The 54,479-nt window shown below is 71.5% G+C and carries 60 protein-coding genes (2 of these 60 cut by a window edge); 38 read left to right on the top strand and 22 right to left on the bottom strand.

Features of this window, described 5'->3' with window-relative positions; genetic code table 11:
* The 3 genes in view from M8C13_RS29990 to M8C13_RS29980 are tightly spaced (at most 10 nt apart) and all read left to right on the top strand, a layout consistent with a single transcriptional unit that may run on beyond the window.
* Window positions 1–5: the end of an acyltransferase gene (locus M8C13_RS29990; protein ID WP_252484089.1), read on the top strand. It extends 1,102 nt beyond the left edge of the window; 5 of the gene's 1,107 nt are visible here — the last part of the coding sequence; its start codon lies off the left edge, out of view; its stop codon occupies window positions 3–5.
* 10 nt (window positions 6–15) lie between these two features.
* Window positions 16–666 carry an L-threonylcarbamoyladenylate synthase gene (locus M8C13_RS29985; protein ID WP_252484088.1) on the top strand — a complete coding sequence of 217 codons (651 nt, stop codon included), beginning with the start codon at window positions 16–18 and terminating at the stop codon, window positions 664–666.
* Window positions 663–1,310, top strand: coding sequence for a cyclase family protein (locus M8C13_RS29980; protein WP_252484087.1), 648 nt, complete (start codon window positions 663–665; stop codon window positions 1,308–1,310). Before M8C13_RS29985 ends, M8C13_RS29980 begins: the two co-directional genes overlap by 4 nt.
* On the opposite strand, the gene M8C13_RS29975 is transcribed toward M8C13_RS29980, so the two are convergent.
* Window positions 1,307–2,113, bottom strand: coding sequence for a polysaccharide deacetylase family protein (locus M8C13_RS29975; RefSeq protein ID WP_252484086.1), 807 nt, complete (start codon window positions 2,111–2,113; stop codon window positions 1,307–1,309). The genes M8C13_RS29980 and M8C13_RS29975 overlap by 4 nt on opposite strands.
* A 362-nt stretch (window positions 2,114–2,475) precedes the next feature.
* Here M8C13_RS29975 and M8C13_RS29970 point away from each other — a divergent pair, with 362 nt between their 5' ends.
* From M8C13_RS29970 to atpD, 10 genes are all read left to right on the top strand, one after another.
* Entirely contained in the window at window positions 2,476–3,621 is a 1,146-nt protein-coding gene (locus M8C13_RS29970; protein ID WP_252484085.1) for a glycosyltransferase family 4 protein, read from the top strand.
* A 488-nt stretch (window positions 3,622–4,109) separates the two neighbouring features.
* Window positions 4,110–4,532 (top strand): hypothetical protein, encoded by a 423-nt coding sequence (locus M8C13_RS29965; protein WP_252484084.1) that lies wholly within the window; start codon window positions 4,110–4,112, stop codon window positions 4,530–4,532.
* A gap of 113 nt (window positions 4,533–4,645) precedes the next feature.
* Window positions 4,646–4,870: a hypothetical protein gene (locus M8C13_RS29960; RefSeq protein WP_247765558.1), complete on the top strand. Its 225-nt coding sequence runs from the start codon at window positions 4,646–4,648 to the stop codon at window positions 4,868–4,870.
* A 5-nt stretch (window positions 4,871–4,875) separates the two neighbouring features.
* A complete protein-coding gene (gene atpB, locus M8C13_RS29955) occupies window positions 4,876–5,667 on the top strand; it encodes a F0F1 ATP synthase subunit A (RefSeq protein ID WP_252484147.1) in 792 nt (263 codons plus the stop codon).
* Window positions 5,668–5,731: 64 nt separating this feature from the next.
* Window positions 5,732–5,977 (top strand): ATP synthase F0 subunit C, encoded by a 246-nt coding sequence (gene atpE / locus M8C13_RS29950; RefSeq protein WP_252484083.1) that lies wholly within the window; start codon window positions 5,732–5,734, stop codon window positions 5,975–5,977.
* Between the two features lie 30 nt (window positions 5,978–6,007).
* Entirely contained in the window at window positions 6,008–6,565 is a 558-nt protein-coding gene (locus M8C13_RS29945) for a F0F1 ATP synthase subunit B (RefSeq protein ID WP_252484082.1), read from the top strand.
* A gap of 8 nt (window positions 6,566–6,573) precedes the next feature.
* On the top strand, window positions 6,574–7,404 hold the full coding sequence (locus M8C13_RS29940; RefSeq protein WP_252484081.1) for a F0F1 ATP synthase subunit delta: 831 nt from the start codon (window positions 6,574–6,576) through the stop codon (window positions 7,402–7,404).
* A gap of 85 nt (window positions 7,405–7,489) precedes the next feature.
* Window positions 7,490–9,136: a F0F1 ATP synthase subunit alpha gene (gene atpA, locus M8C13_RS29935; protein WP_252484080.1), complete on the top strand. Its 1,647-nt coding sequence runs from the start codon at window positions 7,490–7,492 to the stop codon at window positions 9,134–9,136.
* Between the two features lie 8 nt (window positions 9,137–9,144).
* Window positions 9,145–10,074: a F0F1 ATP synthase subunit gamma gene (locus M8C13_RS29930; protein ID WP_252484079.1), complete on the top strand. Its 930-nt coding sequence runs from the start codon at window positions 9,145–9,147 to the stop codon at window positions 10,072–10,074.
* A 1-nt stretch (window position 10,075) separates the two neighbouring features.
* Window positions 10,076–11,497 carry a F0F1 ATP synthase subunit beta gene (atpD, locus tag M8C13_RS29925; RefSeq protein WP_252484078.1) on the top strand — a complete coding sequence of 474 codons (1,422 nt, stop codon included), beginning with the start codon at window positions 10,076–10,078 and terminating at the stop codon, window positions 11,495–11,497.
* A gap of 71 nt (window positions 11,498–11,568) precedes the next feature.
* Here atpD and M8C13_RS29920 read toward each other — a convergent pair whose 3' ends face one another.
* Together M8C13_RS29920 and M8C13_RS29915 are read right to left on the bottom strand one after the other, a co-directional pair.
* Entirely contained in the window at window positions 11,569–12,927 is a 1,359-nt protein-coding gene (locus M8C13_RS29920) for a hypothetical protein (RefSeq protein ID WP_252484077.1), read from the bottom strand.
* Window positions 12,909–13,451 (bottom strand): SigE family RNA polymerase sigma factor, encoded by a 543-nt coding sequence (locus M8C13_RS29915; RefSeq protein ID WP_252484076.1) that lies wholly within the window; start codon window positions 13,449–13,451, stop codon window positions 12,909–12,911. The genes M8C13_RS29920 and M8C13_RS29915 overlap by 19 nt, the downstream gene beginning before the upstream one ends.
* Window positions 13,452–13,566: 115 nt before the next feature.
* On the opposite strand from M8C13_RS29915, the gene M8C13_RS29910 reads away from it, so the two are divergent.
* Together M8C13_RS29910 and M8C13_RS29905 are read left to right on the top strand one after the other, a co-directional pair.
* Window positions 13,567–13,932 carry a F0F1 ATP synthase subunit epsilon gene (locus tag M8C13_RS29910; protein ID WP_252484075.1) on the top strand — a complete coding sequence of 122 codons (366 nt, stop codon included), beginning with the start codon at window positions 13,567–13,569 and terminating at the stop codon, window positions 13,930–13,932.
* A 24-nt stretch (window positions 13,933–13,956) separates the two neighbouring features.
* A complete protein-coding gene (locus tag M8C13_RS29905) occupies window positions 13,957–14,388 on the top strand; it encodes a DUF2550 domain-containing protein (RefSeq protein WP_252484074.1) in 432 nt (143 codons plus the stop codon).
* Window positions 14,389–14,441: 53 nt separating this feature from the next.
* On the opposite strand, the gene M8C13_RS29900 is transcribed toward M8C13_RS29905, so the two are convergent.
* Complete coding sequence (locus M8C13_RS29900; protein ID WP_252484073.1) at window positions 14,442–15,014, bottom strand: cob(I)yrinic acid a,c-diamide adenosyltransferase; 573 nt, start codon at window positions 15,012–15,014, stop codon at window positions 14,442–14,444.
* A 56-nt stretch (window positions 15,015–15,070) separates the two neighbouring features.
* On the opposite strand from M8C13_RS29900, the gene murA reads away from it, so the two are divergent.
* On the top strand, window positions 15,071–16,339 hold the full coding sequence (murA, locus tag M8C13_RS29895; RefSeq protein ID WP_252484072.1) for a UDP-N-acetylglucosamine 1-carboxyvinyltransferase: 1,269 nt from the start codon (window positions 15,071–15,073) through the stop codon (window positions 16,337–16,339).
* Window positions 16,340–16,428: 89 nt separating this feature from the next.
* Window positions 16,429–18,453: a protein meaA gene (locus tag M8C13_RS29890; RefSeq protein WP_252484071.1), complete on the top strand. Its 2,025-nt coding sequence runs from the start codon at window positions 16,429–16,431 to the stop codon at window positions 18,451–18,453.
* Here M8C13_RS29890 and M8C13_RS29885 read toward each other — a convergent pair.
* Window positions 18,413–18,994, bottom strand: coding sequence for a cysteine hydrolase family protein (locus M8C13_RS29885; RefSeq protein ID WP_252484070.1), 582 nt, complete (start codon window positions 18,992–18,994; stop codon window positions 18,413–18,415). The two genes, M8C13_RS29890 and M8C13_RS29885, sit on opposite strands and share 41 nt — an antisense overlap.
* Window positions 18,995–19,065: 71 nt before the next feature.
* Between M8C13_RS29885 and M8C13_RS29880 the strand changes: the two genes are divergently transcribed.
* Window positions 19,066–20,016: a GlxA family transcriptional regulator gene (locus M8C13_RS29880; RefSeq protein ID WP_252484069.1), complete on the top strand. Its 951-nt coding sequence runs from the start codon at window positions 19,066–19,068 to the stop codon at window positions 20,014–20,016.
* On the opposite strand, the gene M8C13_RS29875 is transcribed toward M8C13_RS29880, so the two are convergent.
* Entirely contained in the window at window positions 20,004–20,609 is a 606-nt protein-coding gene (locus tag M8C13_RS29875) for a TetR/AcrR family transcriptional regulator (protein ID WP_252484068.1), read from the bottom strand. The genes M8C13_RS29880 and M8C13_RS29875 overlap by 13 nt on opposite strands.
* A gap of 60 nt (window positions 20,610–20,669) precedes the next feature.
* On the opposite strand from M8C13_RS29875, the gene M8C13_RS29870 reads away from it, so the two are divergent.
* Window positions 20,670–22,178, top strand: coding sequence for an FAD-dependent monooxygenase (locus tag M8C13_RS29870; RefSeq protein WP_252484067.1), 1,509 nt, complete (start codon window positions 20,670–20,672; stop codon window positions 22,176–22,178).
* A gap of 17 nt (window positions 22,179–22,195) precedes the next feature.
* Complete coding sequence (locus M8C13_RS29865) at window positions 22,196–22,969, top strand: enoyl-CoA hydratase-related protein (RefSeq protein ID WP_252484066.1); 774 nt, start codon at window positions 22,196–22,198, stop codon at window positions 22,967–22,969.
* A 338-nt stretch (window positions 22,970–23,307) separates the two neighbouring features.
* On the opposite strand, the gene M8C13_RS29860 is transcribed toward M8C13_RS29865, so the two are convergent.
* Both M8C13_RS29860 and M8C13_RS29855 read right to left on the bottom strand, forming a co-directional pair.
* Window positions 23,308–23,799, bottom strand: coding sequence for an NUDIX hydrolase (locus tag M8C13_RS29860; protein WP_256509955.1), 492 nt, complete (start codon window positions 23,797–23,799; stop codon window positions 23,308–23,310).
* 52 nt (window positions 23,800–23,851) lie between these two features.
* Window positions 23,852–25,255, bottom strand: coding sequence for an amino acid permease (locus tag M8C13_RS29855; protein ID WP_252484064.1), 1,404 nt, complete (start codon window positions 25,253–25,255; stop codon window positions 23,852–23,854).
* A 119-nt stretch (window positions 25,256–25,374) separates the two neighbouring features.
* On the opposite strand from M8C13_RS29855, the gene nucS reads away from it, so the two are divergent.
* Together nucS and M8C13_RS29845 are read left to right on the top strand one after the other, a co-directional pair.
* The gene (nucS, locus tag M8C13_RS29850; RefSeq protein WP_252484063.1) at window positions 25,375–26,034 is read left to right on the top strand and encodes an endonuclease NucS; all 660 of its coding nucleotides are present in this window, start codon (window positions 25,375–25,377) and stop codon (window positions 26,032–26,034) included.
* A gap of 32 nt (window positions 26,035–26,066) precedes the next feature.
* On the top strand, window positions 26,067–27,467 hold the full coding sequence (locus M8C13_RS29845; protein WP_252484062.1) for an alpha/beta hydrolase: 1,401 nt from the start codon (window positions 26,067–26,069) through the stop codon (window positions 27,465–27,467).
* On the opposite strand, the gene M8C13_RS29840 is transcribed toward M8C13_RS29845, so the two are convergent.
* On the bottom strand, window positions 27,437–28,093 hold the full coding sequence (locus tag M8C13_RS29840; RefSeq protein ID WP_252484061.1) for an AAA family ATPase: 657 nt from the start codon (window positions 28,091–28,093) through the stop codon (window positions 27,437–27,439). The genes M8C13_RS29845 and M8C13_RS29840 overlap by 31 nt on opposite strands.
* 17 nt (window positions 28,094–28,110) lie before the next feature.
* Window positions 28,111–28,473 carry a zf-TFIIB domain-containing protein gene (locus M8C13_RS29835; RefSeq protein WP_252484060.1) on the bottom strand — a complete coding sequence of 121 codons (363 nt, stop codon included), beginning with the start codon at window positions 28,471–28,473 and terminating at the stop codon, window positions 28,111–28,113.
* A gap of 187 nt (window positions 28,474–28,660) precedes the next feature.
* Between M8C13_RS29835 and M8C13_RS29830 the strand changes: the two genes are divergently transcribed.
* Together M8C13_RS29830 and M8C13_RS29825 are read left to right on the top strand one after the other, a co-directional pair.
* Window positions 28,661–30,364 carry a sodium:solute symporter family protein gene (locus M8C13_RS29830; protein ID WP_252484059.1) on the top strand — a complete coding sequence of 568 codons (1,704 nt, stop codon included), beginning with the start codon at window positions 28,661–28,663 and terminating at the stop codon, window positions 30,362–30,364.
* 10 nt (window positions 30,365–30,374) lie between these two features.
* The gene (locus tag M8C13_RS29825) at window positions 30,375–30,671 is read left to right on the top strand and encodes a hypothetical protein (protein WP_252484058.1); all 297 of its coding nucleotides are present in this window, start codon (window positions 30,375–30,377) and stop codon (window positions 30,669–30,671) included.
* An 8-nt stretch (window positions 30,672–30,679) separates the two neighbouring features.
* Here the strand turns inward: M8C13_RS29825 and M8C13_RS29820 are convergent, their stop codons facing one another.
* Window positions 30,680–30,820, bottom strand: a complete 141-nt coding sequence (locus M8C13_RS29820; RefSeq protein WP_252484057.1) for a hypothetical protein — start codon at window positions 30,818–30,820, stop codon at window positions 30,680–30,682.
* Between the two features lie 979 nt (window positions 30,821–31,799).
* Here M8C13_RS29820 and M8C13_RS29815 point away from each other — a divergent pair.
* Together M8C13_RS29815 and M8C13_RS29810 are read left to right on the top strand one after the other, a co-directional pair.
* Window positions 31,800–32,795, top strand: coding sequence for a hypothetical protein (locus M8C13_RS29815; RefSeq protein WP_252484056.1), 996 nt, complete (start codon window positions 31,800–31,802; stop codon window positions 32,793–32,795).
* A 124-nt stretch (window positions 32,796–32,919) separates the two neighbouring features.
* On the top strand, window positions 32,920–34,404 hold the full coding sequence (locus tag M8C13_RS29810; protein ID WP_252484055.1) for an aldehyde dehydrogenase family protein: 1,485 nt from the start codon (window positions 32,920–32,922) through the stop codon (window positions 34,402–34,404).
* 51 nt (window positions 34,405–34,455) lie between these two features.
* On the opposite strand, the gene M8C13_RS29805 is transcribed toward M8C13_RS29810, so the two are convergent.
* Window positions 34,456–35,466 carry an iron-siderophore ABC transporter substrate-binding protein gene (locus tag M8C13_RS29805; RefSeq protein WP_252484054.1) on the bottom strand — a complete coding sequence of 337 codons (1,011 nt, stop codon included), beginning with the start codon at window positions 35,464–35,466 and terminating at the stop codon, window positions 34,456–34,458.
* Between the two features lie 142 nt (window positions 35,467–35,608).
* Here M8C13_RS29805 and dhaK point away from each other — a divergent pair, with 142 nt between their 5' ends.
* From dhaK to M8C13_RS29775, 6 genes are all read left to right on the top strand, one after another.
* A complete protein-coding gene (gene dhaK / locus M8C13_RS29800) occupies window positions 35,609–36,610 on the top strand; it encodes a dihydroxyacetone kinase subunit DhaK (protein ID WP_252484053.1) in 1,002 nt (333 codons plus the stop codon).
* Complete coding sequence (gene dhaL, locus M8C13_RS29795) at window positions 36,610–37,248, top strand: dihydroxyacetone kinase subunit DhaL (protein WP_252484052.1); 639 nt, start codon at window positions 36,610–36,612, stop codon at window positions 37,246–37,248. The genes dhaK and dhaL overlap by 1 nt, the downstream gene beginning before the upstream one ends.
* Window positions 37,245–37,985, top strand: a complete 741-nt coding sequence (dhaM, locus tag M8C13_RS29790) for a dihydroxyacetone kinase phosphoryl donor subunit DhaM (protein ID WP_252484051.1) — start codon at window positions 37,245–37,247, stop codon at window positions 37,983–37,985. The genes dhaL and dhaM overlap by 4 nt, the downstream gene beginning before the upstream one ends.
* A gap of 30 nt (window positions 37,986–38,015) precedes the next feature.
* Window positions 38,016–38,933, top strand: a complete 918-nt coding sequence (locus M8C13_RS29785) for a DUF3558 domain-containing protein (RefSeq protein WP_252484050.1) — start codon at window positions 38,016–38,018, stop codon at window positions 38,931–38,933.
* A gap of 118 nt (window positions 38,934–39,051) precedes the next feature.
* Complete coding sequence (locus tag M8C13_RS29780) at window positions 39,052–40,824, top strand: 3-hydroxyacyl-CoA dehydrogenase family protein (protein WP_252484049.1); 1,773 nt, start codon at window positions 39,052–39,054, stop codon at window positions 40,822–40,824.
* Between the two features lie 24 nt (window positions 40,825–40,848).
* A complete protein-coding gene (locus M8C13_RS29775) occupies window positions 40,849–41,850 on the top strand; it encodes a DUF6183 family protein (RefSeq protein WP_252484048.1) in 1,002 nt (333 codons plus the stop codon).
* Here the strand turns inward: M8C13_RS29775 and M8C13_RS44755 are convergent.
* The 5 genes from M8C13_RS44755 to M8C13_RS29755 form a co-directional block, all read right to left on the bottom strand.
* Entirely contained in the window at window positions 41,847–41,981 is a 135-nt protein-coding gene (locus tag M8C13_RS44755; protein WP_256509930.1) for a hypothetical protein, read from the bottom strand. The genes M8C13_RS29775 and M8C13_RS44755 overlap by 4 nt on opposite strands.
* Before the next feature lie 81 nt (window positions 41,982–42,062).
* Window positions 42,063–43,343 carry a glycoside hydrolase family 28 protein gene (locus tag M8C13_RS29770; RefSeq protein ID WP_252484047.1) on the bottom strand — a complete coding sequence of 427 codons (1,281 nt, stop codon included), beginning with the start codon at window positions 43,341–43,343 and terminating at the stop codon, window positions 42,063–42,065.
* A gap of 222 nt (window positions 43,344–43,565) precedes the next feature.
* Window positions 43,566–43,808 (bottom strand): hypothetical protein, encoded by a 243-nt coding sequence (locus M8C13_RS29765; RefSeq protein WP_252484046.1) that lies wholly within the window; start codon window positions 43,806–43,808, stop codon window positions 43,566–43,568.
* A gap of 101 nt (window positions 43,809–43,909) precedes the next feature.
* On the bottom strand, window positions 43,910–44,815 hold the full coding sequence (locus M8C13_RS29760; protein ID WP_252484045.1) for an LLM class flavin-dependent oxidoreductase: 906 nt from the start codon (window positions 44,813–44,815) through the stop codon (window positions 43,910–43,912).
* A gap of 44 nt (window positions 44,816–44,859) precedes the next feature.
* Window positions 44,860–45,072: a zinc ribbon domain-containing protein gene (locus tag M8C13_RS29755; protein WP_252484044.1), complete on the bottom strand. Its 213-nt coding sequence runs from the start codon at window positions 45,070–45,072 to the stop codon at window positions 44,860–44,862.
* A 37-nt stretch (window positions 45,073–45,109) separates the two neighbouring features.
* Between M8C13_RS29755 and M8C13_RS29750 the strand changes: the two genes are divergently transcribed.
* Genes M8C13_RS29750 through M8C13_RS29740 form a run of 3 tightly spaced genes read left to right on the top strand, consistent with a single transcriptional unit; the run spans window position 45,110 to window position 46,716 of the window.
* Entirely contained in the window at window positions 45,110–45,658 is a 549-nt protein-coding gene (locus M8C13_RS29750) for a DUF4262 domain-containing protein (protein WP_252484043.1), read from the top strand.
* 39 nt (window positions 45,659–45,697) lie between these two features.
* The gene (locus tag M8C13_RS29745) at window positions 45,698–46,000 is read left to right on the top strand and encodes a hypothetical protein (protein WP_374213197.1); all 303 of its coding nucleotides are present in this window, start codon (window positions 45,698–45,700) and stop codon (window positions 45,998–46,000) included.
* Entirely contained in the window at window positions 45,997–46,716 is a 720-nt protein-coding gene (locus M8C13_RS29740) for an alpha/beta hydrolase (protein ID WP_252484042.1), read from the top strand. Before M8C13_RS29745 ends, M8C13_RS29740 begins: the two co-directional genes overlap by 4 nt.
* Here M8C13_RS29740 and M8C13_RS29735 read toward each other — a convergent pair.
* Complete coding sequence (locus tag M8C13_RS29735; protein WP_252484041.1) at window positions 46,647–47,213, bottom strand: GNAT family N-acetyltransferase; 567 nt, start codon at window positions 47,211–47,213, stop codon at window positions 46,647–46,649. The two genes, M8C13_RS29740 and M8C13_RS29735, sit on opposite strands and share 70 nt — an antisense overlap.
* Window positions 47,214–47,223: 10 nt before the next feature.
* Window positions 47,224–48,654: a GNAT family N-acetyltransferase gene (locus M8C13_RS29730; protein WP_252484040.1), complete on the bottom strand. Its 1,431-nt coding sequence runs from the start codon at window positions 48,652–48,654 to the stop codon at window positions 47,224–47,226.
* Window positions 48,655–48,674: 20 nt separating this feature from the next.
* On the opposite strand from M8C13_RS29730, the gene M8C13_RS29725 reads away from it, so the two are divergent.
* The gene (locus M8C13_RS29725; RefSeq protein WP_252484039.1) at window positions 48,675–49,439 is read left to right on the top strand and encodes an alpha/beta fold hydrolase; all 765 of its coding nucleotides are present in this window, start codon (window positions 48,675–48,677) and stop codon (window positions 49,437–49,439) included.
* Here M8C13_RS29725 and M8C13_RS29720 read toward each other — a convergent pair.
* On the bottom strand, window positions 49,399–49,803 hold the full coding sequence (locus M8C13_RS29720) for a helix-turn-helix domain-containing protein (RefSeq protein WP_252484038.1): 405 nt from the start codon (window positions 49,801–49,803) through the stop codon (window positions 49,399–49,401). The genes M8C13_RS29725 and M8C13_RS29720 overlap by 41 nt on opposite strands.
* A gap of 24 nt (window positions 49,804–49,827) precedes the next feature.
* Here M8C13_RS29720 and M8C13_RS29715 point away from each other — a divergent pair, with 24 nt between their 5' ends.
* The gene (locus tag M8C13_RS29715; protein ID WP_252484037.1) at window positions 49,828–50,199 is read left to right on the top strand and encodes a DUF4440 domain-containing protein; all 372 of its coding nucleotides are present in this window, start codon (window positions 49,828–49,830) and stop codon (window positions 50,197–50,199) included.
* Window positions 50,200–50,224: 25 nt separating this feature from the next.
* Here M8C13_RS29715 and M8C13_RS45580 read toward each other — a convergent pair whose 3' ends face one another.
* Both M8C13_RS45580 and ccrA read right to left on the bottom strand, forming a co-directional pair.
* Window positions 50,225–52,552, bottom strand: a complete 2,328-nt coding sequence (locus tag M8C13_RS45580; RefSeq protein ID WP_308202875.1) for a M protein — start codon at window positions 52,550–52,552, stop codon at window positions 50,225–50,227.
* Between the two features lie 88 nt (window positions 52,553–52,640).
* Window positions 52,641–53,972 carry a crotonyl-CoA carboxylase/reductase gene (gene ccrA / locus M8C13_RS29705; protein WP_252484036.1) on the bottom strand — a complete coding sequence of 444 codons (1,332 nt, stop codon included), beginning with the start codon at window positions 53,970–53,972 and terminating at the stop codon, window positions 52,641–52,643.
* Between the two features lie 215 nt (window positions 53,973–54,187).
* On the opposite strand from ccrA, the gene M8C13_RS29700 reads away from it, so the two are divergent.
* Window positions 54,188–54,479 carry the 5' portion of an SPW repeat protein gene (locus tag M8C13_RS29700; RefSeq protein WP_252484035.1) on the top strand. Its footprint extends 68 nt past the window's final position, so only the first 292 of its 360 coding nucleotides appear in the window; its start codon is at window positions 54,188–54,190; its stop codon lies beyond the right edge, outside the window.

The following is a 54,479-nucleotide window of genomic DNA, read 5'->3' as shown; positions in this document are numbered from 1 at the left end:
CGTAGGCTGCACGGTGTGAGCACCGTCTACGACTGTGGCCAAGCGGAGTCCCGCGAGGCCGGGCTGGCCGCCGCGGCCGGCGCGTTGCGCGCCGGCCAGCTCGTGGTCCTGCCGACCGACACCCTCTACGGCATCGGCTGCGACGCCTTCGACGCCAATGCCGTGCAGTCGCTGCTGGACGCCAAGGGCCGGGGCCGGGACATGCCGGTCCCGGTGCTGGTCGGCAGCTGGACCACCATCGACGGCCTGGTGCTCTCCGTGCCGCACCAGGCGCGGTCGCTGATCGAGGCGTTCTGGCCGGGCGGGCTGTCCATCGTGCTGCCGCACGCCTCCTCGCTGGCCTGGGACCTCGGCGACACCAGGGGCACGGTGATGCTGCGGATGCCGCTGCACCCGGTGGCCATCGAGCTGCTGCGCGAGGTCGGCCCGATGGCGGTCTCCAGCGCCAACCGGTCGGGGCAACTGCCCGCCACCACCGTCACCGAGGCCAGGGACCAGCTGGGCGAGCTGGTGCCGATCTACCTCGACGGCGGCCCGTGCGAGCACGCGGTGGCCTCCACCATCGTCGACCTCACCGGCTCGGACCCGGTGGTGCTGCGCGAGGGCGCGGTCAAGCTCGCCGAGATCAGCCAGGTGCTGGGCTTCGACGTCCAGCTGGCCCAGTGATCATCGACCTGAGCCACCGGATCACCGACGGCCTGCGCACCTACCCCGGCATGGCCGCGCCGCGGATCAGCACCGAGGTCAGCTACGCCGAGACCGCCGCCCGGATGGCCCCCGGCGTCAGCTTCCGCATCGACCGGCTCGAGCTGGTCGGCAACACCGGCACCTACCTGGACACCCCGGCGCACTTCCACCCGGACGGCTACGACCTGGCCGGCCTGCCGCTGACCAGGGTGGTCGACGTGCCGGCGGTGGTGCTGGACGCCACCGGCGGCATCGGCCCGGACCTGCTCCGCGACGCGGGCGACCTCTCCGACTGCGCGGTGCTGATCCACACCGGCTGGTCCCGGCACTGGGGCAGCGAGGACTACTTCGTCGGCCACCCGTTCCTGACCGCCGACCTGGTGGCCGGCCTGATCGCCGCCGACCCGGCCCTGGTCGGCATCGACTCGCTCAACATCGACGACAACACCGACCCGGCCCGCCCGGCCCACCACGGCCTGCTGGGCGCGGGCATCCCGATCATCGAGCACCTCACCGGCCTGGCCGCCCTCCCGCCCCGCGGCGCCCGGTTCACCGCCCTGCCCGCCCCGGTGGCCGGGATGGCCACCCTGCCGGTGCGCGCGGTAGCGGTGATCCCGGACTAGCCGGTAGCCCGCGAAGTTCCGAACAGCTCGTCCAGCGTCACCGGCTGGAGCCCGCGCTGCTCGATCAGCGCCTGGATCCGGCCGAACTCGTGCACCGCGGTCGGGTAGTTGGCGTGCGCCAGGATGACCGAGCCGGGCTTGAGCCACTTCTCGACCTCGCCGTAGAGCACCTCGGGCGCGAGCTTGCCGGAGTCGCCGAAGGACCCGTTCCACAGCACCATCCGGGTGTACCCGTGCTTGGCCGCGACCCGGTCCACCCTGGCGTCCCGGTTGCCGAAGGGCGGCCGCAGCCAGGGCCGCGCGGTCACCCCGAAGGTCTTCTCGATCCAGGCCTCGTTGCGCTCGATCTCCCGGCCGATCTCCTCGTCGGAGAGCTTGAGCAGGTTGGGATGGCTGTAGGTGTGGTTGCACAGCTGCACGGTGCCTGCCTGCTCCAGCTTGCGGATGCGGTCGGCGAACGGCTCCCAGTTGGCGTGGTACTGCCCGTTGGGACAGAAGGTCAGGTGCAGCCCCCGCTCCGCCAGCGCCACGTACCCGGCGACGCACTCCTTGCAGGTCCCATCGTCGATGGTGAGCGCGAACCGGTTCCCGGCGTCGGCGGGACCCTTGCGGACCAGCTGGGGCTCGCCGGGGCGGGGCGGCGGGATGGGCGGCAGCGGGCGAGCGGCCGGGTCGGGTGCGCCGGAGGTCGGGGAGCTCGCGGACGGGGGCGGCTGCTCCACCTGGTCGGGGGTGCCGCAGGCGACCAGGGCGGCCGCGGCGATACCCAGGGCGAGCAGAGTTCTCCATCGTGCGTCCCTCACATGGGTTGAGACGCGCGTGCGGGTGATCGGTTGTGAGGCGGCAGGGCGTGTTCCCCGCCACGCGGACTGCCGCTTGCCCCGCGCGCCGCTGTCACCCCCGCCACCCGCCGCCGGGCACCGCTGGCCGCTCCGCCCCGGCCGCCCGTGCAACCGGACGCGCCCCTCCCGCGTCCCCTGTTCAGGTGCCGACCGGCCCTGCCCCTACGCTTGCCCTAGCTCCGGCCGTCGCATCTCGGGCGGGTAACGTTGGAGCGCAGCCAGCCACCCCGCACGCCACCGTCGCTCGGCTGGGAAGATCATCTCCCCGAAGGTCGTCCCCACCGCGCTCCCGATCCGCGAGGTTTGTCTCCGAAGTGGGCCCGATGCCTGCCATCGCAGCCGGACTCCCCGTCCGGGAGTACCTGCTCGTCTGCCTGGTCACCGCCGCGGTGACCTTCCTGCTCACCGGGCTCGTCCGGCTGCTGGCCCGCAAGGTCGGCGCGGTGGCCTACCCGAGGCAACGCGACGTGCACGCCAAACCCATGCCCAGGATGGGCGGGGTGGCCATGTACGGCGGGGTGCTGGCCGGGATGCTGCTCGCGCTGCACCTGCCCGCGCTGCGCCGGGCCTTCGACTACTCCTCCGACATCGTCGCGGTGGTGGTGGCCGGTGGGGTGATCGTGCTGGTCGGCGCGCTGGATGACCGGTTCGAGCTGGACTCGCTGACCAAGCTGGCCGGACAGATCACCGCTTCCGGGCTGCTGGTGCTCTTCGGCGTCTCCTGGTTCTACTTCTGGGTGCCGTGGGAGGCCAACGGCGGCGGGGTGCTCTCGCTGGGGCCGGACCAGGGCGCGCTGCTGACCGTGTTCCTGTCCGTGACGATGATCAACGCGATGAACTTCGTGGACGGGCTGGACGGCCTGGCCGCCGGCATCGGCATGATCGCGGCCGCGGCCACCTGCGCCTTCTCCATCGGGTTGCTGGTCGAGCGCAACGGGGACGTGCAGGTCTACTCACCGGCGCTGATCGGCGCGGTGCTGGCCGGGGCCTGCCTCGGCTTCCTGCCGCACAACTTCAACCCGTCCCGGATCTTCATGGGCGACTCCGGGTCGATGCTGATCGGCCTGATGCTGGCCGCGGCCAGCACCACCGCCTCCGGCAAGATGGACTACAGCGCCTACAAGGCCTCCGACCTGATCGCGATGCTGTCCCCGCTGGTCGTGGTGGCCGCGGTGCTGTTCGTGCCGCTGCTGGACCTGGTGATGGCGGTGATCCGCCGGACGCGGGCCGGGCGCAGCCCGTTCTCGGCGGACAAGATGCACCTGCACCACCGGCTGCTGGAGATCGGCCACTCGCACCGGCGGGCGGTGCTGTTGATCTACTTGTGGGCCGCCGTGCTGGCCTTCGGCGCGGTCTCGCTGAGCCTGTTCGACATCTCCACGGTGGTCTGGGGCGTGAGCATCGGACTGCTGCTCGCCCTGCTCGCCTCCGCGGTGCCGAGGCTGCGGGACGCCCGTCGCGCGCGGTGATCATCGGCTGGTCACATTCATTCGGAAGAGTGGTGAGTCTGGCCGTGGAAATCACTGTCCGACATCGTGATTTCCGCTTTTCCCGCGCTGGGGACGGGGCTTGAGGCCGCCATTGCGCGGTGCGGTATGGCGGCCGGGACGCCGCGGCGGCGGGCTCGCGGGCGCGGCCGGGCGTGCCCCTGCGCGAGCGCGCACACGAGCCGGACCTGTGCCGGGGGCGGCGGTCCCGGTTCGCGGCGGCCGGCGGTCCGGCCGGGAATTCACTGATGAATTCCTTTGGGTGATTTTTTTCGGCAGCCTGGGAAATGCGCGGCGGTATTGCGCGCCGCGGTCTGGCGCGGGCAAATGTCCGGTACGTCGGGAATGCCGGCGAATTCGACCGGGATGGCTCCGGGCGGGATCGGGCAAGATCGTCTAGATACGCCTGTTCCGGCGTCAGGTCAACCCCCCTGTTAGGGCGGCTTAACGTGGCTGACACACTGGTGCCCGTGAGCGAAGAGGTCCAGGTCAACTGGGTGGAACCGAAGACGAGGCCGACGATCCTGGTCGTCGGGGCGCTCGCCGTCGCGGTCGCCGTGGTGGGCTGGTTCGCCGCCGGACCGCTGGCGGCGCTGTCCCCGGTGGTCGGCGCGCTGATCACGGTCCTGTTCTTCTTCTCCGGGGCCTGGGTGGTCTCCCGGGTCGCCCGGCACATGCCCGAGATGGTCCTCGCGGTCGGTCTCGGCTCCTACATCTTCCGGCTGCTCGCGGTGCTCGGCACGCTGTTCCTGCTGCGTGCGGCCGGTCTGCCGCCCATGTGGATCGGCGCGGGCGTGGTCGCCGCCGTGCTCGGCTGGTGCGTCTCGATGACGATCACCGTGGTGCGGATGCGACCGGGGCTCGGCGGCGTGCGACCTGGCTCCGGTAAGTAATGAACAACACCGAAAACCCCCGTCCGGGCGGCCCGCAATCGCCTGATATGGTGCCTTCGACCGATGAGGATAGATCCCCAGCCGGTCACGCGGGAGTCGGCCAAGCATGGTCCGTGATCTCCGTCCTGTTCGCCGGTCTCATCTTCTGGGGCGGCGTCGGATGGGCATTCGACCAGCTGTTCGGCACCAGGTTCCTGACTCCGGTCGGTGTCCTCCTGGGCTTCGCCGGGTCGATCTACCTGATCATGATGAAGTACGGCCGCCAGGGCGACCTTCCCGGTTCCCCCAAGGCTGACGTGCCGCCTAGTAGGACTGACGACACGGAGGACAAAGGGTGAGCCAGATGTTGCTGGCCGCGACCGGCGAGGGCGACAAGTACAAGCCGCCGACCGTCGAACACGCCTTCTTCTTCGACAAGATCGGCGATGGCTCGTGGATCGCGTCGGTCAAGGCGATGACGCTGCTCGGCCTGGGCGTGGTGCTGATCATTGCGTTCATGATCTGGACCTCGCGCAACGCCAAGGTCGTGCCGAGCAAGCTGCAGTTCCTGGGTGAGAGCCTCTACGGCTTCGTGCGCAACTCCATCGCCGTGGAGATGATGGGCAAGCGGGACGGGCTGCGCTGGGCGCCGTTCCTGGCCTCCCTGTTCATCTTCATCCTGGTGCTCAACCTCTTCGGCATCGTGCCGCTGGCCCAGTTCCCGGTGACCAGCCACTTCGCCATCCCGGTCGTGCTGGCCGGCATCGTCTACGTCATCTACAACGTGGTCGGTATCCGCAAGCACGGCTTCGTCGGCTACTTCAAGCTGATGACCATCCCGCCGGGCGTCCCGGTCGCGGTGCTGCCGCTGGTGATGACGATCGAGTTCGCGTCCAACTTCCTGATCCGCCCGTTCACCCTGGCGGTCCGGCTCTTCGCGAACACCTTCGCCGGTCACCTGATCCTGACGATCTTCGGTACCGCGACGCTCTACATGATCGACCAGGCCAGCCTGGTCACTCTGGTGGCGCCGCTGTCCGCGGGCATGTTGATCATCATGACCTTCTTCGAGCTGATGGTGGCGGGTCTCCAGGCCTACGTCTTCACGGTCCTGGCCGCCTTCTACATCCAGAGTGCTCTCGCCGACGAGCACTGAGTCGCCCAGCAAGATCTTCCGCACTCGGTGCGGCAAGTAAAGAACCGAAAGGACACCGATCCAGATGATGGACGTCGTTGCCAACCTCGCCGCGATCGAGGGCAACCTCAACACCATCGGTTACGGCCTTGGCGCCATCGGCCCCGGCATCGGCGTGGGCCTCGTGTTCGCGGCCTACCTGCAGGCCAACGCCCGCCAGCCCGAGGTCGCCGGCCTGAACCGGACCTGGCTGATCCTGGGTATGGCCCTCGTCGAGGCGCTGGCCCTGCTCGGCTTCGTGCTCGCGTTCGTGCAGGACACCTCCGTCTGACCAACGCCCAGCTGATCCGTAGGAGTCGTGATGACTGAGGTTTCGGCAGCCACCGTGCTGGCCGCCGGGGGTGAGCTGAGCCCGCTCGGCTTGCCCATCGGCGAGATCATCCTCGGCCTGATCGCCTTCGGCGTCGTCCTCTTCGTGCTGAACAAGTACGTCTTCCCGCAGTTCGAGAAGGCGTACGCGGCTCGCACCGAGGCGATCGAGGGCGGTATCGCCAGGGCCGAGCAGGCCCAGGCGAAGGCAGAGGAAGCGCTGCAGCAGTACCGGGCGCAGCTGGCCGACGCCCGCGCGGAAGCGGCCCGGATCCGGGACGACGCGCGTGCCGAAGGGCAGCAGATCGTCGCCGAGATGCGGGAGCAGGCTCAGGCCGAGTCCGCGCGCATCGTGGCTCAGGGCCAGGCCGCGCTCGCCGCGCAGCGGGCGCAGATCGTCGCGGAGCTCCGCGGTGACCTGGGCCGGATCGCGGTCGACCTGGCCGGTCGCGTGGTGGGCGAGTCCCTTGAGGACGAGTCCCGCCGCCGCGGCACCGTCGACCGCTTCCTCGACGAGCTGGACGCCACCTCGGCGCCGGCCGGGAAGTGAGCGGGACGATGACTGCGACGCAGCACGCCGCGAGCCGAGAGGCCTTCGCCGCCGCCGCCGCGCGGCTGTCCCAGGTCACCTCCGACGCCAGCGGCGACACGCTGGGCACGCTCGCCGACGAGCTGTTCGCCGTCGTCAGCCTGCTCGGCAGGGAGCCCGGGCTGCGCCGGACGGTGGCCGACCCGGCGACCGACCCGGCCGCACGGGACCAGCTCGTCCGAGGGCTGCTCGGCGGCAAGGTGACCAAGGAGACGCTGAGCGTGCTCTCCGCGGTGGTCACCGCGCGCTGGTCCAGCCCGCGCGAGCTGGTGGACGGGGTCGAGACGCTCGGCCGGACCGCCCTGCTCACGCAGGCGGAGCGGGCCGGGCGGCTGGACGCGGTGGAGGACGAGCTGTTCCGCCTCGGCCGCATCGTGGCCGCGGACGGTCAGCTCGACTGGCTGCTCTCCGAGGCCACCGGCGACCCCGAGGGCAAGCGCGCGCTGCTGCGCGGGCTGCTCGGCGGCAAGGTCGAGAAGGCCACCCTCGCACTGGCGGAGCAGCTGGTCACCAGCCTCCGCGGGCGCAACGCGGTGGACGGTCTCGAGGAACTGGCCGATGCGGCCGCCAAGCGCCGGGAGCGTTCGGTGGCGCACGTCCGCACCGCGTTCGAGCTGACCGAGGCGCAGCAGGAGCGGCTCACCGCCACCCTGACGCGGATCTACTCGCGGCCGATCGCGTTGCACGTCGAGCTGGACCCATCGCTGGCCGGTGGCCTGGTGATCAAGGTCGGTGACGAGGTCATCGACGGAAGCGCGGCAGGCCGCCTGGAGGCGCTGCGCCGAACCCTGGCCGGCTGACGCCAGGGCAGGGGGATCCGGGACCCGGGTCCCCCACGACGAAGCACCCCCCTTCTTGAAGAACGAAGCGAGAGCAGGAACGACAATGGCGGAGCTGACGATCTCGTCGGACGAGATCCGCAGTGCGATCGAGAACTACGTCTCCAGCTACTCCCCGGAGGTCAGCCGGGAAGAGGTCGGGGTCGTCGCCACCACCGGTGACGGCATCGCCACTGTCGAGGGCCTGCCCTCGGCGATGACCAACGAGCTGCTGGAGTTCTCCGGTGGCGTGCTTGGTGTCGCGCTGAACATGGAGGTCCGCGAGATCGGCGTGGCGATCCTCGGCAACTACGAGGGTCTGGAAGAGGGCCAGGAGGTCAAGCGGACCGGCCAGGTGCTCTCCGTGCCGGTCGGCGACGGCTTCCTCGGCCGCGTGGTGAACCCGCTGGGCGACCCCATCGACGGTCTCGGCGAGATCGTCGCGGAGGAGCGCCGCGCGCTGGAGCTGCAGGCGGCCACCGTGGTGCAGCGGCAGTCGGTGAAGGAGCCGCTGCAGACCGGCATCAAGGCCATCGACGCGCAGACCCCGATCGGCCGCGGCCAGCGCCAGCTGATCATCGGTGACCGCAAGACCGGCAAGACCGCGGTCTGCGTCGACACCATCCTGAACCAGAAGGCCAACTGGGAGACCGGCGACCCGAAGCAGCAGGTGCGCTGCATCTACGTCGCGATCGGCCAGAAGGGCTCCACCATCGCCGCGGTGAAGAAGGCGCTGGAGGACCGCGGTGCGATGGAGTACACCACCATCGTCGCGGCCCCCGCCTCCGACGCGGCAGGCTTCAAGTGGCTGGCCCCGTACACCGGCTCGGCCATCGGTCAGCACTGGATGTACCAGGGCAAGCACGTCCTGATCGTCTTCGACGACCTGACCAAGCAGGCCGAGGCCTACCGCTCGATCTCGCTGCTGCTGCGCCGTCCGCCGGGCCGCGAGGCCTACCCGGGTGACGTCTTCTACCTGCACTCCCGGCTGCTGGAGCGCTGCGCGAAGCTCTCCGACGAGCTGGGCGCGGGCTCGATGACCGGTCTGCCGATCATCGAGACCAAGGCCAACGACGTCTCGGCCTACATCCCGACCAACGTCATCTCGATCACCGACGGCCAGTGCTTCCTCGAGTCGGACCTGTTCAACCAGGGTGTCCGGCCCGCGGTGAACACCGGTATCTCGGTCTCCCGAGTCGGTGGTTCGGCGCAGATCAAGGCCATGCGCAAGGTCGCCGGTTCGCTCCGCCTCGAGCTGTCCCAGTACCGCGAGCTGGAGGCCTTCGCGGCCTTCTCCTCCGACCTGGACCCGGTCTCCAAGGCCCAGCTGGAGCGCGGCGCCCGCCTGACCGAGCTGCTCAAGCAGTCCCAGTACAGCCCGTTCCCGGTCGAGGAGCAGGTCGTCTCGATCTTCACCGGCTCCAAGGGCTTCCTGGACTCGGTGCCGGTCGCCGACGTCCGTCGCTTCGAGACCGAGCTGCTCGACTCGCTGCGCCGCAACCACAAGGGCATCCTGGACGAGATCCGGGAGAGCCGGGACTTCTCCTCGGACAACGAGGAGCGCCTGTCGGCCGCGATCGAGAAGTTCAAGCAGGGCTTCACCACCTCCGACGGCAGCCGCGTGGTGAACGAGGCCGCCGCGGAAGCGCTGGCCGCTGACAAGGTCGGCGCGGAGTCCGTCAAGGTCAACCGCCCCGACCCGGCGAAGAAGTGAGCTGACCCATGGCAGCTGAACTTCGCGTCCTCAAGCAGAGGATCAGGGCGACCCAGTCGACCAAGAAGATCACGCGCGCGATGGAGCTGATCGCCACCTCCCGCATCGGCAAGGCGAAGGCGAAGGTGGCGGAGTCCCGCCCCTACGCCGAGGAGATCACCAACGTGCTCTCCGCGCTGGCCGACGCGACCACCCTTGACCACCCGTTGCTGGTGGAGCGCAAGCAGCCCAAGCGGGCCGCGGTGCTCGTGGTGACGAGCGACAAGGGTATGTGCGGCGGCTTCAACTCCGCGGTCATCAAGGCCGCGGAGGAGCTCCAGGCCCTGCTGCGCAAGCAGGGCAAGGAGCCGGTGCTCTACGTGATCGGCCGCAAGGGCCAGGGCTTCTACAAGTTCCGCCAGCGCGAGGTGGCGGGCTCGTGGGTCGGCTTCACCGAGTCGCCGAACTACCGCAACGCGGTCGAGGTCGGCGACGAGCTGGTGCCGCTGTTCATGGCAGGCGCGGACGACACCGCCGACGGCCCTGGGCCGGACGGCGTGCGCGGTTTCGACGAGCTGCACGTGGTCTACACCGAGTTCAAGTCGATGCTCTCCCAGGTGCCGACGGTCAAGCGGGTGGCCCCCCTTGAGGTCGAGTTCTCGGAGAAGAGCGAGACCCCGAGCGCGGTGTACGACTTCGAGCCGGACGCCGAGACCCTGCTCGACGCACTCCTGCCGAAGTACATCAAGACCCGGCTGTTCTCGGCCCTGCTGGAGTCCGCGGCATCCGAGTCGGCGGCCCGCCAGCGGGCCATGAAGGCGGCAACGGACAACGCCACGGAGCTGATCCGTGTGCTCACCCGTGAGGCCAACCAGGCCCGCCAGGCCCAGATCACCCAGGAGATCAGCGAGATCGTCGGTGGCGCCAACGCGCTGGCTGCCGCGGGAAGTGATGAGTGAGATGACTACTGCAACTACCTCCGGCCGCGTGGTCCGGGTGACCGGCCCGGTCGTGGACGTGGAGTTCCCCCGCGACTCGGTGCCCGAGCTCTACAGCGCGCTGAACGTGGACATCACCCACGAGGCGATGGCCAAGATGCTGACCCTCGAGGTCGCCCAGCACCTCGGCGACAACCTGGTCCGCACCATCTCGATGCAGCCGCCGGACGGCCTGGTCCGCGGTGCCGAGGTGCGCGACACCGGCAAGCCGATCTCGGTGCCCGTCGGTGACGCGGTCAAGGGCCACGTGTTCAACGCCCTCGGCGAGTGCCTGGACAAGCCGGGCTACGCCAAGGACGCCGAGCACTGGGGCATCCACCGCCAGCCGCCGGCCTTCGACCAGCTCGAGCCCCGCACCGAGGTGCTGGAGACCGGTCTGAAGGTCGTCGACCTGCTCACCCCGTACGTCAAGGGCGGCAAGATCGGCCTGTTCGGCGGCGCGGGCGTGGGCAAGACGGTGCTCATCCAGGAGATGATCACCCGTATCGCCCGGAACTTCGGTGGCACCTCGGTGTTCGCCGGCGTCGGCGAGCGCACCCGTGAGGGCAACGACCTCATCGCCGAGCTCACCGAGTCCAAGGTGCTCAAGGACACCGCGCTCGTCTTCGGTCAGATGGACGAGCCGCCGGGCACCCGTCTCCGGGTCGCGCTGTCCGCGCTGACCATGGCGGAGTACTTCCGCGACGTCCAGAACCAGGACGTGCTGCTGTTCATCGACAACATCTTCCGGTTCACCCAGGCCGGTTCCGAGGTCTCCACGCTGCTGGGCCGCATGCCCTCCGCGGTGGGTTACCAGCCGAACCTGGCCGATGAGATGGGCCAGCTGCAGGAGCGGATCACCTCGACCCGCGGTCGCTCGATCACCTCGATGCAGGCGATCTACGTGCCCGCGGACGACTACACCGACCCCGCGCCGGCCACCACCTTCGCCCACCTGGACGCCACCACCGAGCTCTCTCGTGCGGTGTTCTCCAAGGGCATCTTCCCGGCGGTGGACCCGCTGGCCTCCAGCTCGACGATCCTGCACCCCTCGGTCGTCGGCGAGGAGCACTACCGGGTCGCGCAGGAGATCATCCGGATCCTGCAGAAGTACAAGGACCTGCAGGACATCATCGCCATCCTCGGCATGGACGAGCTGTCCGAAGAGGACAAGGTGACGGTGAACCGGGCCCGCCGGATCGAGCGGTTCCTGTCGCAGAACATGTACGCGGCCGAGCAGTTCACCGGCCAGGCCGGTTCCACCGTGCCGGTCAAGGAGACCGTCGAGGCCTTCGACCGCCTCGCCAAGGGCGACTTCGACCACATGCCGGAGCAGGCCTTCTACATGTGCGGTGGCCTTGAGGACCTGGAGGCGAACTACCAGAAGCTCACCAAGAAGAGCTGACCGGTAGCACCCCCGAACACCACGAAGGCCGGGCTTCCCACTGGGAGGCCCGGCCTTCGTGCTTGTCCGGACTAGCCGAGCGCGACCACCTGGGTCCGGCCGTCCACGGTCACCTCGACCTCCCGCGCGTTGCCCGGCAGCACCGCGGCGTCCCGGCCGCCTGCCTGCCAGGCCGCGTCCGGGCCGGTGCGCCAGCGCAGTCCGGCGTGCCGCTTGGCCACCACCCAGCCCTCGTCGCCGGGCAGGCGCAGCCGCACCGGCAGCGCGGACGGCTCGCCGTGCCCGCCGAAGCGCACCGTCTCCACCGAGCGGTCGGGGCGGAAGACCACTCCGTACAGCCGGGTGGGGCCGCCGTCGGCGATCTCGGTGAGGTACAGCGAGCGGTCCCCGGCCAGGCCGGCCATCAGCTCCCACTGGATCGGCTGGGGCTCGCCGTAGGGGTCCAGGTACGGCTCGCGGAGCAGTTCCGCCGTGCCCATCCGGTGCAGGGCCTGCGGTGAGAAGAAGGGCTGGCTGGGCTGGAACACCAGCGGTCCGCCGTTGCCCTGCCAGTTGATGCCGCGAACCTGCCTCGGCGGCGGCATCATCCCGGTCGGGTCGTCCGGCGGCAGGTCCAGGTGCCAGACGTGCTCCGAGGCCAGCTGGGGGCGCAGCCGGGCGCCGTCGGCGAGAGTGAGCACGCTCTGCACCGGCTCCGCCGTCTCCGGCAGCGTGCTGAGGCTCACCCCGTCGCCGAAGGCCAGCCGGGCGCGGTCCCTGGTCACCACGCCGTCGCCGGCCACCGCCAGGCCGGCGGAGAGCTCCGCCGGCCTGCCCTGGTCCACCGCGAGCAGCGTGCGGTCCCCTGGGCCGAACAGGAACGCGCCTGCCGGGGCGCCGGGCTCACGCGGCACGTCCACGCCGAGCAGCCGCACCTGGCCGGTGCGGGCGTCCCGGCCGACCAGCGAGAGCATGGTGCCCTCCCGGCCGCCCGCGCTGTGGATCACGACCCGGTGCAGCAGCACCACCGCGGGACCGGCCGGGGTCTCGCCCGCCCAGTACACGTGCGGCCCGCCGAGCAGGTCGGCCGAGGGGTTGTTCGCCATCCGGGTGCTGTACCAGGACTTCAGCCGGGACCTCGGCCAGTCCCGGTCGAAGACGGCCACCGCCTCCCGGCTCAGCGCGGTGTCCCCGGCCCGGCCGCCGAGGGCGTGCTGGCCGAACCTGGCGTCCGCGGCGAACTGCTCCGGCCGGAACCGGCCGAGGAAGTCCCAGACCACCGTGCCCAGCGCCAGTGCGAGCACTGTGCTCAGCGCGGTGGCCAGCACCAGCAGCCGCCTGCGTCGTCTGCGCCGCCTGCCACCGTGCACCACCCGGTCGGTGAACCCGGGCAGGGTGTCCACAGTGGACACGGCGGCGGTGAGTGCTTCCTTCAGCTCGTCGGTGCGCATCGGCGGTCCCGGTCTTGGTCGGCGGTGAGTTCGGCCCCCACGGGGTCGAGCAGGTCTCGGAGGCGGGCCAGGCCACGGGAGGTCTGGCTCTTGATGGTGCCGACGCCGCAGCCGAGGGCCTGCGCGGCCTGCGCCTCGGTCAGGTCGTCGAAGTAGCGCAGCACCACCACGGTCCGCATCTTGTGCGGCAGCTCGGCCAGCGCCCGCAGCAGCGCGTCGCGGTCGGCGACCTGCTGCTCGTGGCCGGGCAGGCTGGGCGGGACCCCGTCCTCCAGCGGGGCCTCCCTGACCCGGCGGGAGCGGTGCCGCCAGCGGTTGGCCGCGGCGTTGGCCAGCGCGGCGCGCACGTAGGCCTCCGGCGCGGTGTTGATCCGGCGCCACTTGCCGTAGGTGCGTTCCAGCACGTCCTGCAGCAGGTCCTCGGCCGCGCCCCGGTCCCCGGCGCACAGCAGGTACGCCGTTCTCAGCAAGGCGGTCGAACGGGTCTCGACGAACGCGTCGAAGCCCTCATCGGCTCGCCCCATGAGCCCCCCTCCCCGGTTCTTTCGTCCCTTCAGCACTTCTGACACCGGCCCGCCCCACCAAGTTGCCAGGGCACCGACTAAACTGGCCTTCAACGAGCACGCGAAGGAGATGCCCGTGGCTGAGATGTCCGTCCAGTTGGTCGCTGTCGAGCGCCGCCTGTGGTCTGGTACCGCGAAGATGGTGGTCGCCCAGACGACCGAGGGCGAGATCGGCATCCTGCCCAACCACGAGCCGGTGCTGGGCCAGCTGGTCGAAGGTGGTGTGGTGCGGATCACCACCACCGACGGCGAGGTGGTCACCGCGGCCGTGCACGGCGGTTTCCTGTCGGTCACCGCCGACACGGTGAGCGTGCTGGCCGAGAGCGCCGAGCTGGGCCACGAGATCGACGTGGAGGCGGCCCGCCAGGACCTCAGCCACGCCGACGAGGCGGCCAGGGCCAGGGCCGCAAGCCGCCTCAAGGCCGCCGGTCAGCCGGTCTGACGCGCGGGACGGGTGGACGCAGCCGTGGACATCGCCGAAATCATCGGACTGGTCCTGGCTGCGGTGGCGGTCGCCATCGCCCTGCTCGCCTGGCGCCGGCTGCGCCTGCTGCGCCAGGGCGGCATCGACGTCGCCCTGCGCGACCAGCTCGGTGAGAAGGAACGCGGCTGGCACCTGGGCATCGGCCGGTACCGGGGCGACGAGTTCACCTGGTACCGCGTGCTGAGCCTGCGCTCGGGCCCGGACAAGGTGATCAGCCGGGCCGGGCTGGAGATCGACACCCGGCGCGAGCCGACCGGTTCGGAGACCTACGTGGTGCCTGCCGGGTCCACCGTGCTGCGCTGCCGGGGCGAGGACCTGGAGCTGGAGCTGGCGATGCCGACCGACGCGCTCACCGGCTTCCTGTCCTGGCTGGAGTCCGCACCGCCCGGACGCTCCATTCCCTGGGCATCCTGAAGAAGACCTGACCTGTGGCCCGTCGGCTCTCGTGCCGGCGGGCCACAGTCGTCTCAGCCGTTCTTGCCGGGCACCCACAGCACGTCGCCGTCCGGGTTGGCCACCCTGGCCAGGATGAACAGCAGGTCGGAGAGCCGGTTCAGGTACTTCGCGGCCAGCTTGTTGGTGCGCTCGGGGTCGGCCTCCAGCAGCGCCCAGGTGCTGCGCTCGGCCCGGCGGGCGATGGTGCGGGCCTGGTGCAGCAGGGCCGCGCCGGGGGTGCCGCCGTTGAGGATGAACGAGTTCAGCTTGGGCAGGTCGGCGTTGAACTCGTCGCACCAGCCCTCCAGGCGGTCCACGTAGGCCTGGGTGATGCGCAGCGCGGGATAGGGCGGGTCGGGCACGATCGGGGCGCACAGGTCCGCTCCGACGTCGAAGAGGTCGTTCTGGATGGCCTGGACCACCGGCCGCACGGCCTCGGCCAGGTCGCCGAGGGCCAGCGCGACGCCGAGCGAGGCGTTGGTCTCGTCGACGTCGGCGTAGGCGGCCAGCCTGGGGTCCGTCTTGGGAACCCGGGCGCCGTCGCCGAGCGCGGTGGTGCCGTCATCGCCGACACGGGTGTAGATACGCGTGAGGTGCACCGACATGCCCTGCACAGTACGGGTTTCGGTCACGCTCCGGCGTCCCCATACGATGGGTCATCGTGGGTGAGCATTTCCGGGTCAAGGGTGGCGCACGACTGGTCGGCGAGGTCGACGTCGTAGGCGCGAAGAACAGCGTGTTGAAGCTCATGGCGGCAGCTTTGCTGGCCGAGGGCACCACCACGATCACGAACTGCCCGGAGATCCTGGACGTCCCGTTGATGGGTGACGTGCTGCGGGGTCTTGGCTGCGAGGTGGACATCGACGGCGACGTCGCGCGGATCACCACGCCCGCCGAGCTGAACCACCGGGCCGACTTCGCCTCGATGAGCAAGCTGCGCGCCTCGGTGTGCGTGCTGGGCCCGCTGGTGGCCCGCTGCCGCAAGGCCGTGGTGGCGCTGCCCGGCGGCGACGCGATCGGCTCCCGGCCGCTGGACATGCACCAGAACGGCCTGCGCAAGCTGGGCGCCACCAGCGGCATCGAGCACGGCTGCGTGGTCGCCGAGGCGGAGAACCTGCACGGCGCGCAGATCTGGCTGGACTTCCCCAGCGTCGGTGCCACCGAGAACATCCTGATGGCCGCGGTGCTGGCCGAGGGCACCACGCTGATCGACAACGCCGCGCGCGAGCCGGAGATCGTCGACCTGTGCGTGATGCTGCAGCAGATGGGCGCCAAGATCGAGGGCGCCGGCACCTCCACGCTGACCGTGCACGGGGTGACCAAGCTGGAGCCGACCGAGCACCGGGTCATCGGCGACCGGATCGTGGGCGCCACCTGGGCGCTGGCCGCCGTGGCCACCCGGGGCGACCTGCACATCAAGGGCGTGGACCCGCACCACCTGGACCTGGTGCTGGAGAAGCTGCGCGCCGCCGGCGCCGAGGTCACGCTGACCGAGGAGGGCTTCCGGGTCGTGCAGGAGGGCCGCCCACAGGCGGTGGACTTCGTCACGCTGCCCTACCCGGGCTTCGCCACCGACAACCAGCCGTTCGCGGTGGTGCTGGCCGCGGTCTCCGAGGGCACCTCGATGATCACCGAGAACGTCTTCGAGGCCCGCTTCCGCTTCATCGAGGAGATGATGCGGCTGGGCGCGGACGCCCGCACCGACGGCCACCACGCGGTGGTCCGCGGCGTGGAGAAGCTCTCCAGCGCCCCGGTCTGGGCCTCCGACATCCGCGCCGGTGCCGGCCTGGTCATCGCGGGTCTGTGCGCGGAGGGCGTCACCGAGGTCTGGGACGTCTTCCACATCGACCGCGGCTACCCCCGCTTCGTGGAGAACCTGCAGCGCCTGGGCGCCGACGTGCAGCGGGTCACCGCCGACCCGGAGCGCTGAGCCCGGACACGCTGTGAGGAATTGCACCTCGCAGGCTGGTTACTGGCCAGTACGCTGACTCGCACACACAGTCGTGAGCGAGGTGGCGAATGCCGTACCCGACCGACCACGAGCGCGACCGTCCGTGGGTGATGCGCACGTACGCGGGCCATTCCTCGGCGGCGGCCTCCAACGCGCTCTACCGGCGGAACCTGGAGAAGGGGCAGACCGGGCTCTCGGTCGCCTTCGACCTGCCGACCCAGACCGGCTACGACCCCGACCACGAGCTGACCAAGGGTGAGGTCGGCAAGGTCGGGGTGCCGGTCAGTCATCTCGGGGACATGCGGCAGCTCTTCGACGGGATCCCGCTGGACACCGCGAACACCTCGATGACCATCAACGCGACCGCGATGTGGCTGCTGGCCATGTACGTCACCGTCGCGCAGGAGCAGGCCGTCGAGGCCGGGCAGGACCCGGAGGAGGTGCTGGGCAAGCTGTCCGGCACCACCCAGAACGACATCATCAAGGAATATCTCTCCCGCGGCACCTACGTCTTCCCGCCGGGGCCGAGCCTGCGCCTGATCACCGACATGGTGGCCTGGACGGTGCAGCACGTGCCGAAGTGGAACCCGATCAACATCTGCTCGTACCACCTGCAGGAGGTCGGCGCGACGCCGGTGCAGGAGCTCGCCTACTCGATGTGCACGGCGATCTCGGTGCTGGACGCGGTGCGCGACTCGGGACAGGTGCCGCCGGAGCGCTTCGGCGCGGTGGTCGCGCGGATCTCCTTCTTCGTCAACGCCGGGGTGCGTTTTGTCGAGGAGATGTGCAAGCTGCGGGCCTTCGCGCAGCTGTGGGACGAGATCACCGAGCAGCGCTACGGCATCACCGACCCGAAGCAGCGCCGGTTCCGCTACGGCGTGCAGGTCAACTCGCTCGGGCTGACCGAGGCGCAGCCGGAGAACAACGTGCAGCGGATCGTGCTGGAGATGCTCGCGGTGAGCCTGTCCCGCAACGCCCGCGCCCGCGCGATCCAGCTGCCCGCCTGGAACGAGGCGCTTGGCCTGCCGCGCCCCTGGGACCAGCAGTGGGCGCTGCGCATGCAGCAGGTGCTGGCGTATGAGACCGACCTGCTGGAGTACGAGGACCTCTTCGACGGCTCGCCGGTGGTGGCGGCCAAGGTCGAGGAGATCGTCAGCGGGGCGCGCGCGGAGATCGACCGGGTGCAGGCCATGGGCGGCGCGGTGACCGCGGTGGAGAGCGGCTACATGAAGTCCGCGCTGGTCTCCTCGCTGGTGGAGCGCCGCCGCCGGGTGGAGTCCGGTGAGGACGTGGTGGTCGGGGTGAACAAGTTCACCACCACCGAGCCCAGCCCGTTGCAGGCCGAGGGCGCCAAGTCGATCGAGTCCATCGACCCCGCGGTCGAGCGGCAGGCGGCCGAGGCGGTCGCCGCCTGGCGGGCGGACCGCGATCAGTCCACTGTGGACAGAGTGCTGGACGAGCTGCGGGACGCGGCCAAGACCGAGGCCAACCTGGTGGAGGCCACCCTGGCCTGCGTCAAGGCCGGGGTGACCACCGGCGAGTGGGCAGGCGCGCTGCGCGAGGTCTTCGGCGAGTACCGCGCGCCCACCGGGGTGGCCGCGGCCTCTGCCGCTGGTCCAGCCGGTGAGGCGCTGGCCGTGGTGCGCGAGCGGGTGCGGGTCACGGGTGAGGAGATCGGCTCCCGGCTGCGCATCCTGGTCGGCAAGCCCGGCCTGGACGGGCACTCCAACGGCGCCGAGCAGGTCGCGGTGCGCGCCCGTGACGTCGGGTTTGAGGTTGTGTACCAAGGCATCCGGCTCACCCCGGCGCAGATCGTGGCCGCCGCGGTGCAGGAGGGCGTGCACGTGGTCGGCCTGTCCGTGCTCTCCGGCTCGCACCTGGAGGTGGTGCCCGCGGTGGTCGAGGGCCTGCGCGCGGCCGGGGCGGAGGACGTGCCGGTGATCCTGGGCGGCATCATCCCGCCGGAGGACGGTGAGGTGCTGCTGAGCCGGGGTGTGGCCAGGGTGTTCACGCCCAAGGACTACGAGCTGACCGAGATCATGGACGAGATCGTCACCGTGGTCCGGGAAGCGCACGGGTTGCCGGGACGGTAGCGAGCACCGCGGCGGTCGTGGTTACCTCGCCGAAGTTGCCGTGCAGGTTGGCCGCGGTGGCCCTGGTGAACTCCGCCGCGGTGATCACCGAGCCGTCCGGTGCGGTCTCGTCGAAGGTGAAGGTCGCGTCCAGGGCCACCCGCAGCCGGTAGCCGAGGTCGCCGGCCACCCGGCTGGTGGTCTCCACGCACCGGTTGGTCTGGATGCCCGCGGTCACCACCTGCTCGATCCCGTTGTCCCGCAACCACTTGTGCAGGTCCACGTCGCCGTGGAAGGACGAGTGCACGCTCTTGCGCACCAGCAGCGCGGGGGTGATGCCGTCGAGTTCGGGCTTGAGCTCGTTGCCGGGTGTGCCGGCGGCCAGCGGCGAGCCGGGCTTCGTGGAGTCGTGGCGCACCACCACGATCGGCAGTCCGGCCCGCTGCCAGGTGGTGGCCAGCGCGTGGATGTTGGCTTCGGCTTCCGGGTTGTTCCGGCGGCCCCAGAAGGCGCTGTCATCGAAGCCGCGTTGTACGTCGATCAGGATGAGTGCGGTGGTCATGCCGGAAGTCTGCGCTGTGCCTCGGCCCGCGGGGGAGTGGCAGAACTGGCACGATGCGCTACTTTTCTGCCATGTACACCGTGGGCCTGCTCGTGCTGCCCGGGACCCGGACCTTCGACATCGCGGTGCCCGCCGAGGTGTGGGGCGTGGACCGGACCGACTCCGCCATCGGCCCGTTCGCGCTGCGGATCTGCACCCAGGGCCGCAAGCCGCTGGCGCTGCACCCGGTCGGCGATCTCCGTGCCACGCACGGGTTTTCCGGTTTGCTGGACTGCGACCTGGTGATCGCGCCGGGCCGGGCCGACCCGCACGCGCCGGTCCCCGCGGCCGCGGTCCGGGTGCTGCGGCAGGCGCACGCGGCCGGGATCACCCTGGCCTCGCTGTGCTCCGGCGCGTTCACCCTGGCCGCCGCCGGTGTGCTGGACGGCCGCCCGGCCACCACGCACTGGCGGCTGCTGGCCGCGCTGGCCGAGCGCGCGCCGCTGGCCAGGCTGAGCCCTGAGGTGCTGTTCACCGACGACGGCGACGTGCTCACCTCGGCGGGCGTGGTCGGCGGCGTGGACCTGTGCCTGCACCTGGTGCGCCGGGACTTCGGCGCGGACCTGGCCGCCCGGCTGGCCAAGCGGATGGTGATGCCGGCGGCTCGCTCCGGTGGCCAGCGGCAGTTCGTGGACACCCCGCTGCCCGGCCGTCCGGACGGCCCGGACATCGGGTCCACTGTGGACTGGGCGCGGCAACGGCTGGCCGAACCCCTTGGCGTGCCGGAGCTCGCCGAGCGGTCCGGCATGAGCGAGCGCACCTTCCACCGCGCGTTCACCGCCGCCACCGGCACCACGCCGGGACGCTGGTTGCAGGCCGAGCGGCTGCGCTTCGCCCGGCAGCTGCTGGAGACCACGGCGCTGCCGGTGGCGCGGGTGGCGCAGCGGTCCGGACTGGGCACCGCGGCGAACCTGCGCCGCCGCCTGCACGCCGAGCTCGGCGTCAGCCCGGCGGCCTACCGCCGGACCCATCAGGTCTGCTGACCCAGCCCGGACTCCAGCAGGTCGAAGGCGTGGTCGATGTGCTTGCGCCGCCGGGCCACCGTCGTGGCCGGAGTGCCGTCCAGGACGGCCCTGGCGTTGGCGAGGAACACCGAGCGGACCGTGGCCAGCAGCATGCCCGCGACCTGCCAGGCCCGCGGATCCCGTTGCCCGCCAAGAAGTTCCACCAACGCCTCCTCGGTGTCGCGCAGGTGCTCCAGCACGCGCAGCTGGAGGGCTGGACTGGCCTTGATCACGCTCCAGAACCGGGGGACGCCGTCGTCCGCGCCGGAGAGCGGGTGGCCGGCCGCGGTCAGCTCGTGGCAGAGCCTGCGCACCGCCGCGGTGACCGACAGCTCGCCGCGGCCGGTGATCGCCGAGGTCAGCACCTCGATGATCTCCTCGTGCCGGTCGAGGTAGAGGTCCTCCTTGCGCGGGAAGTAGTTGAACACGGTCATCTTGGACACCTGGGCCGCCTCGGCGACCTCGGCCACGGTCACCTCGTCGAAGCCCCTGGCCAGGAACAACTTGGTGGCCACATTGGAGATCCGCTGCCGCGTCTCGCGCTTCTTCCGCTCCCGGAGCCCCATGTCCATGTCGGAAATGTACCAAACATATAATTTGACTCGGTAAAAGTTTGGTTGGACGCTGGGGACATGACCAAACCCGTGATCGTGGCAGGCGCTGGCCCCACCGGACTGATGCTGGCCTGCGAGCTGCGCACCCATGGCGCGGACGTGCTCGTCCTGGAACGACTCACCGAGCCCAGCCAGGTGGTCAAGGCAGGCGCCATCAACACCCGCACCGCGGACACCTGGGCCAGGCACGGTCTGCTGGCCGAGGTGCACCGGGCGATCGGCGGCAACCTGAACAGGTTCGTCGAGATGATGCGACGGCAGAACCCCGACCTGCCTGAGGACTACCGGCCGGCGAGGTTCGGCGGCCACTTCGCCGGGCTGACCGGCCTCGACCTGTCCAGGCTGGACTTCACCGACCCCGACCTCAGCCCGCGCGCGGCCGAGGGCGTGTACCCGATGACCCAGCAGGAGGTCGAGGCGATCCTGGGCGGCTGGGCGGCCCGGCTCGGCGTGCCGGTGCGCCGAGGCGTGGAGCTGACCGGGTTCGCCGAGGACGCCGAGGGCGTGACCGTCACGCTGGCCTCCGGGGAGACCGTGCGCGGCTCCTACCTGGTCGGCTGCGACGGCGGCCGCAGCCTGGTGCGCAAGCAGGGCGGCTTCCCCTTCCCCGGCACCCCGGCCACCATCACCGGCTACCAGGCCATCGTCGAGCTGGACGACCCGCTGGCGCTTTCCCTTGGCTGGCAACACCTTCCCGGCGGCGTGCTGGTCTACGGCCCGACGCCGGGCCGGATCCTCACCGTGGAACTGGACGGTCCGCCCGCCGACCGGGACGCGCCGATCACCGCGCAGGAGCTGACCAGGGCGCTGCGCCGGGTGAGCGGCGCCGAGGTCACCGTGACCAAGGTCGAGGTGGCCACCCGCTTCACCGACAACGCCCGCCTGGTCCCGGAGTACCGCAGGGGCCGGATCCTGCTGGCGGGCGACGCCGCGCACGTGCACCCGCCCTTCGGCGGCCAGGGCCTCAACCTGGGCCTGCAGGACGCGGCCAACCTGGGCTGGAAGCTGGCCGCGGTGGCCACGGGCCGGGCCGGGGAGTCGCTGCTGGAGACCTACACCGCGGAACGGCGCCCGGCCGCGGAGTTCGTGCTGCGGATGAACCGGGCCCAGGTCGCGGTCATGCGGAACACCCCGCAGGCGGCCGCGCTGCGCGAGCTGCTCACCGAGCTGATCGGGACCGGGGACACCAACCAGTACCTGGTCAAGTTCATCGCGGGCCAGCACACCCGCTACGACCTGGGCGGCGGCCACGAGCTGACCGGCCGGTTCGCCCCGCCGCTCAACCTGCCCGTCTACGCCGGCTGGGTCCTGGCCGACCTCACCGGCGATCCGGAGCTGGCCGGGCTGGCAGGCGACCACGTGCGCGTGTTCCCGGCCGAGGACCCGTCCCGGCCCGAGCTGGCCGCGGCGCTGATCCGCCCGGACGGCTACGTGGCCTGGGCCGCCGACCGGGACAACCCGGACCGGGCGGGCCTGCGCGCCGCGCTGGAAACCTGGCTCGGCGCCACGCTGACCCCGGCCCGCTGAGGCGCTACGGTCGCCTCATGGCCGCCTATCGCAACGTGATCGTCTCCGTGGACGGCGACATCGCGCGGATCACCATGAACCGGCCGGACCGGCGCAACGCGCTCTCCGGCGAGCACCTGGCCGAGCTCCAGCACGCGTTCGTCACGGTCGCCGACACCGCGGCCACCGGCATCGTGCTGGCGGGCAACGGCCCGGTGTTCTCCGCGGGCCACGACTTCGCCGACCTGGTCGACCGCGAGCTGCTCGGCGTGCGGGAACTGCTGAAGCTGTGCACCAAGCTCATGCACACTATGCAGTCCATCCCGCAGGTGGTGATCGCCAGGGTGCACGGTCTGGCCACCGCGGCAGGCTGCCAGCTGGTGGCGGGCTGCGACCTGGCGATCGCCGCCGAGTCCGCCGGTTTCGCCCTGCCCGGCGGCAAGGGCGGCTGGTTCTGCCACACCCCAGCAGTGCCGGTGGCCCGCGCCGTCGGCCGCAAACGCCTGATGGAACTGGCCCTCACCGGCGACGTCATCGACGCCCGCACCGCCGAGTCCTGGGGCCTGGTGAACCGGGTGGTCCCGGACGCCGAGCTGGACCAGGCGGTCGCGGACCTGCTCGCCCGCGCCACCAGGGGCAGCCGCGCCAGCAAGGCCCTCGGCAAGCAGACCCTGTACGCCCAGCTGGACCGGCCGGAGGCGGACGCCTACGCGATCGCGCTGGAGGTGATGGCCGCGGCCTCGCAGACCGGTGGCGCGAAGGAAGGCATGACCGCGTTCCTGGAGAAGCGCAAGCCGGTGTGGCCGGACTAGTCCCGCTTCAGCGCGTTGGTCAGCCCGGCCACTGCCGCGAAGGTGGGCAGCCAGTCCGCGGGTCAGGGCGGTCGCAGCCAGCCCGCGAACCAGGGCGGCTGTAGCTAGCCCGCGAACCAAGACGGCTGTGCCAGCTCAAGATGACCGGTCATATTGGTGCGGTGACTATGGCCCGGGTCGCCTTGGCACCAGTCGCGTTGGCTCCGTCACATCGCCCTGGGCGGCTGCCGGCCAGGTGCGCCCGGCGCGGATGCCGAACCCGGTGCGCGTCTCGGCGAGCACTTCGCCGCTGACACCCGCGCCCCCGGCACCCGCGCCGTGCCGCAGCTCGAACCCGGCTAGCTCCGGTGCTCGTGCAGCAGCAGCAACGTGTACGCCGCGATCGACTGCGCGTCCGTCACCTCACCCGAGGCGATCATCTCCTCGAACCGCGCCCTGGCGAACCAGGCCGTGCGCATGTCCTGCTCCTCGTGCTCGCGCTCCGGCGGGCCAGTGGTCAGCTCGGTGGCCAGGAACACCCGGCCGCGCTGGCTGGACATGCCGGGGGCCACGTCGAGCAGGCCGAGGTCGGTCATCTTCCCGGCGCGCAGACCGGTCTCCTCGCGGAGCTCGCGGGCGGCCAGCTCGGCGGTGTCCAGCTCGGCCCGGTTCGGCGCGGTGCCCTGCGGGAACTCCCAGCGGCGCAGGCCGATCGGGTAGCGGTACTGCTCGACCAGGTGCAGCCGTTCCCCGTCCAGCGGGATGACCAGGGCGTAGTCGGGCTTGTCCACCACGCCGTAGATGCCCAGGGAGCCGTCGGCGCGGCGGATGCCGTCCTCACGCACCGTCATCCAGGCGTTCGCGTAGACCTCACGGGTGTCGACCTTGTCCACAATCCCCACCCTAGGCGTCGTTGTTGAGCCGCGAGCGCCGCCTGCCGTAGGCGAAGTAGAGCACCAGGCCGACCGCGGTCCAGATCAGGAACGCGATCCAGGTGGTGGCGCCGAGGCCGACGATGAGGATCACGCACAGCGCCAGTCCGAGCAGCGGCACCAGCGGCATCAGCGGGGTGCGGAAGGAGCGCGGCAGGTCCGGCTTGGTCCGGCGCAGCACCAGCACGCCCACGTTGACCAGTCCGAAGGCCACCAGGGTGCCGATGCTGGTGGCGTTGGTCAGCTCGCCCAGCGGCACCAGCGCGGCCAGGATCGCCACCAGCACGCCGACCACCAGGATGTTGGTGGTGGGCACCGCGCGGGAGCCGACCTTGGCGAACACCGGCGGCATCAGGCCGTCCCGCGACATCGAGACCAGCACCCGGGTCTGGCCGTAGAGCACGGTCAGCACCACCGAGGCGATCGCGATCACCGCGCCAACCGCGAGCACGGTGGAGGCCCAGCCGGATCCGGTCACCTCGGCCATCACCGTGGACAGCGAGGCGCCCTTCGCACTCAGCTTGTCCACCCCGATCGCGCCGATCGCGGTGAGCGCGACCGCCACGTAGACGAAGGTCACGATGCCGAGCGAGATCATGATCGCCCTCGGCAGGTCGCGCTGCGGGTTGCGCGCCTCCTCACCGGCGGTGGAGGCGGCGTCGAAACCGATGAAGGAGAAGAACACCGCGGAGGCGCCACCGGCGATGCCGACCAGGCCCTCCGGCGCGAACGGGGTCATGTTGCCGGTGTTGAACGCGGTGGCCGCCACCGCGACGAAGAACACCAGCACGCCGACCTTGATCATCGTGGTCACCGTGGTGGCCCGCGCGCTCTCCCTGACCCCGGCCAGCAGCACCGCGGTGGCCAGCAGCACCACCACCGCGGCCGGGATGTTCACCACGCCACCGGCGCCCGGCGGCGCGGCCAGCTCCTCCGGGATGCGCACCCCGATGGTGGCTTCCAGGAACACGTTGAGATACCCGCCCCAGCCGACCGCGACCGCGGCCACCGACACGCCGTACTCCAGCAGCAGGCACCAGCCGCACACCCAGGCGACCAGCTCGCCCAGCGTCGCGTAGGTGTAGGAGTAGGCCGAGCCGGACACCGGCACCGCGCCGGCCAGCTCGGCGTAGGACAGCGCCGAGAACAGCGCGGCCAGCGCCGCCAGCGCGAAGGAGACCACCACCGCGGGACCCGCCTTGGGCGCGGCCTCGCCGAGCACCACGAAGATCCCGGTGCCCAGGGTCGCGCCGACGGAGAGCGAGACCAGCGAGATCAGCCCCATGCTCCGGCGCAGGCCACTGTGCTCGCCCTCGCTGGTGAGCTGTTCCACTGGCTTGGTGCGCAGCAGGCTGCGCTGGCTGTTCGGCGGCACGAGGCGCGAACCTACCGCCCGGTCCAGTCCGGCCTCCAGTCCGGTGTGACTTGTCGAATACGACCCCGCATTGGAGCGCCGGTGAAACGGCTGTGCCAGGCAGTCACTAACCTGTCGCGGTGCGCCTCGTCATCGCCCGCTGCCAGGTCAACTACGTCGGACGTTTGACCGCCCACCTGCCCATGGCCAATCGGCTGCTGCTGATCAAGGCCGACGGTTCGGTGTCGATCCACTCCGACGACCGCGCCTACAAGCCGCTGAACTGGATGAGCCCGCCCTGCTGGCTGATCCAGGACCCGGGGGTCTGGACCGTGCAGAACAAGGCGGGGGAGAAGCTGGTGATCACCCTCGAGGAGGTCATGCACGACTCCGCGCACGAGCTGGGTCCCGAACCCGGCCTGGTCAAGGACGGCGTCGAAGCCCACCTGCAGGAACTGCTCGCCGAGCACATCGCCACCCTCGGCGAGGGCTACACGCTGGTCCGCCGTGAGTACCCCACCGCGATCGGCCCGGTGGACATCATGGCCAGGGACGGCGCGGGCGCCGCGGTGGCCGTGGAGATCAAGCGCCGCGGCGAGATCGACGGTGTGGAGCAGCTGACCAGGTACCTGGAGCTGCTCAACCGGGACCCGCTGCTCTCCCCGGTCAAGGGCGTGTTCGCGGCGCAGATCATCAAGCCGCAGGCCCGAACCCTGGCCGAGGACCGCGGCATCCGCTGCGTCACCCTGGACTACGACGCGCTGCGCGGCATCGAGTCGGACGAGTTCCGCCTGTTCTGATTCGCTCTGTTCTGATTCGCTCGGGGGGTCCGGTGCGGCTGAGGTTGTTGTTGCTCGCGATCACGCTGGCGGCCACCGCGCTGCCACCGGCGGAAGCGGCCGCCGACCCGGTGGACCGGGTGGCCACCCCGGTGCTGCGCTGGCAGCCCTGCGGCCCGCCGTTCGAGTGCGCGGACCTGCGCGCTCCGCTGGACCACCGCCGGCCGCACGGCCGCGCCATCACGGTCAAGGTGATCCGCCGCCCCGCGCTGGACCCGGCCCGGCGGCTCGGCGTGCTGGTCAACCAGCCGGGCGGCCCCGGCCAGGAAGCGCACGACGCGCTGCGCCGGAACCCGGACCGCTTCCCGGAGTTCGACCTGCTCGCGATGGACCCGCGCGGCGTGGCCCGCAGCGAGGGCGTGCGCTGCTTCGACTCCGCCGAGCAGGAGAACGCGTTCTGGGCCGGCCAGCCCGCTTTTCCCGCCACCCCGGCCCAGGAACCGGCCAACACGGCGAAGAAGGCCGAGTACGCGCGCCGGTGCGCGGCCGCCAACGGGGACCTGCTCCGGCACGTCTCGACCCTGGACGTGGCGCGGGACCTGGACCTGCTGCGCCGCGCGCTGGGCGAGTCCCGGCTGAACTACTGGGGCGCGTCCTACGCCACCTACCTCGGCATGGTCTACGCCAACCTGTTCCCGCACCGGGTCAGGGCGATGGCGCTGAGCGCGGTGGTCGACCCGAAGCAGTGGCAGCACTGGGCACTGGGCCGCAACCCGGCCGCCACCGCCGCCACCTGGGACCACTTCCTGGCGACCTGTGCCGCGGCCGGACCCCGGTGCGCGCTGACCGCACAAGGCGCTGATCCGGCCGCCGTGCGCCGCGCGGCGGAGGCGGCGCTGGCCAAGGCGCGGGTCTCGCCGGGGGACTACGCCAACCTGATCGCGGGCATCACCGTCGCGCTGTACGACACCGACCGCTGGACGGACCTGGCCGCCACTCTTTCCGCCATTGCCGCCGAACCCTCGCCCGCGGCCGGACTCGACCAGTTCCGCGCCGTGCAGTGCACCGACTCCGCCTACCCGCGCGACCCCGCGCGCTGGCCGGAACTGGCCGCCGAGTCCGACCGCCGCGGTGAGCTGTTCGGCCGGATGTGGCTGCACCTGGTCGACGCCTGCGCGTACTGGCCGGAACCCGCCGAGCGCTACACCGGCCCGTTCCACCGCCGCACCGCGCCGATCCTGCTGACCAACAACCGGATCGACCCCACCACGCCGCTGGACGGGGCGCGGCGGGCCGAACGGCTGCTGGGCAACGCGCGGCTGGTCGTCGCGGACGGCGCGGGGCACATCCCGCACAGTCCCGCGCTGATCGGCGCGATCGAGGACTACCTGCGCACGGTCCGGCTACCGCCGCCGGGGACCACCTACCCGGTGGACCGGCTGCCCTTCTCCTGAGCCAGCCCCCTGCGCACCCAGTCGGTCACCACCCGCACCGACTCGGCCAGGCTGATGCCGGTGGTGTCCAGCAGTTCCATCGGCGGGTCCATGGTGGCCGCGTTGGCCCGGACCCACTCGTTGAACTCCAGCATCTCGGTGATCCGGTCCTCGTCGTCCCACTCCCGCCAGGCGGGCCGCGCGCGCAGCCGGCTGGCCAGCAGGTCCGGCGCGCAGGTCAGCGCCAGGTAGTGGATGTCGCCGAGGAAGGCGCGTTCGGGCAGCCGCTCGAACTGGACCGGCACCACGGTGCCGCACAGCACCACCGGACGGCCGCTCTGGTTGACCATCGCGACCATCCGCAACCAGGTGGCGCGGAAGACGCGGTAGTCGTCGGCCGGGTCCTGCAACCCGGCCGACCACAGCACGTCCTGCTCCATGACCACGACCGCGTCGCCCAGCTCGGCGGTCAGCATCTTGCCCACGGTGGACTTCCCGGTGCCGCTGGGCCCGGTGAGCGCGAACATCGGCAGCCGCAGGAACGGCTGCCGATGTCCGCAACGCACGCAGAGCAGGACCGGATCGCCCGGCAGGACCACCGGGACCTCGGCCTTGTCGCCGCAGTTGACGCAGATCTTGAGGTCCACGGGGTTCGGACCGGGAATCAGTCGAACAGCCCTTCCAGGAAGCTCTTCTTCCGCTTGTGGCCGTAACCGTGGCCGCCGTAGGGGGGCGGTGAGTCGCGGTGGCCCGGCCGGTGCCCGCCATAGGGCGGCGGGGAGTCCCGGTGGCCGTGGCCACCGTGGCTGCGGTGGCCGCCGTAGGGGGGCGGCGAGTCGTGCCGGTACCCCGGCGCCATGGGCGGCGGGGGCGGCGGCGCGGCCGCGTAGTAGTTGCGTTCGGCGCCGGCGATCTGCTCGAGCTCGCCGCGGTCGAGGAAGATCCCCCGACAGCCCTGGCACTGCTCGATGTGCACCCCGCCGCGGTCCACGGTCTGCATCACGTTCTGGCACTTCGGACAAATCACATATGCGAGAGTACGCAGCTTTCCCGCCCGGTTGTGGGAGACATCCACAGGCCGGAAATTTGAAAGCGCTCCCACCTGCATCGATGGAGAGGCCCCTGACCTCTGTGTAGCTGACCTGTGATGAAGGCATTACGGTACCGCCGTCACGTCGGACGACGACCGTGCTGACCTTGGAGGTGGAGCCCGGGTGGAAGCGCTCGCCGCTTCGAGCCTGCGTCTAGACGCAAGCCTGCTCGACTACGCGTTGCTCGCGGTGTATTTCGTACTGGTGCTGGGCATCGGCTACATGGCCCGACGCTCGGTGTCCACCAGTCTCGACTTCCTGCTCTCCGGCCGTTCGCTGCCGGCGTGGGTGACCGGGCTGGCCTTCATCTCGGCCAACCTCGGCGCTCTCGAGCTGATGGGCATGACGGCCAACGGCGCCCAGTACGGCATGGCCACCGTGCACTACTACTGGATCGGCGCCATCCCGGCCATGGTCTTCCTCGGCCTGGTCATGATGCCGTTCTACTACGGATCCAAGGTCCGCAGCGTCCCCGAGTTCATGCGACGGCGGTTCGGCCGCCCCGCGCACCTGGTCAACGCGCTGAGCTTCGCGGTGGCGCAGGTGCTCATCGCAGGCATCAACCTGTTCGCCCTCTCGGTGATCATCAACGTGCTGCTCGGCTGGCCGATCTGGCTGTCCATCGTGATCGCCGCGGTGGTCGTGCTCGCCTACACCACGATGGGCGGGCTGTCCGCGGCCATCTACAACGAGGTGCTGCAGTTCTTCGTCATCGTGGCCGCGCTGGCGCCAATCACGATCATCGCGCTGCACAAGATCGGCGGCTGGGAGGGCCTGGTCGCCAAGGTCACCGCCAGCACCGGCGGCGCGCAGAACCTGTCCACCTGGCCGGCCAGCAACCTGACCGGCATCGCCGACGGCACGCTCAGCGTCATCGGCCTGGTCTTCGGCCTCGGCTTCGTGCTGTCCTTCGGCTACTGGACCACGAACTTCGCCGAGGTCCAGCGCGCGATGTCGGCCAAGAGCATGTCGGCCGCCCGGCGCACCCCGATCATCGGCGCCTACCCCAAGGCGCTGATCCCGGCGATCATCATCATCCCCGGCATCATCGGCGCGGTCCTGGTGCCGGACATCGCCGCGATCAAGGCCGGTGACCACAGCTCCGGCGCGGAGTACAACCAGGTCCTGCTGTACCTGATGCGCGACCTGCTGCCCAACGGCGTGCTCGGCGTGGCCATCGCCGGTCTGCTGGCCTCGTTCATGGCCGGTGTGGCGGCCAACGTCAGCTCGTTCAACACGGTCTTCACCTACGACCTGTGGCAGGACTACGTCCGCAAGGACCGGCCGGACGAGTACTACTTGCGGATCGGCAGGCTGGCCACCGTCGGCGCGTGCGTGATCGCGATCGGCACCGCGTTCATCGCGGCGAACCTGGGCGGGTCCAACATCATGGACTACATCCAGGCGCTGTTCTCCTTCTTCAACGCGCCGTTGTTCGCCACGTTCATCCTGGGCATGTTCTGGAAGCGGATGACCCCGACCGCGGGCTGGACCGGCCTGGTCGCGGGCACCCTGGCCGCGGTCATCGTGTGGCTGCTGTCGGAGCCGAAGCTGGGCATCCAGGTGCTGGACCTGCCCGGCCAGGGCGCCAGCTTCATCGGCGCGGGCGCGGCGTTCGTGGTGGACATCCTGGTCAGTGTCGCGGTCTCGCTGGCGACCAAGCCCAAGCCGGACTCCGAGCTGGTCGGCCTGGTCTACAGCCTGACGCCGAAGGAGACCCGCACCCACTCCAAGACCGGCGACGACGCCGGCTGGTACCGCTCGCCCGCGCTGCTGGGCGGCGGCGTGCTGGTGCTGACCATCCTGCTCAACATCTTCGTCGGCTGAGGGAGGGACCATGGCTGAACAAGCGACCGGGGCGAAGCCGTCCAGTGGGATGGCGAGCCTGTTCGACCTGCGCCTGATCATCGCGCTGTTGTTCGGGATCTACGGGGTGGTCCTCACCTTCGTGGGCCTGTTCGACACCACTGAGGCAGACCTGTTCAAGACCGGCGGGATCAACATCAACCTGTGGACCGGTGTCTCGATGCTCGCGGTCACCGCGTTCTTCGTCATCTGGACCGTCGCGCGCCCGCTGCGGATGCCGGCGGAGGCGGAAGCCGCCGACGACGCCACTGGCGCCGGCGGACACTAGCCGCTAGCTCAACGGTTGGTCCGGCGGTGCGGGTAGACCGGGTTGAACGCCTCCAGCGTCCAGGCGTCCACCCACCGCACCGCCCGGCCCAGCCTGGCGCGCACCGGACGAGTGCGGGTCCCGGCGTTCCTGGTGTTGCGGTCGCTCATCTTGCTCCTTCGTGGTTGATTGCCTGAGCGGCCGATCCGCTCACCTAGTACATCGCTCCAGGCTTCTGTATCGTTCCCGAAGCTGTCCGTGATCCGGCACACGGCTTTTCACCTGGCGCTTTAACGCCTCTGTTGACTTGCGGTAACCAAACCGCGTCCTCGCTCGTCGTCGCATGGAACCTGCCTACCGCATCCCGGCGGCCCTCTCGCGCCGTCCGAGGGCGAACCCGGCGAGTTATCCACAAGTGCCGAGTTGTCCACAGGTGGTGCCGAGTTGGCTTTCCCGGCCTCGGCTGGTCTGGCAGCGTCGTTCCCGTGCCCCGGCGACCAGCCCAGCGAGCGGAGGAGGACCAGATGCGACTCAGATAGTGAGGAGAGCGGCCAAGAGGTGATCGGTCGTCGAGCACGGCCCCGGCTGTCGGCAGGGACAGCCCCGGTGCCGGCCACGATGCCCGGTCTCGACTCGCGATGGCCTCGGTCTCGACTTGTGACGGCCTCGGTCTCAACTCGCGGCGGCCTTGGTCCCGACCTGCGGCAACCTTGGTCCCGAACAGTGGCAGCCTCGGTCCCGAACAGTGGCAGCCTCGGTCCCGAACAGTGGCTGCCCTGGTCTTGAGCCGTGGCGGTCCTGGTCCCGAACCATGGCAGCCCCGGTCTTGAGCCGTGGCAGCCCAGTCCCGACCGTGGCAGCCCAGTCCCGACCATGGCAGCCCAGTCCCGACCATGGCAGCACTGGTCCCGCCCCCCGTGGCAACCCTGGTCCCGCGGCGTCGCGGCCCGGCGAGCGCCGCGCGTCGCGTCTCCGATGGTGGCGCGGTGCTGGCGATGGCCGTGGCAGCTTCGGGGCCTCCGCGCGGTTGTCTCGGGGCCTCCACCTCGGCCGTCCCTGGGGCCTTCACCCCGGCGGTCTGCGGATGTGGCGGCCTGGATCGGCGGGTTCGGCGCACGGCGTGGGCGTGGGCTCGCTACCGTGCACCTCGTGTTCCGCGTGAAGCCTCTGCCCTCACTGCTCGCCGCGTTCGCCCTGCTGGCGGGAGTGGCCTCCTGTGGCACCGACGCCAACCTGGCCAAGGTGAACCACTCGCGGTCGACCATCCCGGCCGCCGAGCCGTCCGGGAGCAACGGCGGGGTGCCTGAAGGGCGGCCGGTGGATCCCGCGTTCGCGCCGGAGCGGCTGCGCAAGGTGGATCCGTGTGGGGTGATCGACGCGGAGCCGCTGGCGGAGCTGGGTGAGGCCGGGTCGCCGGTGCAGACCGGGTACGACGAGTGCTCGGTGACCTTGCGCAAGGACGGCAAGACCGCCTCGGTGAAGGTCGAGCTGGGGATCAACATGCTGTTGGAGAGCAAGCGGCTGACCAAGGAGGTGGGCGGGCTCAAAGCGGACCAGAGCGTGAACCAGAGCTTCTGCGACCACAAGATCCTGGTCCAGGAGGGCTCGTACTCACTCGGGATCGGCGTCTCGGTGCGGTCGGAGGTGGAGAACCGCTGCGACCTGAGCAACAAGGCGGGCGCGGCCGTGATCAACCGGATCAAGGGCAACGCGCCGCAGCGGACGCCCGAGTCCGGGGTGCTGGCCCAGGTGGACACCTGCACCGTGCTGGACCAGGTCGCGCTGGCCGAGGTGCTGACCAACGTGCCGCCGGTCTTCCCGTGGCGGCTGCACCAGTGCAGCTGGCGGCGCAGTGACGGGCTCGCGCTCAAGATCGAGCTGGGGGTGGCGACCAACCCCAAGGAGATCAAGTCGCTCAAGCCGGAGGAGGTGAAGGTGGATGACAGCCTGACCGTCTACAAGAAGTTCTCCAACACCAGCCACCCCCGGTGCGAGATCAGCTGGCCCTACCGGACGACCGAGGGCACCAAGGCCGAGGTGGTCGAGGTCGAGGTCACCGACGTGCCCAACACGCCAGGCTACGACGCCTGCGGCAAGGCCATCGGCGTGGTCAAGGCGCTCAAGGCCAAGTTCCCCAAGACCTGAGCCCGCCGGTCATCCGGGCGGTTCATGCCCGGGGCCACGCCGCGGGCGGGCTGACAGCAGCCCACACGGACGACTACTGTGCGGTAACAAGGGTCCGTGCGACGTTGAGCTGTCGGAGGCGCCGATGACCGGGGCGGTACGCGAACAGGCCGAGTCCTTCACCTCGCTGGACCCTCGGACCGCCGAGGTGGTCGGCGAGTACCCGGTGCACTCGGCGTTGCAGGTGCGCGCCGCGGTGGAGCGGGCGCGGGAGGCTCAGCAGTGGTGGGGTGAGCTGGGGTTCGCCGAGCGGAAGAAGCGGCTGGACGCCTGGCGGCACCTGCTGCTCAAGCGGCTGGACGAGCTGGCGGGCGTGATCTGCGCGGAGACCGGCAAGCCGCTGGATGACGCCCGGCTGGAACTGGTGCTCGTGGTCGACCACCTGCAGTGGGCGGCCAAGAACGCGGAGAAGGTGCTCAAGCGGCGCAAGGTCTCCGCCGGTCTGCTGATGTCCAACCAGGCGGCCACGGTGGAGTACCTGCCGCTGGGTGTCATCGGGGTGATCGGGCCGTGGAACTACCCGGCGCACACGCCGATGGGCTCCATCTCCTACGCGCTGGCCGCCGGCAACGCGGTGGTGTTCAAGCCGAGTGAGCTGACCCCTGGGGTCGGCGCCTGGCTGGTGGACACCTTCGCCGAGGTGGTGCCGGAGTGGCCGGTGTTCTCGCTGGTCACCGGGTTCGGCGCGACCGGGGCCGCGTTGTGCAAGGCCGGGGTGGACAAGCTCGCGTTCACCGGGTCGACCGCCACCGGCAAGCGGGTGATGGCCGCCTGTGCGGAGACGCTGACCCCGGTGCTGGTGGAGTGCGGCGGCAAGGACGCGCTGATCGTGGACGCCGACGCCGACCTGGAGGCCGCGGCCCAGGCCGCGGTGTGGGGCGCGATGGCCAACGCCGGGCAGACCTGCGTCGGCGTGGAGCGGGTGTATGTGGTCGACTCGGTGGCCCAGGAGTTCATCGAGCGGGTCACCAGGATCGCCGGGCGGCTCAAGCCGGGGGCCGAGTCGACCGCCGACCTCGGGCCGATCACCATGCCGGGCCAGGTGCCGATCATCCAGTCGCACATCGAGGACGCGCTGAGCAAGGGCGCGATGGCGGTGGTCGGCGGCAAGGAGTCGGTGCGCGCGCCCTACGTCGAACCGGTGGTGCTGCTGGACGTGCCGGAGGACTCGCTGGCCATCACCGAGGAGACCTTCGGGCCGACCCTGACCATCAACCGGGTGGCCGATGTGGACGAGGCGGTCCGGCTGGCCAACGCGGTGCGCTACGGGCTCGGCGGCACGGTCTTCTCCCGCTCGCGCGGCATGGAGCTGGCCCGCAGGCTGCGCGCCGGGATGGTCTCGGTCAACTCGGTGGTCTCCTTCGCCGCGGTGCCCGCGCTGCCCTTCGGCGGGATCGGGGACTCCGGGTTCGGGCGGATCCACGGTGCGGACGGGCTGCGCGAGTTCGCCAGGACGCAGGCGGTGACGCGGCAGAAGTTCAAGGCGCCGTTGCAGCCGATGTCCTTCGCGCGCGGCTCGCGGACCGTGCGGCGGCTGCTGCGCATCCTGCGACTGGTGCACCGGCGCTGAGCCAGCAGGAACGCGGCTGGCAAGGGGCGGCGCTGGGCCGCCCCTCGCGGGTCAGCCGAGCAGGCGCTCCAGGTCCGAGATGACCGAGTCCGCGGCGAGCACGCCCAGGCCCAGGTACCAGGTCTCGTCGTTGACGGAGTGGGACTTGCCCGCTTTGACCGCGCTGAGCTGCTGCCAGATCGGGGAGGCCAGCACGTCCTTCTGCGCGGTCTTGGCCGGGTCGCCGTAGGTGCCGATGAAGATCACGTCGCCGTCGGCCTTGGCCAGGTTCTCCGAGCTGACCTCCACCGCGAGGTCGTCGACCTGCTGGGACTGCGGGCGGGGCAGCTTGGCGTCGGTGAGCACGGTGCCGATCAGGGACTTGTTCGCGTACAGCCGGATCCGGCCGGGCATGAACCGGACCATGGACACCGTGGGGCGCTTGCCCTGCTTGGCCTCGATCCGGTTGCCCGCGGCCAGCGCGTGCGCCTCGTAGTCCTTGATCATCTTCTCCGCGTCGGCCGTGCGGTCCAGGGCGGCGGCGTTGAGGCGGAAGTTCTCCTTCCAGGGGTAACCCGGGCGGAGGCTGAAGACGGTGGGGGCGATGTCAGAAAGGATCTTGTACTGGGCCTCGGCGCGGAGCTTGGAGCCCAGGATCAGGTCCGGCTGTAGCTTCTTGATCGCTTCCAGCTTCAGCGCGTTGGCGGTGCCCACGTTCTCCGGCGTCCCGGCGCGATCAGCCAGGTAGGCGGGCATGGCCGGGCTGCCCTCGGTGTAGGCGACGCCGACCGGCTTGACGCCCAGGGCGACCACGTTGTCCAGCTCGCCGGTGTCCAGCACGAGCACCCGCTCCGGGCGCTTGGTCAGCGTGGTCTCGCCCATGCCGTGCTTGACCACCCTGGGGAAGACCCCCGGCGCGGCGGTGGTGCCGAACTGCGCGGACTGCTCGCCCGCCTTGCCGAAGTCCGCGCCGCCCGCGGCCACCGCGGGCACGTCCGCCGGCTTCGCGCCGCCGCAGCCCGCGAGCAGGACGAGCAGCCCGCCCATGGCCGCCGCCGCCAGCCGCCTGGTCCTGTTTGTCACCGGTTCTCCTGACTTTCCTGAGGTTAGGCTCACCATAACTCCGGGAAAGCGCTCGTCAGGCCCATCGCGGATGTGCCCTTTGGCACTGGGGCGAAGGCGGTGTAGTAAAGACGATCAGTCCCCCAACCGCGAGGAGACCGGCGTGAAGAAGATCATCAATGATCCGGCCGACGTGGTGTCCGAGGCGCTGCGCGGGATGGCACTGGCCCATGCCGACCTGCTCACCGTGCGCACCGATCCGGCCGTCATCCACCGGGCCGACGCGCCGGTGGCGGGCAAGGTCGCGCTGATATCCGGCGGGGGATCAGGACACGAGCCGCTGCACGGCGGGTTCGTCGGGCCCGGCATGCTCGACGCCGCGGTGCCCGGCCCGGTGTTCACCTCGCCCACCCCGGACGGCGTGCAGGCCGCGATTGAGGCGGCGCACGGCGGGGCCGGGGTGCTGCTGATCGTGAAGAACTACACCGGGGACGTGCTCAACTTCGAGACCGCGGCCGAGTTCGCCGCGGTCGAGGGCACCGAGGTGCGCACCGTGGTGGTCGACGACGACGTGGCGGTCAAGGACTCGCTCTACACCGCGGGCCGCCGGGGCGTGGCAGGCACCGTGCTGGTGGAGAAGATCGTCGGCGCGGCCGCGCAGCGCGGGGACGACCTGGACGCGTGCGAGCACCTGGCGCGCAAGGTGGTCGAGCGCACCCGCACCCTGGGCATGGCGCTGAGCGCGTGCACCGTGCCGCACGCCGGGCAGCCCAGCTTCACCCTGGCCGAGGACGAGATGGAGCTGGGCATCGGCATCCACGGCGAGCCGGGCCGGGCCCGCTTGCCGGTGGAGCCCGCCGACGCGCTGGTGCGCAGGCTGGTGGACGCGGTGGTCGAGGACCTGCCCTACGCCGAGGGCGATGAGGTGCTGCTGCTGACCAACGGCATGGGCGGCACCCCGCAGATCGAGCTCTACCTCGCGCACGGGATCGCGGAGAACCTGCTGTCCGAGCGCGGGATCACGGTGCGACGGCGACTGGTCGGGTCCTATGTGACCAGTCTGGAGATGCAGGGGATGAGCCTGACCTTGCTCAAGCTCGATGACGAACTGGTTGATCTTTGGGACGCGCCGGTGCGGACCGCGGCTCTGCGGTGGGGGATGTGATGGGCTGTTCGACAGAGGATCTTGTCGCCGCGCTGGCCGCGGCGGCCGCGGTGGTGATCGAGCACCGGGACGAGCTGGTCGAGCTGGACCGCCGGATCGGTGACGCCGACCACGGGGAGAACCTGCGCAGGGGCTTCACCGCCGTGGTGTCCACAATGGACGGAGGAGGATGGTCGGGGCCGGCATCGGTGCTCAAGGCGGCGGCGAAGACGCTGATCTCCACGGTGGGCGGGGCGGCGGGGCCGTTGTACGGCACCGCGTTCCTGCGCGCGGGCGCGGCGGTGGACGGGCTCGCCGAGCTGGACGCGACCGCCGTGGCCACGGCGCTGCGGGCGGCGCTGGACGGCGTGGTGGCCAGGGGCAAGGCCGAACCGGGGGACAAGACGATGGTGGACGCGCTGACCCCCGCGGTGCTCGCCGCGGAGTCCGCCGCGGCCGAGGGCGCCGATGTGCCTGCGACCCTGTCCGCGGCCGCCGTCGCGGCGGCGGACGGCGCGGCGGCGACCGAGCCCCTCGTCGCCCGCAAGGGCCGCGCCTCCTACCTTGGCGAGCGCAGCGCGGGGCACATCGACCCGGGTGCGCGCTCGACCTCCCTGCTGCTGACCGCGCTGGCGCGGCACGCTGGCGGCGCGCGATGAGCCGCCGGGTGGGGCTGGTGATCGTCTCGCACAGCGCGAAGCTGGCCGAGGGCGTGGTGGAGCTGGCCCAGCAGATGGCGCCGGAGGTGCGCATCCTGGCCGCGGGCGGCCTGCCGGAGAACGGCGGCCTGGGCACCGACCTGGACACCGTCTCGGCCGCGCTGGAACGCGCCGACGACGGCGAGGGCGTGGTGCTGCTCTACGACCTGGGCAGCGCGCAGATGATCGCCGAGCTGGCCGTGGAGGTGCTGGGCGACCCCAGCCGCGCGGTGGTGGTGGACGCGCCGCTGGCCGAGGGCGCGGTGGCCGCCGCGGTCTCCGCGCAGGGCGGGTCCACTTTGGACGAGGTGGCCGACGCCGCGGCGACCGCGACCGCCTTCGCCATCGGCGAGACCGTGGACGAGCTGTTCCTCAGCGCCAACGGGCACGACCACGGCCATGGCCACGGCCACGCCGAGCCCAGCTCCAGCGGGCTGGTCGAGCTGGAGATCGAGCTGCGCAACGAGGTCGGCCTGCACGCCCGGCCGGCCGCGTTGCTGGCCAGGACCGTGGCCGAGCTGGACGTGGAGGCCTCGGTGCGCTTCGGCGACCAGGAGGTCAGCGCGGCCAGCGTGCTCGCGCTGATGGGCCTGGGCGCGCGCGGCGGCGACCGGATCACGCTGCGCGCGGTCGGCCCGGACGCCCAGGAGGCACTCGCTCGGGTGGCAGCGCTGGCGGAACGCGGTTTCGACGAGTGAGCCCGCTGATCCGCGCCTACCCTGCGGATCATGGGTGCCAGCGGCGTTCTGACCTGCGCGGTCCTGGCGACCGTGCTGGTCGGCTGCGGCACGCCGGAGGCCGGTCCTGGCGCGGCCGCCCCCGCGCCGGACTGGCCTCGCCTTGACCCGTGCAGCCTGGTCGCGCCGGACGCGCTCAGCCGCTTCGGCACCCAGGTGCCCGGACCTGAGCTCAACTTCGACGACTGCCGCTTCGCACTGCGCAACGGGGTCGACGAGCTGACCGTGACGCTGGCCTCCGGCGGCCGCCTGGCCTCGGCGAACGGGGCCGACCAGCTCGGCTTCGAGCTGGTCGAGCGGGACGGGGTGCGGGTGGGCCGGGCCAAGGCGGTGGCCGACTCCTGCGGCTCGGTGGTGCTGCTGCCCGACCTGCGCTACGTCACGGTGGACGTCAGCGGCGCGGACGCCCAGCTCTGCGAGGTGGCCGAGGCCGCGGCCGAGTCGGTGCGCACGGTGCTGCGCGCCGGTGGCACCCGCACCCGCGCCTACCCGCCCAACTCCCTGGCCGGCGTGGACCCCTGCCCGCTGGTGCCTGCCGGACTGGCCGCCAAGGTCCCCGGCATCGACACCCCGCAGCCCAACGGCGACGGCAACCGGCACGTCTGCCAGTGGGGCGGCCGCCGCCCCGACTCGCCTTCACTGCTGGTCACCTTCAGCGTGGTCGACCCCGACCCGGCCACGCCCGTGGCCGAGGAGCGGATCGGCGGGCGGGACTCGCTGGTCCGCGCCCAGCCCGCGGGCAGCGGCCTGCTGCCGTCCTGCCGGGTGGACACCAGGCACATCCGGTTCGGCCAGAACTACCTGGAGAACGCGCGGGTCGCGGTCTACAGCGCCCTGCCTGCGGAGGAGAACTGTCCCCTCGCCCGCGAGGTGGCCACCGAGGTCTGGTCGCGCCTGCCCGCTCTCTAGGCTTACCCCCGTGGCGAACCTCACCGGGGAAAACAACACGCAGCGTGGCACTATCACCACAAGTTACTGGCCCGTAGCACCCGTCAGCGGGTCCCCCGAAGTCGTGGGAGGCAGAGTCGTGACGCGTGATTTCACCACCGTGGGAGTCGTCGGTCTGGGCACCATGGGCGCTGGTATCGCGGAGGTGTTCGCGCGCACCGGGCTCAAGGTGATCGCGGTTGAGGTGACCGAGGACGCGCTGGCCCGCGGCCGTGGCCACGTGGAGCACTCCACCGACCGGGCGCTGCGCAGGGGCAAGCTGGACGAGGCGGGCAAGGACGCGCTGTTCGCGCAGATCGAGTTCACCACCTCGCTGCAGGCGCTGGCCGAGGCGGACCTGGTGATCGAGGCGGTGCCGGAGCGGATGGAGCTCAAGGCGCAGGTCTTCGCCGAGCTGGACCGGATCTGCCCGCCGGAGACCATCCTGGCCTCCAACACCTCCTCGCTGTCGGTGACCGAGCTGTCCGTGCACACCTCCCGGCCGGGCAAGGTCGTCGGGATGCACTTCTTCAACCCGGCCCCGGTGCTCAAGCTGGTCGAGGTGGTCCGCACCGTGGTCACCGAGCCGGACGTGGTCGACGACGTGACCGCGCTGGCCGAGCGCCTGGGCAAGGTGCCGGTGGTCATCGGCGACCGCGCGGGCTTCATCGCCAACGCGCTGCTGTTCGGCTACCTCAACCACGCCGTGCGCATGTTCGAGGGCCGCTACGCCACCCGCGAGGACCTGGACGCGGCCATGAAGCTGGGCTGCGGCTACCCGATGGGCCCGCTGGCGCTGCTCGACCTGATCGGGCTGGACACCGCCTACGAGATCCTCGACACGATGTACCACCAGTCCCGCAACCGGCTGCACGCGCCCGCGCCGCTGCTCAAGCAGATGATCACCGCGGGGCTGCTCGGCCGGAAGACCGGACGCGGCTTCTACACCTACGACGCGCCCGACTCGCCCACCGTGGTGGACGCGGTCAACCCCGAGGGCGGCGAGCACGAGCAGGTCCGCGAGGTGCAGCGGGTTGGCGTGGTCGGCACCGGGACCATGGCCACCGGCATCGTGGAGGTCTTCGCCAAGGCCGGGCACGACGTGATCGTGCGGGCCCGCAGCGAGGGCAAGGCCAAGTCCGCGCTGGACGCGCTGCGCCGCTCGCTGGAGAAGGCCGTGCTGCGCGGCAAGCTGTCCGAGGAGGACCGGGACGCCGCGCTGGGCCGGGTGCAGGTGACCACCGACCTCGGCGACCTGGCCGACGCCGACCTGGTGGTCGAGGCCGTCGCCGAGGAGCTCTCGGTGAAGAAGGCCGTCTTCGCCACCCTGGACGAGGTGTGCAAGCCGGGCGCGGTGCTGGCCACCACCACCTCCTCGCTGCCGGTGATCGAGCTGGCCGCGGTCACCAGCCGCCCCGCCGACGTGGTCGGCCTGCACTTCTTCAACCCCGCGCCGGTGATGAAGCTGGTCGAGGTGGTGCACACCATCTCCACCGCGCCCGAGGTGGTGGCCACCGCGCAGGCGGTCTGCCGCAAGCTCGGCAAGCACCCGGTGACCTGCGGCGACCGCGCCGGGTTCATCGTCAACGCGCTGCTGTTCCCCTACCTCAACGACGCGGTGAAGATGCTGGAGGCGCACTACGCCTCCGCCGACGACATCGACAACGCGATGAAGGTCGGCTGTGGCCTGCCGATGGGCCCGTTCGCGCTGCTGGACGTGGTCGGCCTGGACGTGGCCCTGGCCATCCAGCGCGAGCTGTACCTGGAGTTCCGCGAGGCCGGGTTCGCACCGGCTCCGCTGCTGGAACACCTGGTTACCGCAGGTCGGCTGGGCCGCAAGACCGGCAAGGGATTCCGCGACTACACCGCCTGAGCGGGCTCGGTAGCCTCAGGGATCGTGGAGGCCACGATCGAGGAGATGGTCAGCAGGCTGCGCACCGCCGAGTCCTGCGACGAGGAGCTGATCCTGGTCCAGGGCTGGGCGGACGCCGGGCGCATCGACGAGCTGCTGCACCTCGGCGAAGCGCTGTTGGAGGAGGACTCCGCGGCCGCGGCGGCGGTGCGCTGGCGCGTGATCACCGCGCTGGCCGCCCGGCCGGGCGCGTTCAGCGTGGTGGCCGCCCTGCAACTGGCCGGGGACGAGCGGATCCCGGTGCCGGAGAAGCGCAGGGCCGCCGCGCTGCTGGCCGCCGGGCAGCCGCTGGAGAACCTGGACGCCTTCTTCGCCGACGCCGGGCCGAAGGACGAGGTGCTGGCCTGTCTGCTGCAGGAGACGGTGCTGCGGCACGGCGACCTGTCCGCGGTGCCGGAGGCGGTGGCCTTCGCCGAGGCGCTGCACGGCACCCACCCGCTGGGTGAGCTGCCGCTGCGGCTGGCCGAGTTCGAGCACGTCCGCGCGGTCACCGAGCCCTACCGGACCCTGCCGTTGTGGCCGGACCAGGGCGGCGCGGAGCCGACCGCGACGGTCAAGCGGCTGCCCTGGGCGCTGGACGAGGTCGCCCCCGGCACCAGCCATCGCCTGGCCGGGGCCGGTGGCCGGGTGGAGAGCGGACTGTTCCGGCTGAGCGCGCCCTGGCAGCCGGACCTGCTGACCAGCCTGCCGCTGGAGTGCCTGGCCGGGGCGGAGCGCGTGCGGGTGCGCGAGCTGGAGCTGGCCGGGGCCTTCGCCGCGGTGTTCGCGACCACCGCTCAGGAGGGCAGCGGCGCCTACGCCCGGCTGCACACCAGGCAGGCGCTCGCCCGGCTCGCCGATGTCGCGCGGCCGGGCGAGGCGCGCTGCCGGTGGTGGCAGTTCGCGGTGGACGGCCCGTGGTTCTACCGCGAGCCGGGCTCGCTGGGCCTGCTCGCGGTGCGGCCGGACGGCGCGGTGGCCGTGCTGGCCGCGACCGGCGCTGACTAGTTCTGAGTGCGGGTGCGCAGTTCCGCGCCCGTGGTCGTGGAGCTACCGGTGATCGACTGGCCGCTGCTCTGCTGGAAGGTCACGTCGTAGGGCCCAGTGCTGCGCTCCACCCGGACGCCGTTGATCACCACGCCGCTGGTGTCGTTGGCCAGGAACGCGGGCCGCCCGTCGTTCTTGTCGAACTCGACCGTGCTGCCGGTGAACCGGATGTCCTAGGCGTGCCGGAGCCAGAAGCCGAAGGAGGGCCGCACGCCGAAGATCCGCGGCGGGTACTCGGTGCTGTTCTCCGGCGGCACCCGGTTCGCGTCCGAGGCGGGGTGGTTGCCGGGCACGGTCAGCCGGACGTTGGTGAAGCTGACGTTCTCGATCGCCGAGTCGGTGCGGCCGGTGATGGTGCTGGTGTGCTCGGGGCCGCCGGGCACGGTGGTCGGCGAGGTCAGGTTCGTGCCGGAGATGCCGGTGAAGGTGATGTTCCGGATCTTGCCCGCCGGTGGCTTGCCGGGGCAGCGCGAGCGCTTGCCCACGTGCAGGAAGATCGGCGCGGCGGTGCGAGTCAGGGTGATGTTGTTGAAGTGGATGTCCTCGATCACCGAGCCGTCCATGGACACGATGCCCAGCCCTGCCTTGCCCGCGCCGGTGATCTTGAGGTTGCTGAACCGGTGGTCGCGGAAGTCGCCGCAGGTCTCCGAGCCGAACTGGAGCGCGTTGTTCTCGGTGGACTTGATGGTGGAGTCGCGCACCACGTTGTGCCGGCTGACGAAGGTCCGGCCCAGCGCGTAGTCGCTCTTGAACACCACCGCGTCGTCGCTGGCCTCCACCAGGGAGTCGGCGACCTCCACGTTCGAGCTGTTGATGATGTTGATTCCGTCCCGGTCCGCCGAGGTGAGGATTTTGACCCGGCTGAAGCGCATCCGGTCGCAGCCGTTGGCCAGCACCGCGAAGTGCCCGCCCTGGCGCAGGGTGATGCCGGTGAAGGTGACGTTCTGGCAGTACTTCAGTGAGATCGCCTTGTCCGCGACGCCGGCGGCCGGGGTGTTGCTGGTCTCCAGCTTGTTGTCGCCGTCGATCGCGCCGGCGCCGGTGAAGTGCACGTTGGACACGTGCTCGCCCCAGATCAGGGCGTTGCGGAAGTGGCTGTGCCCGAAGTCCTGGTAGTCGTCGAACTCGTTGGGCTCCGGCTTGTCCATGCCGCTGCCGGCCGCGATGATCTTCGACCCGGCGGCCAGGTTGATGGTGATGTCGCTCTTGAGGTGGATGGTCCGGGACAGGTAGGTCCCGGCGGGCACCTCGACCACACCACCGCCCGCGGCGCTGGCCGCGCTGATCGCCTTGTCGATGGCGGGCGAGTCGATGGCCTTGCCGTCGCCCTTGGCGCCGTAGTCGCGGATGTTGAAGGTGGCGCCGGGGGCGGCCAGGACTGGGGTGGCCACGGCCGGCGTGGTGGCGGCCGCGATGCCCAGGACGAGCAGGCGGGAGCGCCAGGTTCGGTTCATGAGCGGGTCTCCTCGATGCGGTTCCACGGGCCCGCGTGGCGGAGCGGGGACTGCTGCGAAGAGGCGGCGGTTTTCAGTTGGGACAGAATGTAAGCGTTTGCAACGCTAGGAGTCGGGCCGGGGGAACGCAAGGGCCAGCCGGAGGAGCCAGGGCGTGGGGGCGAGCCGGAGGCGCCGGGCCGTCCGGGACCAGCCGGAGCAGCCCGGCCGCGCGGACCGGCCCTAGCGCATCGCGCAGGCCGTCAGTGCCCACAGCTGCGGCCCGTACTCGGCGCGGAAGAGCTGGTAGCACTCCATCAGCGTGACCGCGGAGCAGGCCAGGTCCGCGAGCAGGAAACCCGCGTCCGCCTCGGACACCGCGTAGGCCACGCACTCCTCGGCGTCGGCGGGCTCGGCGGCCGCCGGACTGGCCAGGGCCGCGCCCAGGGCCGCCGCGATGATGACCGTTGCCACTGGCTTGCGCATGGGTTCCTCCGACTGGCCGGGTTGTCTCCCTGGTTAGCCGGTCGCGGCGGCGCGGGACAGCCCCGGTCGCCGGTTCGGGTGCGTGGCGCCACCCGGTCAGGTCAGTCCAGCAGCCTGCCCGCCTCGGCCAGCAGCTCGGCCTGCCGCCGCCAGGCGCCACCGGCGAAACCGCAGACGATGTGCTCGGCCCCGGCCTCCCGGTAGGCGGCCAGCTGCTCGGCGGCCTGGGCCGGAGTGCCGGTCAGCGGCACCGACAGCACCTCCGCCACGGGCCGCTGGTAGGCGTGGCTGATCTGCTCGGCGATGCCGTGGCGGTCGGCCAGGCCCGGTTCGTCGCCGAGGGCGGAGACCGCGCCGACCGCGATGGTGGGCAGCGGGCGGTCCCCGGCCAGCTCGGCCAGCCGCGCCCGGCCCGCGCGCACCCGGTCCGGGGACACCAGCGAGGGGAACCAGCCCTGGCCCAGCCGGGCGGCCCGGCGCAGCGCGGGCGGGGAGTCGTTGCCGACCCAGAACGGCGGCACCGGCACCCGCACGGCGAGGTCCAGCTCGGGCGTGCCCGGCTCGTCGGGCAGCGGCACCGCCTCGCCGGAGAGCAGCCTGGGCAGCAGGGTCAGCGCGCGGTCGGTGCGCGGGCCGCGTTCGGCGTAGGGGATGCCGGCCGCGGCCCACTGTGCCTCGCCGCCGCCGGAGCCGATGCCCAGCACCAGCCTGCCGCCGGAGACCTCCTGCAGACTGGCGGCCAGCTTCGCCGCCCAGGCCAGCGGGCGGATCGCGGGCACGAACACGCTGGCCCCGATGCGCACCCTGGTGGTCGCCGCGGCGGCCGCGGCCAGGCCGACGCCGAGGTCCAGGCTGGGCCTGCCGGGGGCCAGGTGGTCGCCCTGCCACACCCCGTCCAGGCCGAGCTCCTCGGCGAAGCGGGCGGCGGCGGGCACGGTCAGCGCCGGGTCGGTGGCGGGGATCGGCGGCAGGATCACGCCGAGGGTGAGCTTCTTCGCGGACGACATGCCGCCAGGCTGGCTGCTCCAGCTAACTGGAGGTCAAGGGCGGATCAGCTGCAGCAGCCGCCACCGCAGCAACCCCCGCCGCCACCGGCGGGCGCGGGCGCGGCGCCACCGCGACCGGTCATCCCGAGCGTGGTCAGCAGTTTCACCGTGTCGGTGTGGCCGTCCGGGCAGGTGGCCGGGTCACTGGACGCGCTCATCGGGCGGGACAGCTCGAAGGTGCCCGCGCACTCGCGGCAGCGGAACTCATAACGCGGCATGCCGCCATTGTGCGGCATCCGGGGTTACCGTTCGGCTGTGCCGACCACAACGGAGTGCGCCTGCCTGATCTGCGAGCCGCCGGATGCCCGCGGCGGCGCGGAGTGGGAGCGCGAGATCGGCACCGTGCGCAGGCACGGCTGGGGCGTGGTGGGCATCCTGGACGGCGCGCGGGAGCCCGGCTGGGCGTTCAGCTACGGCCTCTGGCACTCCTTCCGGCAGCCGGAACTGGCCATGTTCGGGCTCCACGGCGAGGACATGCTGACCGGGGTGAACGAGCTGGCCGACCGGGTGCCCGGCGGTGGCAGGTTGACCGACGGCGCGGAGCTGACCGACGTGCTGGAGGGCCACCCGGTGCGGCTGCGCGCGGCCGATGACAGCTGGCACGACGGACTCTTCGGCATCGCGGTCGGCTTCTACCGGCACCGGACCCCGCCGTTCCTCCAGGTGGTCTGGCCGGACCGGCACGGCCACTGGCCATGGCACCCGGAAGCCGGCGACACCTGCCGTCAGCGCCAGCCCAGCCTGTGGCTGCCGCTGGCCGAGCACCCCGGCGGGCTGTGGCCGCGGATCGCCACCGAGGTCTGACCGCGCTCCGCTGATCCGCCCGGGTTACCGTTTTTCCTCGTGCCCCGCCGTAACCGATCCCAGGGCGCCGATCGTGGCGGCCACCGGCCGCTGGGCGGCGGCCTGGGGGACAACCGCACCGAGTCCGGCCCGGACGGCGACTGGATCGTCCGCTCGGTGCCCGGTTCCCAGACCACCAAGTACTACCGCTGCCCCGGCTGCGACCACGAGATCCGGCCGGGCGTGCCGCACGTGGTGGCCTGGCCTGCGGACGAGCTGGGCTCGGCCTCGGACCGGCGGCACTGGCACAGCGGCTGCTGGGGCGCGCGGTCCCGGCGCGGCCCGACCCGGCGGTGGTCGTGAGCACGCCGATCGGCCCGAACACCGTGCTGCCCGCCGTGCGCGAACCCGTGTCGCTGCGCACCGAGGACGGCCTGACCCTGGTCGGCGAGCTGGCGCTGCCGGTGGACCGGCCGCCGAGGGCCACCCTGGTCTGCCTGCACCCGCTGCCCACGCACGGCGGCATGATGGACTCCCACCTGCTGCGCAAGGCCGCCTGGCGACTGCCCGCGCTGGCCGGGTTCGCGGTGCTCCGGTTCAACACCAGGGGCACCGCCAGCGCGGCCGGGCGCAGTGAGGGCGAGTTCGAGGCGGCCGTGGGCGAAGGGCACGACCTGGCCGCCGCGCTGGCCTTCACCCAGGCCCGCGGCCTGCCCGAGGTGTGGCTGTTCGGCTGGTCCTTCGGCACCGACCTCGCCCTGCTGCACGGCGTGCACCCGGCGGTGCGGGGCGCGGTGCTGGTCGCGCCGCCGCTGCGCTGGAGCACCCCGGCGGCGCTGGCCCGGTGGACGGCGTCCGGGCTGCCGGTGACCTGCCTGGTGCCGGAGCTGGACGACCACCTGCGACCGGCCGAGGCACGGGTCCGGTTCGCGCCGCTGGCCCAGGCCAGGGTGGTGGAGCTGCCCGGGGCGAAGCACCTGCTGGTCGGGCAGGCGGACGTGGTGCTGGATCAGCTGGTCGGCGTGGTCGCGCCGGAGATCCCAACCCCGCTGCCCCGGCAGTGGGCCGGATCGCGGTAGAGCGCCGAGGGGCCCTGGCCGCCGTACTCGGTGGTCCCGGCGAGCACGAAGCCGAGCTTTTCCGCGACCCGGATCGAGGGCAGGTTGTCGAAGTGGGTGACCACGCTGACCGGCAGCTCCGGGTAGGCCCGCGCCGCCAAGTCCACCGCGGCCCTGGCCATCTCCGGCGCGTAGCCCTTGCCCCAGGCCGAGGGCCGGAACCGGTAGGCCAGGTTGAGCGACGGGCGGTCGTCGATCTCGGTCTTGCGCACCCCGCCGTAGCCGAGCAGCTCGCCGGTCTCGGCCAGGCACACCGCCCAGTAGCCGATGCCCTCGCGCGCCCAGTCCTCCAGGAACATCCGGTGCAGCTCGGCCACCCGCTCCGGGGTCTGCGGCTTGCGGTTGAACCGGTTGGTCGCCGGATCCCCTTGCACCGCGGCGAACTCCGCGAAGTCCTCCTCGCGCAGCCGGCGTAGCAGCAGGCGCTCGGTGCGCAGCTGATCAGGCGCTTCGGTCATGTCCGGCACGTTAGACCGACCCACCGACAAGATCGTCCGCCGCGGGCCGGGGCACCACCGCGAGCTCCGGGTGCGCGCGCTCGGCCCAGTTGTGCGCCGCCCGGGACAGCTCGGCCGCCAAGCCCTGGCCGCGCGCCGGGTCCCGGAACCGGTAGGCCAGGTCCAGCGCGGGCGCGCCGTCGATCGTGGTGTGCCGCAGGCCACCGTAGCCGAGCAGCTCACCGGTCTCCGGCGAGCAGATCGCCCAGTACCCAAGGCCGCGCTCGGCCCAGTCCGCCATCGCCTGCGCGTGCGTCCCGGTCGCCTCCGCACCGCCGATCTCCGCGCAGTCGCCCAGGTCGTTCGCCCTGAGCCGGCGCAGCCAGAGCCGTTCGGTGTGCAGCTCCTCGGGCGCGGGCAGCGGCCTGCGGTACTGGGCCATCGGGGATTCGCCCTGGTGGTCGCGGTTCAGGCCGACCCTGACCATGCCCAGCTTCAGCGCGACCCGCTTGGCCGCGGTGTTCTCCGGCCTGGTGGCCACGAAGACCGGGCGCTCCGGCCTCGCCCCGGCGGCCCAGTCGATCGCGGCGCGAGCCATCTCCGGCGCGTAGCCCTTGCCCCAGGCGCTCGGCCGGAACCGGTAGTACAGGTTGAAGCCGTCGGTGTCGCCGACCCGGCGCTGGACGATGCCGCCGAAGCCGATGGTCTCGCCGGTCTCCGACAGGACGATCGCCCAGTAGCCGATGCCGTGCTCGGTCCAGTCCCGCTGCCAGCGTTCCAGGTGCGCGGTGGCCTCGGCGACGCTGGGCGGGGTGGCGTTGTGCTCGTTGGTGGCCGGGTCGCACTGGATCTCCAGCACCGAGGGCAGGTCCGCGTCCGTGACCCGGCGCAGCAGCAGCCGTTCGGTGCGCAGCAGCTCCGGCGGGTCGCTGAGCAGGCTCTCCGGCAGCCGGTCCAGGATCTCCCGCACCGTCTCCGCCGGGGTCTGGCCGGAGGAGTCCAGCCACAGCCCGAGCCGGGGCGTCTGCTCGCGGAAGATCCGGTCCAGCACGTCCACGGTCCACTCGCCGCCGTAGCCGGTCTTGTCCCGCCCGGTCTCCCGCGCGCCGACCGCGGTGGTCTCCGGCGCGAGCACCACCAGGTGCACCAGCGGGGAGCGCACCGCGGCCAGGAAGGTGCGCAGCTCCGCCCCGATGATCACGTCCTCGACCACCGCGGTGAACCCGGTGGCGACGAAGGAGTCGGCCAGCGCCGCGGCCTGCCGGTAGCGCAGCCGCAGCTGGTCCAGCGCGTCCGGACCGGGGTCGGGGCTCATGTCCACCCGCCCGGTGCGCACCATCTCGCGCACCTGGTCGCCCTCGACGAACGCGCCGCGCGGGAAGGACTCGGCCAGCAGTCTGCCCACGGTGGTCTTCCCGGCGGCGGAGATCCCGGTCAGCACGATCAGGCGTGGCGTGGTCACAGCGGGCAGGATAGGAACCCGTGCCCGTCAACGACACTGGATTTGGCCGCCCGCTGGTGCTGCTGCACGCGTTTCCGCTGGACTCGCGCATGTGGGACCCGGTGCGCCGGACCTTGGCCGAACACGCCAGGGTGATCACCCCGGACCAGCGCGGCCTCGGCCGCACCCCGCTCGGCGCGGAACCGCCGGACCTGGACGTGGTCGCCAGGGACGTGCTCGCGCTGCTGGACGAGCTGGGTCTGGACCGGGTCGTGCTGGGTGGCTGCTCGATGGGCGGCTACGTGGCCATGGCGCTGCTGCGGCTGGCGCCGGAGCGGGTGTCCGGGCTGGTGCTGGCCGACACCAAGGCGGTCGCGGACACCCCGGAACAGCGGGCCAACCGGCTGGCCATGGTCGCCCGGATCGAGGCCGAGGGCGTGGACTGGCTGCCGGGCACCGTGGTCGAGGGCCTGCTCGGCCAGTACACGCACGCCGAACGACCCAAGGTGGTCGCCGCGGTGCGCGAGCTGGTCGCGGCCCAGTCCGCCGAGGGGATCAGCTGGGCGCAGCGGGCGATGGCGGCCCGGCCGGACTCCACCGCCACCCTGGCCGCGGTGACCGTGCCGACCCTGGTCATCACCGGCCGGGAGGACGCGCTGATCCCGCCCGCGCTGGCCGCGGCCATGGCCGGACTGGTGCCCTCCTCCCGCCTGGTGCAACTGCCCGGCAGCGGCCACCTGCCGCCGCTGGAGGTGCCCGAGGAGTTCAGCGCGGCGGTGCTGGAGTTCCTGCGCGCGAGCGGATGAGCGCGGCCCCGGTGTCGTAGAGGGAGATCAGCAGCGGCCGCAGCGCCAGCCCCGCCTCGGTGAGCCGGTAGCTGACCCGGGGCGGGAAGGCGTTGACCTGCTCGCGGTGCGCCAGGCCGCGGGCGGTCAGCTCGTGCAGCCGCTCGGTGAGGATCTTGGCGCTGAGCGTGGGCAGCGCGGCCCGCAGCTCGGAGAAGCCGCGCGGACCGTGCATCAGCTCGCGCAGCACCAGCGTCGTCCACCGCCCGGCGATCGCGGCCAGGGCCACCTCGACCGGGCAGTCCGGCTCCGGCCGGTCGGTGCGGCCCCGCTCGTCCGGGACCAGTTCGGCGTCCCAGCCGGGGGTTTCCGTTTGGTGACCCACGTCGCGGGGCTCTTGGGTGTCGGCATGGACCACAACACCAGTGTGCGGCTGACCACCGATCCCGGCCAGCACCCGCACGTCTTCGCCGCCGCCTTCAACACCGGCGACCCGGCCGCCGTGGAACAGGTCTACGAGCCCGGCGGCCTGCTCGCTCCCCAGCCCGGCAACCCGGTCACCGGCCAGGACCGCCTGGCCGCCAACGCCCGGCTGCAAGCCCTCGGCCATCCCATCGAGGTCCGGCCCCGGCACACCTACGTCGTCGACGACCTGGCACTGCTGATCGTCGACTGGGAGATCCGCGGGGCCGGCATCAGCGGCACGGCCACCGATGTGGCGCGGCGCGGGCCGGACGGGTGGTGGCGATACGTGATCGACAACCCGCACGGCTGCGCCTGACCTCTGCGCTGTGCCTGACCTCTAGTCAGCGGCGGGGCGGGTTCTGCGGGCCGGAGGGCTTGCGCAGCTGCTTGGTCGGACCGTCCAGATCGGACTGGGGCTGGGCCGGGGGCTTCTTCAGCGCGGTGGTCGGCGGATCGAGGTTCGGCCGCTGTCCCGCGGGCTGCCGCTGCGGATGCGGCGCCTGCGGGCCCCGCCGGGCGGGCGGCTGCTGCGGCTGGGAGGCGGGGTTCTGCGCCTGGACGTTCGGGGTCCGCTTGGCCGGGTTGCCCTTGGGCGGCTGGATCGCGGTGGTGCGGGCCGGGTCGGCGGGAGCCTGCGGCGAGCCGGGCTGGCCGCCCTGCGCCGGATTGTTCTGGGCCGGACCGTTCTGGGCCGGATTGTGCTGCGCCGGACCGTTCTGGGCCGGGCGGCCCTGGCTCGCGTTCTGCGGCGCGGGCTGGCGCTGACCCTGGGCCGGTGCGTGCTGCGGGCGAGCGCCCGGCGCGACTCCGGCGGGGGAGACCGGTGGCTGGCCCTGCGGACCGGCGGGCTGGTTGCCCTGCGCGACGGGCTGCTTGCCCTGGACGGCGGGCTGGTTGCCCTGGGCGGGCTGGTTGCCCTGGGCGGGCTGGCCGCCCTGCGCGACCGGCTGCCTGACCGCGGTGGTCGGCTGGTTGCCGGGCGCGGGCTGGTTCGCCGGGGCCGCTGGCTGGCTGCCCGGTGCGGCGTTGCCCGGGGCGGCCTGGTTCGCCGGGGTGGCGGTGGGCTGGGCCTGCGGCTTCGGGGTCTCCGGCTGGTCCTCGGCGGGCGTCTCCGCCTTCGGCTCGGGCTTGGCCTCGGCCTTCGGCTTGGGCTCCGGCTCGGGGAGCACCGGCTGGTCCAGGATCAGGTTCTCGTCGTCGCCCTCGGCCAGCAGCGGGGTGGCGTCCACGAACAGGCCGTGGATGGCCTCCATCTCCGAGTGCATGGCCTTCAGCTCGGCCTGCATCGTGGTCAGCTGCCCGGTCACCCGGCCGCGCAGCGCGCGCAGCAGCTCGACCCGCTTGGTCGCGTACTCGACCCGCCTGGTCGACTCCCTGGTCGCCGTGGTCAGGCGCTCCTCGGCCTCCTCGGTGGCCTCGCGGAGCAGGCGCTCGGCCTTCTCCGTGGCCTCGCGGACCATGGTGGTGGACTCCTCAAGGGCGTCCGCCCTGCGCTTGGCGGCTTCCTCGGTGGCCTCGCGGACCATCGTGGTGGACTGCTCCAGCGCGTCGGCGCGGCGCTTCTCCGCCTCGTCGGTGGCGTCCTTGACCAGCTTCTCCGCCTCGGCCTTGGCCTCGGCGCGCCGCTTGGCTGCCTCCTCGGTGGCTTCGCGGACCATGGTGGTGGACTGCTCGAGGGCGTCGGCGCGGCGCTTCTCGGCCTCGGCCGTGGCCTCGGCGACCCGCTTGTTCGCCTCGTCGGTGGCCTCGCGGACCATCCGCTCGGCCTCGGCCTTGGCATCGGCCCTGCGCTTGGCGGCTTCCTCGGTGGCCTCGCGGACCATCGTGGTGGACTGCTCCAGCGCGTCCGCCCTGCGCTTCTCCGCCTCGGCGGTGGCCTCGCGGACCATGGTGGTCGACTCGTTGATCGCGTCGTTGCGGCGCTTGGTGGCTTCCTCGGTCGCCTCGAACAACCGGCGGTTGGCCTCCGCGGTCGCCTCGGTGAGCCGCTTGGTGGCCTCCTCGGTGGCCTCCCGCACCCGGCGCTCGGCCTCGGCCTTGCTCTTGGCCTCCTGCTCGGCCAGCCCGCGCATCGACTCGGTGCGGCGGGAGGACATCGCGATCTCGAAGTCCTCCTCCACCTTGGTGCGCACCGCGAGCGAGTCGGCGTCCAGCTTGGCGATCTTGGCCTCGGCCTCGGCGACCATCCGCTCGGCCTCGGCGCGCGCGTCGGCCAGCACCTTCTGGTGCTCGGCCTCCATCTGCACCCGGCGCGCGTCCAGCTCGGCGATCAGCTGCTCGTACCTGCGGCGGAGCCCGGCGGCGGCCTTCTCGGCGTCGGCCTGGGTCCTGGCCGCCTCCTCCTCGGCGCGGGCGCGGGTCTCGTGCGCCTCGTCCTGGGCCAGCTTGAGCATCCGCTGGAGGCGCTCGCTCAGGCCCTCCAGGGTGGTCGGCGGCTTGGACAGCCGGTCGACCGAGCCCTTGAGGTCCTCGACCTCCATGCGCTTGGCCTCGAGCTGCCGCGCCAAGTCCGCGGCCTGGGAGACCGCGGCGTCCCGATCAGCAGCCAGGATGCGGAGATCGGCGTCCAGCCGCTCCAGGTGTTCCTCCACCTGTCCGCGGTCGTATCCGCGGCGCACCGTGTCGAAGCCGGAACCGAGTGGCACAAGCTCACCGTTGCCAAGACCCATGGCCTCACGCTACCCGCACCGCGTGGCGGGTGGTCGCCGTGCCACCCGCTACGCAGTAGGCCATCCGTGGGAAAACGCGAAACTTCCGTCACACGCCCCGGAATCGGTTGATCGCATCCTCATGTGCCGCACGGAATTCGGCGTCGTGCACACCCAGGCCCGGCTCCGGTGCGAGACACAACACACCAACCTTTCCCTGGTGTGCGTTCTGGTGCACGTCCCAGGCCGCCTGACCCGTCTCTGCCAGCGAGTACACATTGGACAGTGTCGGGTGGATCTTGCCCTTGGCGATCAACCGGTTGGCCTCCCAGGCCTCCCGGTAGTTGGCGAAGTGCGAGCCGATGATCCGCTTGAGGTTCATCCACAGGTAGCGGTTGTCGTAGCTGTGCATGAACCCGCTGGTGGACGCGCAGGTGACGATGGTGCCGCCCTTGCGGGCCACGTAGACGCTGGCGCCGAAGGTCTCCTTGCCGGGGTGCTCGAACACGATGTCCGGGTCGTCGCCACCGGTCAGCTCGCGGATCTTGGCGCCGAAGCGCTTCCACTCCCTGGGGTCCTGCTCGTGCTCGTCCTTCCAGAACTTGTAGCCCTCGGCCGACCGGTCGATGATCAGCTCCGCGCCCATCTTGCGGCAGATCTCCGCCTTCTCCGGGCTGGAGACCACGCACACCGGGATGGCGCCGCCGTTGAGCGCGAACTGGGTGGCGTAGGAGCCGAGACCGCCGGAGGCGCCCCAGATCAGCACCGTGTCGCCCTGCTTCATGCCGGCGCCGTTGCGGGAGACCAGCTGGCGGTAGGCGGTGGAGTTGACCAGTCCGGGACTGGCCGCCTCCTCCCAGCTCAGGTGCCGTGGCTTGGGCATCAGCTGGTTGGTCTTGACCAGGGCCAGCTCGGCCAGGCCGCCGAAGTTGGTCTCGAAGCCCCAGATCCGCTGCTCCGGGTCCATCATGGTGTCGCCGTGGCCGTCCGGGCTCTCCAGCTCGACGCTCAGACAGTGCGCGACCACCTCGTCGCCGGGCTTCCAGTTGTTCACCCCGGCCCCGGTGCGCAGCACCACGCCGGCCAGGTCGGAGCCGACCACGTGGTAGGGCAGGTCGTGCCGGGAGGCCAGCGGCGAGGTGCGGCCGTAGCGCTTGAGGAAGCCGAAGGTGGACACCGGCTCGAAGATCGAGGTCCACACGGTGTTGTAGTTGATCGCGCTGGCCATCACCGCGACCAGCGCCTCACCGGGGCCGAGCTCGGGGGTGGCCACCTCGTCCAGGTGCAGCGAGCGGCGCGGGTCCTTCTCCTTGTGCGGCACGCCCTCGAACATGTCGACCTCGTCGGCACGCACGGTCACGCCCCGGTACGACTCCGGCACCGGGAGTCCGGCGAGCGCCTCGTACTCGCCAGCCAGGATCGCGTCGAGGATCTTCTGCACGGGGGACCTCCGTGGGTGTTTTGTGTGCCATCGGCGCAGTTCGGGGGAGGTTACTCACCAGTAAACGATCCAGAGACCCAGTTGTGAGCCACTGCACGGACAGGTTCGTCCGATCGTGACCCGGGGAACGCGCGGGATTCTTGACCGGGCGGCCAATCAAGGAGGACTCTGGGGCTTAGGGAAACCCTTTTCGGCCGTCAATGGAGGTGGTCGTGATGGAGAAGCCGTGGAGCCGCTGGCAGGACTGGGCCGTCGTGGTGATGGGCGTGGTCGTGCTGCTCAGCCCGATGTGGGTGGAGACCTCGGAACGCTCGATGTGGACGATGGTCCTGCTGGGCGCGCTGCTGGGGATCTCGGCGCTGTGGTCGCTCGCCCAGCCCGGATCGGTGGCCAGCGAGTACGTGCACATCGGCCTCGGCGCGCTGCTGTTCCTGGCGCCGTGGGTGATGGGCTACAGCGCCGACATGATGGGCGCGGCCTGGACCTCGTGGATCGTCGGCGTGCTGG

It is taken from the genome of Crossiella sp. SN42, assembly GCF_023897065.1.
Lineage (GTDB): Bacteria > Actinomycetota > Actinomycetes > Mycobacteriales > Pseudonocardiaceae > Crossiella.
Note: the sequence above shows the minus strand (reverse complement) of the source record. Positions and strands in the feature narration are given on the sequence as shown.

What these genes read in the sequence shown, in the direction of transcription:
- M8C13_RS29970 (WP_252484085.1), top strand. Translation starts at nt 2,476, where the DNA reads ATGCCTGCCATCGCAGCCGGACTCCCCGTCCGGGAGTACCTGCTCGTC.
- atpB (WP_252484147.1), top strand. Translation starts at nt 4,876, where the DNA reads ATGTTGCTGGCCGCGACCGGCGAGGGCGACAAGTACAAGCCGCCGACC.
- atpE (WP_252484083.1), top strand. Translation starts at nt 5,732, where the DNA reads ATGATGGACGTCGTTGCCAACCTCGCCGCGATCGAGGGCAACCTCAAC.
- M8C13_RS29945 (WP_252484082.1), top strand. Translation starts at nt 6,008, where the DNA reads ATGACTGAGGTTTCGGCAGCCACCGTGCTGGCCGCCGGGGGTGAGCTG.
- M8C13_RS29940 (WP_252484081.1), top strand. Translation starts at nt 6,574, where the DNA reads ATGACTGCGACGCAGCACGCCGCGAGCCGAGAGGCCTTCGCCGCCGCC.
- atpA (WP_252484080.1), top strand. Translation starts at nt 7,490, where the DNA reads ATGGCGGAGCTGACGATCTCGTCGGACGAGATCCGCAGTGCGATCGAG.
- M8C13_RS29930 (WP_252484079.1), top strand. Translation starts at nt 9,145, where the DNA reads ATGGCAGCTGAACTTCGCGTCCTCAAGCAGAGGATCAGGGCGACCCAG.
- atpD (WP_252484078.1), top strand. Translation starts at nt 10,076, where the DNA reads ATGACTACTGCAACTACCTCCGGCCGCGTGGTCCGGGTGACCGGCCCG.
- M8C13_RS29920 (WP_252484077.1), bottom strand. Translation starts at nt 12,927, where the DNA reads ATGCGCACCGACGAGCTGAAGGAAGCACTCACCGCCGCCGTGTCCACT.
- M8C13_RS29915 (WP_252484076.1), bottom strand. Translation starts at nt 13,451, where the DNA reads ATGGGGCGAGCCGATGAGGGCTTCGACGCGTTCGTCGAGACCCGTTCG.
- M8C13_RS29900 (WP_252484073.1), bottom strand. Translation starts at nt 15,014, where the DNA reads ATGTCGGTGCACCTCACGCGTATCTACACCCGTGTCGGCGATGACGGC.
- M8C13_RS29890 (WP_252484071.1), top strand. Translation starts at nt 16,429, where the DNA reads ATGCCGTACCCGACCGACCACGAGCGCGACCGTCCGTGGGTGATGCGC.
- M8C13_RS29885 (WP_252484070.1), bottom strand. Translation starts at nt 18,994, where the DNA reads ATGACCACCGCACTCATCCTGATCGACGTACAACGCGGCTTCGATGAC.
- M8C13_RS29880 (WP_252484069.1), top strand. Translation starts at nt 19,066, where the DNA reads ATGTACACCGTGGGCCTGCTCGTGCTGCCCGGGACCCGGACCTTCGAC.
- M8C13_RS29875 (WP_252484068.1), bottom strand. Translation starts at nt 20,609, where the DNA reads ATGGACATGGGGCTCCGGGAGCGGAAGAAGCGCGAGACGCGGCAGCGG.
- M8C13_RS29870 (WP_252484067.1), top strand. Translation starts at nt 20,670, where the DNA reads ATGACCAAACCCGTGATCGTGGCAGGCGCTGGCCCCACCGGACTGATG.
- M8C13_RS29865 (WP_252484066.1), top strand. Translation starts at nt 22,196, where the DNA reads ATGGCCGCCTATCGCAACGTGATCGTCTCCGTGGACGGCGACATCGCG.
- M8C13_RS29860 (WP_256509955.1), bottom strand. Translation starts at nt 23,799, where the DNA reads ATGACGGTGCGTGAGGACGGCATCCGCCGCGCCGACGGCTCCCTGGGC.
- M8C13_RS29825 (WP_252484058.1), top strand. Translation starts at nt 30,375, where the DNA reads ATGGCTGAACAAGCGACCGGGGCGAAGCCGTCCAGTGGGATGGCGAGC.
- M8C13_RS29820 (WP_252484057.1), bottom strand. Translation starts at nt 30,820, where the DNA reads ATGAGCGACCGCAACACCAGGAACGCCGGGACCCGCACTCGTCCGGTG.
- M8C13_RS29810 (WP_252484055.1), top strand. Translation starts at nt 32,920, where the DNA reads ATGACCGGGGCGGTACGCGAACAGGCCGAGTCCTTCACCTCGCTGGAC.
- dhaL (WP_252484052.1), top strand. Translation starts at nt 36,610, where the DNA reads ATGGGCTGTTCGACAGAGGATCTTGTCGCCGCGCTGGCCGCGGCGGCC.
- dhaM (WP_252484051.1), top strand. Translation starts at nt 37,245, where the DNA reads ATGAGCCGCCGGGTGGGGCTGGTGATCGTCTCGCACAGCGCGAAGCTG.
- M8C13_RS29785 (WP_252484050.1), top strand. Translation starts at nt 38,016, where the DNA reads ATGGGTGCCAGCGGCGTTCTGACCTGCGCGGTCCTGGCGACCGTGCTG.
- M8C13_RS29770 (WP_252484047.1), bottom strand. Translation starts at nt 43,343, where the DNA reads ATGAACCGAACCTGGCGCTCCCGCCTGCTCGTCCTGGGCATCGCGGCC.
- M8C13_RS29765 (WP_252484046.1), bottom strand. Translation starts at nt 43,808, where the DNA reads ATGCGCAAGCCAGTGGCAACGGTCATCATCGCGGCGGCCCTGGGCGCG.
- M8C13_RS29760 (WP_252484045.1), bottom strand. Translation starts at nt 44,815, where the DNA reads ATGTCGTCCGCGAAGAAGCTCACCCTCGGCGTGATCCTGCCGCCGATC.
- M8C13_RS29755 (WP_252484044.1), bottom strand. Translation starts at nt 45,072, where the DNA reads ATGCCGCGTTATGAGTTCCGCTGCCGCGAGTGCGCGGGCACCTTCGAG.
- M8C13_RS29735 (WP_252484041.1), bottom strand. Translation starts at nt 47,213, where the DNA reads ATGACCGAAGCGCCTGATCAGCTGCGCACCGAGCGCCTGCTGCTACGC.
- M8C13_RS29715 (WP_252484037.1), top strand. Translation starts at nt 49,828, where the DNA reads ATGGACCACAACACCAGTGTGCGGCTGACCACCGATCCCGGCCAGCAC.
- M8C13_RS45580 (WP_308202875.1), bottom strand. Translation starts at nt 52,552, where the DNA reads ATGGGTCTTGGCAACGGTGAGCTTGTGCCACTCGGTTCCGGCTTCGAC.